The sequence below is a fragment of the Coprobacter fastidiosus genome (genome assembly GCF_982245605.1).
In genome coordinates this window covers 1-45,170 of sequence record NZ_CEVCIF010000033.1, presented here as the reverse complement: position 1 = coordinate 45,170, position 45,170 = coordinate 1, and the positions used below count along the sequence as shown (strand labels likewise).

Sequence of the window (45,170 nt, the reverse complement as noted above, 5' to 3'; positions counted from 1 at the left end):
TTAGATAGGAAGGGGAGACGAGAAAAGATCGTCTCCCCTTTTTTTTGTCCCCCCCTCCCTCTCTTACATTACCTGTAAAGGAGAACAGTATGAGACCTGCTTTTCTGTAATGCTTCTGAATGAAGAGAAAAACTAAACAGCAGTCTAAATTTCCCTATAAAAAATGCTATTGAATCATTTGGATATTTTTCCCGCTCTATAATGATGTTAGCGGTATCGGTACGGGGGATAAAGGCTATTTATGTGAATTCTTTTAGGGCTTTGTCCGTGCAAAATTTAGACAACAGATTCTAAGATCTTCCTTATTTATATCAAAGTGTTATTATAATTCTTTTGACTATGTTAATTGATTCTTTTATATTGTTTCAAAGTGTCAATTTGTTATCTCCTTTTGCTTTTTGTTGAAATATTTTCTTTGTTTTTACTTATACCTTATAGAAATGTTCTATAAGTCGCAACAAAATGTCTGATTTGGATTTTTCTCAATTTCTTTAGAAAATTTCCATTTAAATAATTTGCATTGCGATTTTTTATTGTGTTACTTTGAATGCTCATTTAAAGAACCGTCTTGATTTTTGATATTTTAGTGATATTGATTATATCATGGAATTAGGTTCGGCAGGGTATATTTTACAGTATCTGAGGTGTTGTGCTTAAGATAAGTATTATACCCTTTTTCTTGTTGGTGAGTATAGATAGAGGATAGAATAATAACAAACTAAGTATATGAATTTAGCATTATTTGTCGTTGTTTTTATTACCGGGATTACTTTAGTAGCCGCTGCTATGGCTATTGCCGGTTTAATTTCTCCGCGATCATTTAATTCTCAGAAAGGCGAAGCTTATGAGTGTGGTATTCCTACTCGGGGAACCTCTTGGATGCAGTTTAAAGCAGGGTATTATCTGTTTGCAATCCTTTTCTTGATGTTTGATGTGGAAACGGTGTTTTTGTTTCCCTGGGCAGTAATAGTGAGAGATTTGGGAATTGCCGGATTGATGAGTGTTTTGTTTTTCTTAGTGATCCTTGCGTTTGGTTTAGCCTATGCCTGGAGGAAAGGAGCTTTGGAATGGAAGTGAAAATAAAATCGATGAAGTATGAAGACTTCAAAGACAATGAGTATATTGAACAATTGGTTAAAAAATTGCATGAAGGCGGTGTCAATGTGGTTGTCGGTAGCCTTGATGAAGCAATTAATTGGGGGCGATCCAATTCGTTATGGCCTCTTACGTTTGCAACCAGCTGTTGCGGGATTGAATTTATGTCGGTCGGGGCAGCCCGTTATGATATGGCCCGTTTCGGTTTCGAGGTAGCTCGTGCAAGTCCTCGTCAGGCCGATTTTATTATGGTTGCCGGAACTATTGTTCACAAGATGGCTCCTGTATTGAAACGATTGTATGATCAGATGGCAGAGCCGAAATACGTAATTGCTGTCGGTGGTTGTGCCGTTTCAGGAGGTCCTTTTAAAAATTCGTATCATGTTTTAAAAGGGGTTGAAGAGATTCTCCCGGTTGATGTTTATATCCCCGGTTGTCCACCTCGTCCTGAGGCTTTGTTATATGGAATGATGCAGTTGCAACGGAAATTGAAAGTGGAAAAATTCTTCGGAGGGGTGAACCGTCAGGAAAAGAAACCGAAAGATTTTGATGAAGAATAATGATAATTGAATTCGATTCATGGGAAATATACAAGAAAAAATAGGCGCTTTTTTACCTGAGGCGATTTTTGAGGAAGGTCAATACCTTACTGTTTCGGTTCCCGCCGATAAAGTGAATGCTCTATGCCGCTTTTTGCATGATGATAAAGATCTGCAGTTTGACAATTTGGTATCTCTGATCGGAATGGATTGGGGAGAGACGCTTGGTGTAGTGTATTATCTGAACTCTACGAAATATAATCATTGGGTAATTTTAAAAGTAGAAACCTCTGATAAGGAAAATCCTCTTTTATATACGGTATCTGATATTTGGAAAAATGCCGAATTAAATGAACGTGAGGTTTATGACTTTTTCGGTATCCGTTTTATAAATCATCCGGATATGCGGCATTTGTTTTTGCGTGAAGACTGGGTCGGTTATCCTTTCCGTAAGGATTATGATGCTAATCCGGAGATTAATCCTATCCCTACAGAAAATGAATCATGCAGTGTAGATACCGTTTCTTTACGGGAGGATGCAGAAGGGCGGATTATTGAAGAAAAGCGAAAAGTTTTTCAAGATAACGATTATATTGTGAATATCGGTCCGCAACATCCAGCAACGCATGGTGTATTGCGTTTCCAAACGGCGTTGGACGGTGAGACAATTAAAAAAATTGATGTTCATTGTGGATATATTCATCGAGGAATTGAGAAGATGTGGGAGAGTATGACTTATCCGCAGACTCTTCATTTAACAGATCGTCTTGACTATCTTTCGGCTCATAATAATCGGCATGCTCTTTGCATGTGTATTGAGGAGGCTATGCAGTTGGAAGTACCCCAGCGTGCGATATATATTCGTACAATGATGGATGAATTGATGCGTCTATCTTCTCACTTGCTTTTCTTTGCAACTATGTGTATGGACTTAGGGGCATTGACTGCATTTTTCTATGGGTTTAGAGAACGGGAGAAGATTTTGGATATTTTTGAGGATACATGTGGTGCTCGTATGACGATGAACTATAATGTTATCGGAGGGGTAATAGCAGATATTCATCCTGATTTTCAACGTAAGGTCAAAGAATTTATAAAAGAGATGCCTGCTCGGTTGAAAGAATATCATGAAGTCTTTTCTGGAAATGTGATAGCACAGAACCGTTTGAAAGGAGTAGGTTTCTTGAGTCGAGAAGATGCTATTAATTACGGTGTTACAGGTCCTTCCGGCCGAGGATCAGGATGGGCATGTGATGTTCGGAAGAGATCACCATACGCTGCTTACGATAAGGTTCAGTTCGATGAAGTTTTATATAATGAAGGAGATTCGTATGCCCGTTATATGGTACGTATGAAAGAGATTGAACAGTCTTTACATATATTGGAACAATTGGTAGATAATATTCCGGAAGGTGATTATCTGGCTAAAACAAAACCGATTATTAAAGTTCCGGAAGGTCGTTACTTCAAAGAAGTCGAGGCTGCTCGTGGAGCTTTTGGTATTTACCTTGAAAGTCGAGGTGATAAGTTCCCTTATCGTCTTAAAGTTAATTCTCCGGGATTCAATCTGGTTGGAGCTGTTGATCATATGACTCGTGGGTCTAAAATAGCCGACTTGATTGCTATTGGTGGATCGTTAGATTATGTTGTACCCGATATTGACAGATAAACCGAATTTATAAACTTATATAATTGAAATATATCATGTTCGATTTTTCAGTAGTTACTCATTGGATAGATACACTGTTGCGGCAATGGTTGCCGGAGTGGGGAGCTCTCCTTATTGAATTTGTGCTGGTAGGAGTTGTTTTGCTTTTACTTTATGCGGTTATTGCTCTTGTATTGATTTATGCCGAACGTAAAGTATGTGCATTCTTCCAATGTCGTTTAGGTCCGAATCGGGTAGGTCCTTATGGAATATTCCAGAGCGTTGCCGATATGCTCAAGATTCTTATCAAGGAGTTGATAGAGATTAAACATATAGATAGATTTCTATTTAATCTTGCACCGTTTTTAGTAATTCTTTCTTCTATGTTGGCTTTTGGTTGTATGCCGTTTGGCAAAGGATTGATAGCTATAGACTTTAATATCGGTGTATTCTTTATTATGGCAGTCTCTTCGATCGGTGTATTGGGTATTTTATTGGCCGGTTGGTCTAGTAATAATAAATTTACATTGATCGGAGCTATGCGAAGCGGAGCTCAGATGATTAGTTATGAGTTGTCTATCGGTCTTTCAATGTTGACTGTCGTTGTGTTTGCCGGTACTATGCAGACATCGGGTATTATTGAAGCTCAAAATAGAGGATGGTTTTTATTTACAGGACATGTCCCCATGTTGGTGGCTTTTATTATTTACCTGATTGCCGGAACAGCCGAAACAAATCGTGGACCGTTTGACTTACCTGAAGCAGAATCGGAGTTGACGGCAGGTTACCATACCGAATATTCAGGTATTCATTTCGGCTTTTATTATTTGGCCGAATATCTGAATATGTTTATTGTTTCCGGTATTGCCAGTTTATTGTTTTTAGGCGGTTGGATGCCTTTCCATATTGGCGGTTGGGATGCCTTTAACCAAGTTATGGATTATATTCCTTCTGTGATATGGTTCTTTGGGAAAACAGCGGTAGTGATGTTTATTATCATGTGGTTTAAATGGACATTCCCCCGTTTGCGTATTGATCAGTTGCTCCATCTGGAATGGAAATATTTAGTTCCGATAGGCCTGATTAATTTGCTGGTTATGACTTTAGTTGTCGTATTCGGCTTACATTTTTGATTAAATAACGGTTTGTCGCTATATATAAACAGTTAAAAAGATGAATTATGAGAGATAAATTTGGATATATAACACAGGTTATCGGTCCGGTTGTCGATGTTGCGTTCGAAGGGGAGGATAATGAGTTGCCTCCTATTTATTCAGCTTTGAAGATCGAACGTGAAGACTCTACCGATCTTATTGTGGAAGTAGAACAGCATATCGGGGAAAACACCGTTCGCTGCGTAGCTATGGACACTACCGACGGATTGAGACGCGGCATGAAAGTGATTGACTTGCAACGTCCGTTGGCTATGCCTACAGGCTCTCAGATCAAAGGTCGTCTGATGAATGTTATTGGAGAAACGATTGATCATCTCCCGAACCTTGATTATAAAGACGTACAACCGATTCATCGTCCGGCTCCCGCTTTTGAGGATTTGTCTATCAATACAGAATTCCTTTATACCGGAATAAAGGTTATTGATTTGCTTGAACCCTATTCGAAGGGAGGTAAAATCGGATTGTTTGGCGGTGCAGGTGTCGGAAAAACTGTGTTGATCATGGAAATGATCAATAATATAGCAAAGGGTCATAATGGATTTTCTGTTTTTGCCGGTGTCGGAGAACGTACTCGTGAAGGAAACGATTTACTTCGTGAAATGATCGAATCGGGAGTTATTAATTATGGTGACGAATTCAAGGCGGAGATGGAAAAAGGGAACTGGGATTTGTCTAAAGTCGATATGGAGAAATTGAACAGTTCTCAAGCTTCTTTGGTCTTCGGACAGATGAATGAACCTCCCGGAGCTCGTTTGCGTGTCGCTTTGTCTGGATTGACTGTTGCAGAGCAATTCCGCGATTCGAATGAAGGCGGAAAAGAAATACTTTTCTTCATTGATAATATATTCCGTTTTACACAAGCCGGCTCAGAAGTTTCGGCATTGTTGGGACGTATGCCTTCAGCCGTAGGTTATCAGCCGACATTAGCTTCAGAGATGGGAGCTTTGCAGGAACGTATTACTTCGACGAAGACAGGTTCTATAACCTCGGTACAGGCTATATATGTGCCGGCAGATGACTTGACAGACCCTGCTCCGGCAACAACATTCAGCTTCTTGGATGCTACTACCGTGTTGAGCCGTAAGATTACCGAATTGGGAATTTATCCGGCAGTAGATCCTCTGGAATCTACTTCTCGTATTCTTGATCCGCTAATTATCGGTGAAGATCATTATAATACTGCTCAGGCGGTGAAACAGTTGTTGCAACATTATAATGAATTGCAAGATATTATTGCCATTATGGGTGTGGATGAGTTGTCGGATGACGATAAGCTGGTAGTAAATCGTGCTCGTCGTGCACAGAGATTTTTGTCCCAGCCTTTCCATGTCGCTGAGCAATTTACCGGTATTCCCGGAGTGATGGTTCCTTTAGAGGAGACAATTCGAGGATTCAAAATGATTCTGAATGGGGAGATGGATAAGTATCCTGAGCAAGCTTTCATGAATGTCGGTACGATTGATGAAGCTATTGCTAAGGGTGAAAAGATGATGAAAGAGGCTAAGGAAAATAAATAAGTGATACTATGAATCTTGAAATTATTTCTTCAGAAGGAATCGTATTTCAGGGAGAGGTGACTAAGGTTACTTTTCCCGGGGAGCTGGGGTCGTTTACAGTATTGGAGGGTCATGCGTCTTTACTTTCGACATTAGTGCCGGGGATTATTGAATACGAGACTGGTGGAGAATTGAAGACTGTCGATATAGACGGAGGATTTGTAGATGTAAATAATAACCGGATCGCCGTTTGCCTTCGTTAAGGGGAAACAGAGTCTGGCAGGTCTATTGCAAAAGAGAAAAAGAAATGAAGCATATTTTAATATATTGGATGGGATTATTGCTCTTTTTGTTTATGCCTTTTGTGGCATCTGCATCGGAAGAGGAAGAACCGTTCAATGCCAAAGAGGCGATCTTTGAGCATTTGCTTGATAATTACGGATGGGAAATCCCTTTCTCTCATAGTCGCATGGCATTGCCGGTGATTGTCCGTGATTATAAAGGAGAGTGGTCTATTTTTAATTCTAAACGTCTGGAAGGTGGAAATTCTTATGATGGATATTTTATCGCTCAAGACGGGGATTATAAAGGTAAAATCGTAGGGCTTGATGCTACAGGAAAAGAATATCGGCCTTTTGATATATCTATTACAAAAAATGTAATGGCGCTCATGATAACTGCTTTAGTGATGTTTTTATTATTCTTTCCGTTAGCTCGGTGGTATAAGAAACATCCTTATAAAGCACCACGTCGCTGGTTAGGGTCGTTGGAGTTTGTTGTAGATATGATTTATAAAGATGTGATAAAGCCGATTTTAGGACCAGATGCACGACGTTTTGCTCCTTATCTGCTTACACTCTTTTTCTTTATACTTTGTATCAATATCTTGGGTATGATTGTTATATTCCCGGGAGGTGCTAACTTATCAGGAAATATTTCAATTACTCTTGTATTGGCAGTTTGTACATTTTTAGCAGTGAATCTTTTCGGTACAAAACATTATTGGAAAGATCTGTTTTGGCCGGAGGTGCCGATGTGGATGAAATGTCCGGTTCCTTTAATGCCCGTTATCGAGATATTCGGGGTGTTTACAAAACCGGTTGCATTGATGATTCGTCTGTTTGCTAATATGTTGGGAGGACATCTTATTGTATTGGTGTTGATTTCTCTTATTTTTATATTCGGGACTATGGGAACTGCAGTTTTGGGAGGAACGACGGTTTTATCAGTTGCTTTTTCCCTTTTCATGAATCTGTTGCATTTCCTTATTTGTTTTATTCAAGCTTATGTTTTCACCATGTTATCTACCATATTTATCAGTTTGGCACGTGTACGAGGTGAAGAAAAACAATAATTACGAAAAAGAATTAATGTATAACTTTAAAATTAAAACGTTATGTTAGGAATGATTTTATTACAAGCAGCTGCCGGTGCAGGTTTAGCAAAAATCGGAGCATGTATAGGTGCTGGTATTGCAGCAATCGGTGCAGGTTTGGGTATTGGTAAGATCGGATCTTCTGCCATGGAGTCTATCGCTCGTCAACCAGAATCATCTAACGATATTCGTGCGAACATGATCGTGATTGCCGCTTTGGTTGAAGGTGTGGCTTTGTTTGCTATTATTGTTTGTTTGTTAGCGATATTTTTATAATAAGCTATGGAACTGTTTAAGCCCGAATTCGGGCTGGTGTTCTGGATGTTTTTTGTATTTGTGGTTCTTTTTGCCATACTTGCAAAATACGCATGGCCTTATATTATTCGGAGTATTGATGATCGGGCTGATCTTATCGACAAAGGAGTCGAATATGCTCAAGATGCAAAAGCTCAATTAGAAAAGGCTACCGAGAACGCACAGTCCTTATTGGCAGAAGCTCAACGTCAGCAAATGGATATTATACGAGAAGCGACGCAGATGAAGTCTCAGATTATTGAAGAGGCTAAAAAAGCGGCTTCCGTAGAGGCCAAGAAAGTGATGGACGCTGCTGCCTTGTCGATCGAGCAAGCTCGTAAAGAGTCAGAACAACAGTTCCGTACCGAAGTCAGTGCATTTGCTTTACAAATTGCTGAAAAATTGATGCGGAAAGAGTTGTCGAATGATAAGACTCAGATTGAGATGATCGACAAACTACTGAATGATATTGAGAACAAAAACTAAAAGAACATGGACGAGGGGCTGATTTCACGTAGGTATGCTAAGGCCTTGCTTAAATTTGCACAGGATCGCGGAACTACGGACCAGATATATGAGGAGGTAAAGAAGTTTGAAGAGAACTTTGTCTCGCATCCTGAGTTACAGAAAGCATTGTTGAATCCGGTGCTCTCTGCAAAGGATAAGGAGAGTCTCCTTGCTGCTGCCGTCGGTGTGGCTCCGGGAGAAGACTACCTTCGTTTTGTTCGTTTAGTAATCCATAACCGGCGTGAAGCATATATTCGGTCGATTTACCTGATGTATCAGGAACTTTATCGGGAGTTGAAACAGATAGCCCAGGTTCGTATTATTACGGCAATGGAGCTAAATGAAGAGGCAATCGGTAAAATCAAGTCGCTTATTCTGCAGAAAGCAGGACAAGAGGTCGAATTTATTCATGAAGTAGATCCTTCCATTATCGGAGGATTTATCGTGAGGGTCGATTCTATGCAATTAGATGCTTCCGTAAATAAGGAACTTAAATTATTGCGTTTAAAATTACTAAACAGCAAAAAGCAATTATGATAAAACCAAACGAAATATCCGATATTTTAAAACAACAACTTGAAGAGGTCGATACTAAAATCGATTTTGAAGAAGTTGGTACTGTACTTGAAGTGGGCGATGGTGTCGCTCATGTGTTCGGGTTGGATAATGTTCGTTCCAGCGAGTTGATTGAGTTTGAAAATGGGGTACGCGGAGTGGCGATGAACCTTGAAGAAAGCAACGTAGGGGTGATCTTGATGGGTGCTGCAGATAAGGTGAAAGAGAACATGACGGTGCGTCGTACGGGCGAGATCGCTTCTATACCTGTAGGAGAAGGTTTGTTGGGACGTGTGATTAATACGTTGGGTGAGCCGATTGATGGAGCCGGTCCCATTGAAGGAGAAACTGTTTTGTTGCCTCTTGACCGTAAAGCTCCGGGCGTAATTTTCCGTCAGCCGGTAAATCAGCCGTTGCAGACAGGTATAAAAGCTGTCGATTCTATGGTGCCTATCGGACGTGGTCAACGGGAGCTGATTATCGGTGACCGTCAAACCGGAAAAACTTCGATTGCGGTAGATACTATTTTGAATCAACGGGATAATTACCTTGCAGGTGATCCGGTATATTGTATTTATGTAGCTATCGGACAAAAAGCTTCTTCTGTTGCGACTTTGGTAAATACGTTGCGGGAACATGGAGCGTTGGAATATACGATTGTGCTTGCTGCCAATGCATCCGATTCGGCTTCGATGAGATATTATGCACCGTTTGCGGGTGCGGCTATCGGAGAGTTTTTTAGGGATAGCGGCCGCCACGCTTTAGTCGTTTATGACGATTTGTCGAAACAGGCAGTTGCTTATCGTGAAATATCTTTGATCTTGCGTCGTCCTTCGGGTCGTGAAGCTTATCCGGGTGATATATTTTATTTGCATTCTCGTTTATTGGAACGTGCAGCGAAGATTATCGCGAATGATGAAGTTGCAGAAACAATGAATGATTTGCCTGCTGTTCTTAAGCCGATAGTAAAAGGTGGAGGTTCTCTGACCGCTTTACCTATTATCGAGACTCAGGCCGGAGATGTTTCTGCTTATATTCCTACGAATGTAATTTCGATTACCGATGGACAGATATTTCTTGAAACGGGATTATTTAATCAAGGAATGAGACCTGCTATCAATGTAGGTATTTCTGTATCTCGTGTGGGTGGAAATGCTCAAGTGAAAGCGATGAAGAAAGTGGCTGGAACGTTGAAAATCGACCAAGCTCAATATCGGGAGTTGGAATCGTTCTCTAAATTCGGGGGAGATCTTGACCCTGTTACGGAAATGGTGATAGATAAAGGTCGTAAGAATAGTATGATTCTTGTTCAGCCTCAATATTCTCCGATGCGGGTAGAAGACGAAATTGCCGTCATTTATTGCGGAACGAAAGGATTACTCCGGAATGTTCCTCTGGATAAAGTTGCGGAGTTTGAAAAAGTATTTTTGCAGATATTGAAAACGAAATATAAGACAGAAGTTCTGGACGAACTTCGTGCAGGTAAGTTGACTGAAGAAATGGAAAAAATTCTTCAGGATGTTGCTGCTGATGTCGCAAACCGATTTAAGGCTTAGAAGTTATGTCAACAATGCGCGAATTGAAGGGAAGAATCGGGTCTGTCCAGTCTTCCCAAAAGATTACCAGTGCTATGAAGATGATTTCTTCGGCAAAGTTGCGGAAAGCAGAAATTGCTTTGAAGCATGTCGTGCCGTTTAGAGATCAGATACAGAGTACGATTAATAATTTGCTGGGGGCCGATAGTGACTATCAATCGCCGTTGACCGAACAACGTCCCGTCCAACGGGTCGCTTTTGTCATTTTCGGTTCTGATGAAGGGCTTTGCGGAGCATTTAATGTGCAACTTTACAAATCTCTTATCGATTCTATAGATATATTACGTGAATCGTCAGATTCCACGATAGAGGTAACGGTATATCCGATCGGGAAAAAAGTCAAGTCTTTAGTTGCAAAAACTCCGGGAATACAGGTACGTCCGGTAGAGTATCTTTCTTCTAAGAGTACTCCTGATACCTTAAAACGGTTTTCCGATGAATTGACGGAGGCTTTTCTTGCCCACGAGTTTGATCGGATAGAGGTCGTATATGCATATTATAAAAGTGTTGCTTCTCAGGTGATGAAAACACGTCTTCTTTTACCGATAAGTACAGAAGAGTTTTTGTCTGATGCTAAAGCGCATAGGAATACGCCTTATATTTATGAACCTGACCGTTCTACGATATTTGAGCTTGTACTTCCGCTTTTTGTGCGTTCGACTTTGCAAGAGGCTTGTTATCAGAGTCGGACTTCGGAACAGGGGGCTCGTATTATGGCAATGCAAATGGCGAGTGATAATGCCAAGAATCTGTTAGAGGATTTACAACTTGAGTATAATAAATTGCGTCAGCAGGGAATCACAACCGAATTGCTCGATATTTTGGGTGGAACAGTCAAAGACACAGAATAAGTAACACACAAATAAAAGAAAAATAAGATTCAAAAATATAGTTGCGAAAACGTAGAAATGGAAAGTTTTAAAAATTACATCACTTCTTTCTGGAAAGGCTTGTGGAGCTTATTGGTCGGAATGAAAGTAACGGGAAAGGAATTTGTAACCCCGAAAGTGACCGAACAATATCCTGAGAACAGAAAGACTTTAAAGATCGCTGATCGTTTCAGGGGAACATTGACATTGATTGAGGATGAGAACGGGCATAACAAATGTATTGCCTGCGGTATCTGTCAAATGAATTGTCCGAATGGAACTATCAAGGTCCTTTCTTCTAAGATTACAACGGAAGACGGAAAAACGAAACGAGTGTTAGATAAATATATGTATGATTTGGGTAGTTGTACTTTCTGCCAATTATGTGTAATAACTTGTCCTCACGATGCATTGGAGTTTGTTCCGGATTTTGAACATGCTGTCTTTACCCGTGAAAAATTGGTAAAACAACTTAATCATACTACAGAAGCAACTGTAGAAAACAAATAATTTATTATGGAACAAATAGCGAATCAGGTTATCTTTTATTTGCTTGCGGCGGTTATTGTCATATTTTCTGTTCTTACGGTGACTACCCGTCGTATTTTACGGGCAGCGACATATCTTCTTTTTGTGTTGTTTGCTACTGCCGGTCTCTATTTTCAGCTCGATTATCACTTCCTCGGTGCAGTGCAAATTGCTATTTATGCAGGAGGGATTGTCGTTCTGTTTGTCTTCTCAATTTTATTGACCAGCGGTTTGGGAGAAAAGGCTGAGAAATTGACCAGCAAGAAAAAATTTTGGGGAATTTTGGCATCTGTCGTCGGAGCAGTGGTTTGCGGTTATGCATTGATTACGCAAGTTTTTACACCGTCTAGTTTTCAGAGTTTTTCGGAGCTGGACATGAAAACAGTCGGACATGCTCTTATGGGGATGGAAAAGTACCAGTATATATTACCTTTTGAGGTAATCAGTGTGTTATTATTAGCTTGTATAATCGGCGGCATTATGATTGCCCGAAAAAGATAAAATGTATGGAAATCCCTATGATTGGTTATCTGATGGTGAGTACCGTCATGTTTTTTGCCGGAGTTTACGGTTTTATTACCCGTAGAAATATGCTGGCAATACTTATTTCGCTGGAGCTGATGCTCAACTCGGTAGATATAAATTTTGTGGTGTTTAACCGATATCTTTTCCCTCAGCAGTTAGAAGGATTTTTCTTTACCCTTTTTGCCGTGGGAATTGCTGCTGCTGAGACTGCAATAGCAATTGCGATTATTATAAATATTTACCGTAATATTCGGAATATTCAGGTGGGTAATCTGGATAAGATGAAATATTGATCATTGCTTTAAACAACGAATTATGGAATATTCATTGATTATACTTTTGTTACCGCTCTTTATGTTCCTGTTATTAGGGCTTTGCGGGCATAAGATGTCGCACCGTACTGCCGGTTTATTGGGAACTACCGGATTATTTATCGTGACGGCATTGGCTTATACGGTCGCTTTTCAGTATTTTACTTTACCACGTGTGGACGGAGTGTATCAGACATTGATACCTTTCAATATCGAGTGGTTGCATTTTACAGAACATTTGCATATCAGTTTGGGAATATTGCTTGATCCTATTTCTGTAATGATGTTGGTCGTGATAACCACAGTATCTCTTATGGTACATTTATACAGTATCGGCTATATGCATGGAGAGGTTGGGTTTCAACGCTATTTTGCGTTCTTGTCGCTATTCAGCTTTTCGATGTTAGGTCTGGTTGTGGCGACCAATATTTTTCAAATGTATATTTTCTGGGAGTTGGTGGGTGCTTCTTCTTACTTGCTGATCGGATTCTATTATACAAAAGCGTCAGCGGTTTCTGCATCTAAGAAAGCATTTATCGTAACTCGATTTGCGGATCTCGGATTCTTGGTTGGTATTTTGATCCTTTCGTTCTATACCGAAACATTTGATTTTAAAACTTTGACCGATGGCAGTGTCTCTATTCTTTCTTCTACGGGAGGTAAAACATTCCTCGGTTTCTCGATAGCATCTTGGGCAATGGCTCTTATCTTTATGGGTGGTGCCGGAAAATCAGCAATGTTTCCTTTGCATATATGGTTACCTGATGCAATGGAAGGTCCGACTCCGGTTTCTGCATTGATCCATGCCGCAACGATGGTTGTTGCCGGAGTTTATCTGGTTGCCCGGTTATTCCCGGTTTATTGTATGACACCTGAAGTTCTTGATCTGATAACCTATATCGGGGCATTTACTGCATTATATGCTGCTGTTGTAGCATGTGTACAGACTGATATAAAACGGGTTTTGGCGTTTTCTACCATTTCTCAGATCGCATTTATGATGGTTTCTTTAGGTGTTGCCAGTGAAGCGGCCGGTTTAGGTTATATGGCATCAATGTTCCACTTGTTTACTCATGCCATGTTTAAGGCTTTACTTTTCTTGGGAGCAGGAGCTATTATACATGCCGTTCACTCGAATGAAATGTCTCAGATGGGCGGACTTCGTAAATATATGCCGATAACTCATATAACTTTCTTAATCGCATGTTTGGCTATCGCCGGAATTCCTCCGTTCTCTGGATTCTTCAGTAAAGACGAGATTTTGGCGGCTGTGTTCGAAAAGAGCACTTTCTGGGGAATTTGGATGACTGTAGTCGCTGGTCTTACCGCATTCTATATGTTCCGTTTATATTATAATATTTTCTGGGGAAAAGAAGCTGAACATGAGCACACGCCTCATGAAGCACCGAAAGTGATGTATATACCTTTGGTATTTTTAGCATTGGTGACTTGTGTTGCAGGATTTATTCCTTTCGGAGAGTTTGTGACAAGTGACGGTCTGCCGTACCATATTCATATCGAAATGTCGGTTGCCGTGACCAGTGTCATTATCGCTATCGTCGGGATAGCATTGGCAACTTGGTTGTATAAGAATCCGAATGATAAACCTGCCCGTATGGCAGCTTCGATGAGCGGTTTATATAAATGGGCATATCATCGTTTCTATATTGATGAGGTTTACCAGTTTATTACCCATAAGATTATTTTCAATGGCATTTGTTCTCCGATTGCTTGGTTCGACCGTCATGTTATTGATGGAAGTATGAATATGTTGGCATGGATAACACAGACAACATCCTATCATATTCGCGGGTTGCAGTCGGGTCGTTTGCAATCTTATGCGTTGGTATTTATTTTAGGTGCTATGATCATTGCCATTATAGCTGTTATATGCTTGTAAAGAATGGTTGAAAGATATTTATAAAAAGAATTACTATGAATTTTTTATCTTTATTTGTGCTTATTCCTCTTTTGATGATGGTCGGGTTGGCCTTGTCGAAAGAGATGAAACAGATACGATTGGTAGCCGTAACCGGTTCAGCCATTCAATTATTATTAGCAATAGGTTTAGTTGCGCTCTATTTGTGTGAGCGCTCTGCCGGAAATACAGCGGAGATGCTGTTTCTTGCCGATACCGTCTGGTATGCGCCTCTGAATATTCATTATACGGTGGGTGTCGATGGTGTTTCGGTGGCGATGATTTTGCTTTCTGCAATTATTGTTTTTGCAGGGGTCTTTGCTTCTTGGAAAATAGATCCTCTACCAAAAGAATTTTTCCTTTGGCTTATACTGTTATCAATCGGAGTATTCGGGTTCTTCATTTCTATTAACCTGTTTACGATGTTCATGTTCTATGAGATCGCTTTGATTCCGATGTATTTATTGATCGGAGTTTGGGGAAGCGGTAATAAGAATTATGCGGCAATGAAGCTGACCTTGATGCTTATGGGAGGATCTGCGTTATTGCTTGTCGGTATATTGGGTATTTATTTTCATTCCTCAGCCGATGGACATTTGACTATGAATATATTGGAAATTGCAAAAAATAATGCGATTCCGATGAGTGCCCAGTATCTTTTCTTCCCTTTGACATTTATCGGTTTCGGAGTGTTAGGAGCGATGTTTCCGTTCCATACATGGTCACCTGATGGTCATGCTTCTGCTCCGACGGCGGTTTCTATGTTGCATGCCGGTGTGTTGATGAAGCTTGGAGGATACGGATGTTTTAGGGTAGCGATGTACTTGATGCCTCAGGCAACACAAGAACTTTCTTGGATATTTTTGATATTAACCGGTATCAGTGTTGTTTACGGAGCATTTAGTGCTTGTGTACAAAAAGACTTGAAATATATCAATGCATATTCTTCTGTAAGTCACTGCGGTTTGGTGCTGTTTGCATTGCTAATGTGGAATACTACAGCTATGACCGGAGCTGTATTGCAAATGTTGTCTCATGGTTTGATGACGGCCCTTTTCTTTGCGTTGATCGGTATGATTTACGGTCGTACGCATACTCGGGATATTCGGGAGATGGGCGGTCTTATGAAAATTATGCCATTCCTTTCGACTTGTTATGTAATTGCCGGTTTTGCTTCTTTAGGACTTCCGGGATTAAGTGGTTTTGTTGCAGAAATGACAGTATTTGTCGGAGCTTTCCAATGGACGGATACTTTCCATAGAGCCTTTACTATCATTGCTTGTACCTCCATTGTAATTACGGCTGTATATATCCTTCGAGTAGTAGGAAAACTGCTTTATGGTAAAGTCGAGAATGAACATCATTTGTCTCTTACCGATGCAACTTGGTTCGAACGGCTTTCGGCAATATCTTTGATCGTTTCGGTTGCTGCTTTAGGTATCGCTCCTTCTTGGGTATCTAATATGATCAGCAATAGTATGGAAGTAATTAGTCAACGCATTTTACAATATATCTAATAGAAAGAGTATGGATTATTCAAATTTTTTAGGAATGCGGGATGAGCTATCATTATTGGTAGTTATCGTACTCCTGTTTTTATATGATACATTCGGGTCGGTTAAAAGCTTGAAATGCTTTTCTGCGACAGCTTGTGTTTTATTATTAGCGCATACAATATTTACGATTGTTCCGGGAGAACAAGTGTCTCTTTTCGGTGGCATGTATCAGTCGGGACCGGCTACATCGGTAATTAAGACCATACTCAATATCGGAACATTACTCGTTTTGATACAGGCTTCGTCTTGGATTAAAAACGAAGATGTGATAATTCGTCGCGGAGAATATTATGTGTTGACGCTTATTACGCTTTTGGGTATGTATTTAATGACTTCTTCGGGAAACTTTTTATTGTTTTTTCTCGGACTCGAAACAGCTTCTTTGCCTATCACTGCTTTGGTCGCTATGGAAAAATACAAACATGATTCTCATGAAGCCGCCGCTAAATATGTATTTATTGCCGTATTTTCATCCGCTTTGATGCTATTGGGTATTTCTTATTTGTATGGAATAGGGGGGACTCTTTATTTTGATGATTTGAGTTATATGCTCGGTGTGTCGCCTTTGCTCATCGTAGGGTTAGTCTTTTTTATTGCCGGATTGGGATTCAAGCTGTCTTTAGTTCCTTTCCATTTATGGACGGCAGATGTTTATCAAGGAGCGCCGACTTCGGTAACTGCTTATCTGTCTGTTATCTCTAAGGGAGCTGCAGCTTTTACCTTTATGATGATATTGTATAAAGTATTTGGTTCTGTCGAATGTATTTGGCAGGGTATTTTATATGCATTGATTATTCTCACGATTACAATAGGTAACTTGTTTGCGATTCGTCAACAAAATCTGAAAAGATTTCTTGCTTTTTCTTCTATTTCGCAAGCCGGTTATATTATGTTGGGCGTTATATCGAATACAGGTTTAGGCTTAACATCGCTGAGTTATTATGTATTGGTCTATATCTTCTCCAATCTTGCTGCTTTCGGAGTGATATCGGTTATTGAAAATCGGACGGGAAAAGTAAATATGGATGATTATAATGGCCTTTATAAGACTAATCCTAAACTAAGTATTGCGATGATGCTGGCTATGTTCTCATTAGCTGGTATTCCTCCTTTTGCCGGTTTTTTCAGCAAGTTCTTTATCTTTTATGCCGCAGCCGAACAAGGTTTTTATATTCTTGTATTGATAGCTCTTATTAATACGGTTATTTCATTATACTATTATTTATTGGTGGTTAAGGCCATGTTTATCAAACAAGATGAATGTGTAGTTGAGAATTTCCGTTCCGATAATGCTTCTCGTTTGAGTATATCACTTTGCGTATTGGGTATTGTTGTGATCGGTTTGATCAGCGGAATATATGATCAAATATTTGAGTATAGCCATGGGCTATTCGGCTTTTGATACTGAAAATAATACTTTATAAAATAAACGCTTCCGGTAATCTCTTATCGGAAGCGTTTTTTATGCAGAAAGGATTTTGAGGCATAGACGCCTCTATGCGGAGGTTATCATTGGCCTCCTATAATGTTAATTATATGGCCTTTTGTAGGGAAAATAAGCGAGATCCGGTATCTTGACAAGTGAAAGATATATGGGGGATGTATGTTATATCTTTTACATTGTATTTGATATTCCCGGATGACGCTTCCTGTATTAACCATAGAACACTTCAAAAATAATAAGATGTATAATGATATGCCAATAATATACTCATATTGTTTTATTGATAAATATTATTATGACAAATTGATATTTAAATGAATGTTTTATGTTCGTTTTTGATAAATGAATGGGTTTTGGAGAGAATATTGTAATTATTTTGTTTTCGAGCAATAAATTTTTTGAGGAATTTCTTCCACTTTGTAACGATGTTGTCGGTTATTGGTACAGTTTCCTTTTAAGAGGGAAACTTACTATTCATGTGGATTTCTCTCAAATGTTATCCGAAAAAAGTTTAGACAGGCTTTAAGAGTGGTTATATTCTATTTTCGGAGAATATAATCTATTTGCAGGTCGCTTATTGTCAGATCAGTTTTCATATCGAATATTATTCGTCCGAAAGATATGTATAAAGAATTAGTTTCGTAATTTGTGAGTATATTTTCTTGCTGTAAGAATCTCTTTTTTGTGGAATTTTTTGTAAGTCCTGATTTTTGAAGTAACGATGTTTGCAATTCCTCGAAACTGATATTTAGTAAAACGTCATTTTTGTCTTTGATCAGTAATTTTTTCCCGGAAGTATCGACGCTGATATCTTCGCAACTGTCACTTAGATTTATCGGGTACAGAGATCGATACATACTGATATCTATTTTTTTTGTTTTTCCATCGAGTAGAGGCAATGAAACGAAATCATAGGCAGAGTCCTTATATCTTTCTTGTGGTTCAGGAAGTAAATTCGTACCGTATTTTTTCTGTACGAAATCTTTTCCTTTTTCGTGTTGTACGTATAAAAAAGCTTCGTATAGTTGTGTGTATTGCGGGTCGTACAGCAGACTGTCGCTATTTGTTTCCGATATATTTTTTAATTTTCCATTTTCTCCTAAAAGGTCTAAATTCCGAGATAAAACACTTACTCTCTTCTGTTGGGATTCTATACCGATGTTTTTAGCTGTTATTCCCGGAATATAAGTGAAACTTGCGAGTACTATGATAGACAGAGCTGCAACGTATAAGTACCGGCCGGTTTTGCTTGATAAGAATAAAAGTAGTGTTATCGACATAATAGATCCACAGATAACCAGATAAACTCGTGCTGTCGTAAATCCGTATTGTTGAACCCGATATAGTACTCCTATCCAAAACATGAGCTGGGCTGGGATAGAGATCAGACTGTAATGTCTGTAATACCAGTTGTATATTTGTTTGTGTAAAAATGGTTGCAGGGCCTTTGCCAATACCGTAATTAGCGTAAAAGCGAATACCATATATGCAATTCCGCCTTTAGGTAAGCTCCACGAAAAGAAAATAGTCGTAAAATATATGTATAGTATGATCGTGTATATGAGTATCGCAGGAGATAGTATATAATTTGTAAGTATTTCCAGAGCAGATTTTTTTTTCTTGAGTCGATAAGGTTTCTTGTCGGTTATTGAATGTTAAAAATAGGCAGGGCATTCCTATAATGAAACATATCATAGATAAATAGGAAGAAACGTTATACTCGCTTTGGGGAAATATATTGAAGATGTAAGTGACGGAGTAATAAATGCCGATTAATAAGAAGTATGCGCATCCGCTTAGGAGAGCCGCTTGAAGCAGATGGGTAAAATAGCAAGTTGCCTGGAACGTAAAAGATTTATTGTCGGAAATCCAGTTTCGGATGAGGAGCATAAGAGCTGCGATGGTAAGTGCAACGGAATATTCTATGGAGAAAACCCAATCAGAAACATCTATACAGAAAAAAGGAAATACCAATAATGGCGAGATATAATATAAGATTCTCCATGTCCCTTGTGAAAACCATTTATTTAAAAGATAAGAAAGGACAAAGAACAGAGGAAAAACAAAAGGATACAATTTGTTTGTCGTAATTACATTTTCCCGAATGAGAGATGCAGATACAAAACAGAGAATCGAGATTGTTATCTCTGCCGTATTGTTTTTTATAGTGCCGGATATTTGTCGGGAAAATGATTTGATGCGTTCTTTCATGATTATCTGTTTATAATCTTATTTATTTACAAATATATAAATCTTTATTCTTATTCGTGGGAAAATATCTATTGCTGTTTGTTTTTGAAAAAGATAAAAGATATCTTGTTGTTCGAGTATAAATCGTTTTAACTCTATTTATTTATACCTCCCGTTTTGTTTAACATTTGAAATCCTCTTTTTGTAGTATATTTGTCTCAAACAATAAAAGAGAAATTTATGATTTATGTTATTTTCATTGTCTTTGCTTTGATTAGTTTCGGAGTGCAAAAGACATTGCAAAACAAATTCGAAAACTATTCTAAAGTACCTATTCCAAATGGTCTGACAGGAAAAGATATAGCCGAAAAGATGTTGCATGATAACGGTATTTATAATGTTACCGTTACTTCTGTTGACGGGAAATTGACAGATCACTATAATCCGGAGAATCATACGGTAAATTTAAGCCATGAGGTTTATCATGGTAATAGTGTTGCTGCTGCTGCAGTAGCGGCTCATGAGTGCGGACATGCCGTGCAACATGCTACTGCTTATGCGTTTTTGAATATGAGATCCAAATTAGTTCCTATTGTGAGTTTTGCGTCGCATTGGGTACAATGGGTGCTGTTGGCGGGTATTATATTGTTGCAGAGTTTTCCGCAGCTTATGCTTTTCGGGATTATCTTGTTCGCATTGACTACATTGTTCAGTTTTGTGACGCTTCCGGTAGAAATAAATGCGAGTGCAAGAGCTTTAGCTTGGCTTGACAGAGCAGGGATAACAAATGTAAGTACACATGATAAAGCCAAAGATGCTCTTAAATGGGCAGCATATACATATGTAGTGGCGGCTCTTAGTTCATTGGCTACATTGGTATATTATATTCTTTTGTTTTTAGGATCACGAAGTGACGACTGACTTTAGCTTTTTATATATTTTCTTTGAATAGATAAAAGGTATTGCTTCTTGAAGAACGGGCAATACCTTTTTTATTTTTTAGACAGTAAATAAACATAAAGAAGCCGGAGTAGAAAGAACTAATTCCGGCTTCTTTATGTTTTGTAAGTTTTTTATTTAATCGTCATCATCTGTGGTAAGAATGGCTTTAAGTTTTTCCCGGTCGAGGATAGTAATCTCACGAGTCGAGTAATCGATGATGCCGTCTTCTTTCAATTCGTTTAGTGCATTCATAAAAACAGAACGTTGTACTCCGAAAAATGTGTACAAATCTTTTTGTTTGCATATTACCCTTACGTCTATCGACTTGCGCTGTGTAAAGCAGAGTACCCAAAATGCCAAGCGTTCTTTTACATTTCCGGAAGAAAGTGCGAGAAATGTTTCGACACTTTTCTGGGAACGCCTCGATATGATGTTCAACAGGTTTATAAGGATAATCGATTCATCCTGCATGATGCGGATAAATGTTTGCTTATCGATTTGCATGATTCCTGTCTCTTCTACAGCATAGAGATCGGATGGATAATTTGTATTCCTGCCGAATAGGTGATTGGGCGACAATACGTTCGGAGCGCAAAGGACTTCCGAAACACGAATCTTTCCGCTTTTGTTGACCATTTCTGAACGTACGCATCCGGATATCAGGAATTTCAAGTGTGTACACTCTTCTCCCTTTGATACGATTTGTTCTCCCGATTTATATTTGAGAAAATGAAATTTTGTTTTCTCGATAAGCTCTGAAATTTTTGCTCTGCTGACTCCCTGAAATAACGGAAGTTGCAGCAAAACGTCATACATGCTGTCCATCGAATCCATATTTTGTTTATTCAAAAGTATAAATAAAAATCTAACCTTCAATTTGTAAACATAAAATCGATACAATTGTTTAGAAACTATTGATTTATTTTTTTTTTGTTAACTTTGCTCCTGTAAAAACTTAAACCTATGGATAATCTATTGCATTTTGACATTCAGGAGGTAATCAGTGCCTTTGTCGTTTTATTTGCTGTGATTGATATAACGGGGCTGGTTCCTATTATTATCGATTTAAAAGAAAAAGGGAATGAAATTAATGCAGGCAAGGCTGCATTTTATTCTTTATTTTCTTTTATTGTTTTTCTTTTTATGGGAAACATGATGTTACAACTTTTTCATGTAGATATATCTTCCTTTGCCATTGCCGGTTCGTTAGTGATTTTCGTAATGGCTATAGAGATGATTTTTGGCGTGGAGATTTTTAAGATGGACGGGCCTGCTGGTTCTGCGACAATAGTTCCGATTGTTTTTCCGTTGATTGCCGGGGCAGGTTCTTTTACGACATTGCTTTCTTTGCGGGCGTTGTATAGCTTGCTTGATATAATAATAGCATTGGTCCTTAATATTTTAATAATTTATATTGTAATAAAGCGAGTCAATATTATCGAGAAGTTGTTGGGTAAGGGAGGTGTTTATGTACTTCGAAAATTCTTTGGGATTATTCTATTGGCTATTTCTGTAAGAATGTTTATCGACAATCTCACCAAACTATTATCCACTCTTTTATAACTCATGACCGTATCTTTTTCCCATATACGGTTATTTACGGCATTTGTTCCTGCGTTATCGACTTTATTCTTGTTATCGGTTGTCGCAGTAAAAGTTCCAGGTCTATTTTTAGGTGAAAGGTTTTTTAGGGGCGGATGTTGGCTACAAGTAGTATTGGCTGCGGCTTATGCTTTTTTGTTATGCTGGAAAATGCAGGATATTCGTTTGAGAGCTCGTTGGAGAAGATATAGTTGGCTGATATTCTCTTTTTCTTTTTTCGGGCAACTTTTGTTGGGGATTATGTGCGACTCTATATTTCTTTTGTCCGGAGAGTTGCATTTTCCTATCCCGATGATGATAATCGGAGGGGCTGTTTATCGTTGGGAATTTGGGTTTATGCCTCTTTTACTTATTCTTACTATCTTGTTGTCAGGACCGGCATGGTGCAGTCATCTTTGTTATTTCGGTGCATTAGATAATATGGCTGCAGGACATTTATCATTACCCCCAAAACCTTATAAATTTCTTCTGCCGGCACGATATACTATATTGGTATTGACTGTTATTGTGGCTTTGGTTGCCAAATGGAGTGGATTATCGTATGTGGCGATATCCGGAATAGTTGTTTTATTCGGTATTACAGGTTTTTTTGTTATGATCCTCTCCTATAAAAGACATATGATGGTGCACTGTTCTGGCTATTGTCCGGTCGGTGCTTTGGTATCTTTAGGAAAATATATTTCTCCTTTTCGTTTCAAGATAAATAAAGAAGCTTGCACTTTGTGTGGGGCTTGTATCTGTAGGTGTCGTTATGGGGCATTATCGAAAGCGCAAATAAAAACCGGCAAACCGGGAATAAATTGTTCTTACTGTGGAGATTGTATTTCTGCGTGCAATCATGGAGCTTTACAGTATGCTTTTCTGAATATGAATGCAGATCATTCTCAAAGAATATGGCTGATGATAGTGATTACTTTGCAATCTTGCTTTTTAGCTATAGCCCGGGTATAGATCACATTTAAAATACAAATTTGTTTAAAGATAAAAATAAAAAAAGAAAATGACAACGAAAATTTCTTTTTCTTTTTTAAGTTGAAAATTTTTATTGAGAAAGACGTCTTTTTACTAAATAAATTGATTAAATGTTTGGCTTTTCTGATAACAATTTTTATATTCGTGAAAACTAATATCAAGTATTAAAGCACAAGATTTGACCGTTAACCGATTTTTTTAATTAACAATAAATATGAGTTATCTGAAGTTTGACAAAAGTTTGATGATTAACTTGGAACAGTCTCTTCCTAAAGAGATGTTACGTACAAACAAATCGGGAGCTTATCATTGTACGACGATTGTTGATTGTAACACTCGAAAACAACACGGATTATTGGTAATTCCTATTCCGGAGATGGATAATGACTCTCATGTTCTTTTATCATCATTCGATGAAACCGTGATACAACACGGTGCTCCTTTTAATTTAGGTTTACATAAATATCAGGGAGATTGTTTCAGCCCTAACGGACATAAATATATCCGTGAGTTCGATTGTGAATCAGTTCCCAAAACTGTATATCGGGTGGGGGGTGTAATTTTAAGTAAGGAAAAAGTTTTTATTTCGCATGAAAACCGGATTTTGATTAAATACACATTGTTAGATGCCCATTCTGAAACGACGTTACAGTTCCGTCCTTTTCTTGCTTTTAGAAATGCGAATGCTCTTTGTATTGAAAATGACAGGATCAACCGTCATTATGAACAGGCTTTGAATGGTGTTAGCTTTTGTCTTTATGAAGGGTATCCGGCATTGTATTTACAGTTCAATAAAGAGGTTAGTTTCGTCAGTGATCCATATTGGAATAAGGGCATTGAATATGTTAAAGATCAGGAACGAGGATATGACTATAAAGAAGATCTGTATGTTCCCGGATATTTCGAATTACCTATAAAGAAAGGCGAAAGTATTATATTTTCCGCTGGAGTAGGAGAGATAAAACCTCGATCTTTGAGCATGATGTATAATAAGGAAATGAAGTTACGGACTTATCGTAACAGTTTCTTTAATTGCCTGAAAAATTCTGCACAACAATTTTATCTGAAAAAACAAAAAGATAATTATCTGTTGGCGGGTTATCCTTGGTTTGGTGTTCGGGCTAGAGATCTGTTTATCGCTCTTCCCGGATGTACATTGGCTGTAGGGGATGTAGAAACATTCGACTCTATCATGCATACTGCGATGCGGGCGTTAAAAGCCTTTATGGAGAAAGGTGTTCGGAGTGAAGTAATTCAAGGAATAGACTATCCCGATATTCTTTTATGGGCAGTATGGTCATTGCAACAATATGCCAAGGAAACATCTCTTGAACATTGTACGGCAAAATACGGAACTTTAATTACCGAAATTGTCGATTATATAATCAAAAGCAAGCATCCGAATCTTTTTTTGCATGAAAACGGATTATTATACAGTAATGGACATGACGTTCCTATTTCATGGATGGATGCGGTAGCCTATGGAAAACCTATTATACCGCGTAGCGGTTATTTGGTCGAATTTAATGCATTGTGGTATAATATACTACGTTTTTCAGCCTCATTGATTGCGGATAAGCCGGAACAGAGGGTTATTGTGGATCGGTTGAATGCTTTGGGTGATAAGCTCGCTTTGTCATTTAAAGATATGTTTTTAAATGATTATGGGTATTTGTTCGATTATGTCGATGGAAATTTTGCAGATTGGAGTGTTCGTCCCAACATGCTGTTCGCTCTTTCGCTCGATTACTCTCCATTAGATAAAAAAGAACGGAAAAAAGCGTTGGATGTAGTTACCCGAGAACTGTTGACTCCGAAAGGTATTCGTACATTAAGCCCTAAAAGTCATGGATATTCTCCTACTTATTTGGGGAATGAAGCAGAACGGGAGAATGCTTATTATCAAGGTCCGGCCCGACCATGGTTGATGGGAGCTTATGCAGAGGCGTATCTCAAGATATTCGGGTTGAGCGGAGTTTCATTTTTGGAACGGATGTTGATCGGTTATGAAGAGGAGATGTCTAATAATTGTATCGGAACGATTTCCGAGTTATTTGACGGAAATCCTCCTTACATGGGACGTGGGGCTATCAGTTTTGCGGCGAATGTAGGAGAGATATTGAGAGTATTGAGTTTATTAAAGAAATACAACCATTTTTAAAACCGAAGTTGTATGAAAGCACTCATGTTCGGGTGGGAATTTCCACCGCATATTCTCGGAGGCTTGGGAACTGCCAGCTATGGACTTACAAAAGGTATGTCTGAATGCGGAAATATGGATATCACGTTTGTTATACCCAAGCCGTGGGGAGATGAAGATAAAAGTTTTGCCCATATTATAGGAGCATGTAATACGCCGATTGCTTGGCGTGATGTTTCTTGGGAACAAGTACGAGATCGGTTAGGACGATATATGGATCCTCAAGAATATTTTAATCTGAGGGATCATATTTATGCAGATTTCAATTATATGCATCTTAATGATTTGGGATGTATAGAATTTTCGGGTCGATATCCTGATAACCTGTTGGAAGAAATCAATAATTATTCTATTGTTGCCGGAGTGATTGCCAGAACCTATCCTTGTGATGTGATTCATTCTCATGACTGGCTTACTTATCCGGCAGGGATTCATGCTAAACAAGTGACCGGAAAGCCGTTGGTGATACATGTACATGCGACAGATTTCGATCGTAGTCGGGGAAATGTAAATCCTACGGTCTATGCCATAGAAAAGGATGGTATGAATCAGGCAGATCATATTATCACCGTAAGTAATTTGACACGTAAGACGGTTATTGAAAAATATAATATCGATCCGGCCAAGGTAACAACCGTTCATAATGCCGTCGAGCCGTTGAGTGAGGAAATCAAGGCTATTAATATACCTCGCAATACAAAAGAAAAAGTCGTAACGTTCTTAGGGCGCATTACGATGCAGAAAGGTCCTGAATATTTTGTAGAGGCTGCGGCTCAGGTATTGCGGAAAAATAATAATGTACGTTTCGTTATGGCGGGAAGCGGGGATATGATGAATAAGATGATACGCCTCGCCGCTCAACGCAATATTTCGGATCATTTTCATTTTACAGGTTTCCTTAAAGGAAAGCAGGTTTATGAAATGTTGAAAGCGAGCGATGTTTATGTAATGCCTTCTGTCTCTGAACCGTTCGGAATATCTCCTCTTGAAGCCATGCAGGTGGGAGTTCCCTCTATTATCTCGAAGCAGTCGGGATGTGCAGAAATTTTGACGAATGCAATAAAGACCGATTATTGGGATATTGATGCGATGGCAGATGCCATTTACTCGATAATTACCTATCCTGCAATGTACCAGCAATTAAAGATTGAGGGGAAAAAAGAGGTCGATGAGATCAAATGGGTATATGCCGGTCAAAAAGTAATTGATATTTATAATAAAGTAATTCACCGATAGACAAGCTTTATATTTTAATTAATCAGAAATAAAAAATAACATGATATGAAAACCATCTGTTTTTATTTTCAAATTCATCAGCCGTTCCGTCTGAAACGTTATCGTTTCTTTGATATAGGCAACGATCATTATTACTACGACGATTTTAATAATGAAGAAATAATGAGCCGTATAGCTCACCGTTCTTATATTCCTGCAAACTATACTTTACTGGAGATGATCAAGAACTCGAACGGGAAATTTAAAGTTGCGTTTTCGATTTCGGGAGTTGCATTGGAACAGTTCGAGATTTATGTACCGGAATTTATAGATAGTATGAGGGACTTGGCAAAGACAGGATGCGTAGAGTTCCTTTCCGAAACGTATGCACACTCTTTGGCTTCCCTTAAAGATCCGGAAGAATTTGTCGATCAGGTCAAAATGCACGATGATAAAATCGAAATGTTGTTCGGTCAACGGCCTAAAGTATTTCGCAATACCGAGTTGATCTATTCCGATGAAATAGCCGGGATGGTTGCATCTATGGGATTTAAAGGGTGTATTACGGAGGGAGCTAAGCATATTTTAGGATGGAAAAGCCCGAATTATTTGTACAGTTCGGCTGCTGCCCCGAAACTGAAGCTGCTTCTTAAAAATTCTAAATTGAGCGATGATATTTCTTTTCGATTTTCGAACTATGAGTGGAATGAATATCCGTTGACTGCCGATAAGTTTATAAACTGGATTACAGCTCTTCCTGAAACAGAACAGATTATAAATCTGTTTATGAATTATGAAACATTAGGAGAACTGCAACCCCGGGAAACCGGTATTTTTGAGTTTATGAAGGCTCTTCCCCGTTTTGCCGAAGAGAAAGGTATCTCATTTTCTACTCCTACTGAGATTATTTCTAAGTTGAAACCTGTAGATTCTTTATCTGTTACTTATCCCATATCTTGGGCTGATGAGGAACGGGATACCAGCGCTTGGTTAGGGAATTTGCTTCAGAACGAAGCTTTCGAAAAGTTGTATTCTATGGCTGAACGGGTGCGGCTGTGTAATGACCGTCGGTTAAAACAAGATTGGAATTATTTGCAGGCGAGCGACCATTTTTATTATATGTGTACTAAGCATTTTTCCGATGGTGCGGTACATAGTCATTATAGCCCTTATGATTCGCCTTATGAAGCGTTTACCAACTATATGAATGTCTTGAGCGATTTTATCGTGCGGGTAAAAGCTCAATATCCTGATTCGATTGAAAATGAAGAATTGAACTCTTTGATTACTACTATTCGTAATCAGGCGTCCGAGATAGAGTTACTGCGTAAAGAATTAAAGTCTGCAAAGGCGGAAAAGATTGCTCGGGTGAAAGCAGAAAAAGCTGTAGCCGGAGAAAATAAAACTAAATCTACAACGAAAAAGACGGTAGTAAAGGAGAAATAAGTTCTTTGAATAATTCGCTTTTGTGTGAATGTTTATTATAAAAACCACACCCTGATTGATAACCAATCAGGGTGTGGTTTTTATAATACTTTTAATGGCCTCAGATAAAGATTTAAAATATAAAAGTCTTCTTTCCATTTTTTCTGTTTGTGATCCCCGTTTTATTAAGAAAAAATTTTACCGGAATATTTTTTTATTGAAAGATGCAATAAGAATTGCATATACATCGACCGTAGAAATCATATATATACTGTACCATTGAACCATTTTTCAAAGGATAGGATCTGTTATGGTAATAAAGCTGCTTTAGATAGATACAAATTGTTTTTGAATATATATGAGGTGTACTTTAGTATATTTATAATAAATAGTATTTTTTCTTGTAAGGTATAAATATGTGAAAAATATTGCAGATAAAAAATAAAGCAGGGAAAAAGTTGTCTTTGCCTGCTCTATTTTCGTATTTGTGATAACCGGTTTCTCTAATCATTTATTTTTATTGGGGTGATATATCCGTCTTCGATTAATGCTATATAGCTCAGCAGTGCTCCCCAATGGTAGAAACGGTCGCTGCGTCTATGCGGACCTTCCCCTAAAACCGAGTCGTAATTTTCATACACCGATCCGTCTTTAAGCCATTCCTTCAATAACAACGCTTTCGATTTTTGAGCGACAGCTTTGCGTACTTCAGGTAAGTCGTAATTTTGTAATCCCATATATACGAGAAAATTGAGAGGAGCCCAGATGCGGCCTCTCCAGTAATCATTGTCTTTGAAAGCCGGATCGTTGCGGGGAGTAGCGGGAATAACCCATTCTCCCCAGAATTCCTGGGGATTCATCAAATGTTCTTTTACCATACGTTCAGCTTGAGTTTGGCTGGGAATATTTGCCAACATAGGATAAAAGTTGGTCGGAGATATACGTGGATTCTTTTTTCTTGTATCGGTTCTTCGATTGTAGTAAAGACCTTCTTCTTCATCCCACAATTTTTGTAATTCGATGCTGTATTGTTTTGCTCGTTTTCTGAGTTCTTTTACATCTTTTTTATATCCTAACTCTTGAGCGATAAGTGCCAATAATTTGCAATCCATAATATAAAGGCTCGATAGCCCGACATCGTTTTGTAGAAGCATGTGTCGTTCGGTATCGAACGGTACATTGTCGAACATGTGGGAGTTATCCAGTCCCGATTCCAAACAACCTCCGTAATGGTTGTTGACGCTGCCGTATTCATGATTGCGATAGGTTACCCGAGGATAGGGCGAAGATCCCCAACATAATAATCCGTCGATATTTCGGTTCTTATCCCACCATCGGTTCCATCTGATAAGATCGGGATAAAGTAATTCTAACAGCCATTTGTCTCCGTATTTCTTATATAGACTCCATACAGCTAATGATCCTACAGGGGGTTGGGAGCGGTCTCTCGACTTATAATCATTTCCTGAATAGAAATTAGGAACGAAGCCCGATTCCGTAATCGATTTGGTTATTTCGACTGCATTGGCGTAAGCAAGTTCCCGATTCCCAGCCGAAAACATCATAGCGGCAAAATAAGAGTCCCAACAGAAAAGTACGAATCCTCCGTAGTTGGGGTTAGAACTCCAGTTTATATTCCAGTCCCGGCTGACAGGGGTAATAACTTTGCGGATGGTCGGGTCGTATATATTGTCCCAGGAAAGGACATTCTGCATGGCGTTATATACCTCATAATCGTCTCCGTACTGTTTCTTGTTGTTATTTACGAAACGATTGGCGGATTCACGTAATTTGTTTTGGGCTTTTACCGGTTCTATATCTGAGCCGCAACAAATGGTAACCGGTTCTTGTGTAGAGAATGTGATCTCGTTCCGTTCGCTTTTTATCCATTTTCCGTACGCTTGACCTTTGATTTCTTGTTTTAGGTTGCCGGGGCGGAATTGAAATTGTTGACCGTTAACTTGTATTTTTACATCGCGTTGCCACACGCCTTTTAAGACCACGATGATTTTCCCTTCCGGATTATTTCCTTCTAAAGGAGTAATTCGAATAATGTTCTCTAAAGAATCGGCAGAACTCTCGATCCGTAATTTTTGATCGTTCCATCGAAGACTTATATCGGTATATTTTCCGTCATAAGTATGTGGTCCGGCATGTAACAGGCCGCTTCCTATGGTAAAGGAATTTTTTCGTATCCCTTTCCCGTCGATTACGTGTAGGTCGATAGCTGCACCGTAAGGGAGCAGCACATGCGTAAGGGCACTGCGGGTATCCCAAGTATTCCAGCCTGTAGCCAGTTTCCGTTGCATTTGTTCATAGTATTGTTGAGGACTTAAATCCTTCGTTTCGGCATGGCTGTCTATGTGCCAAAAACATACTGCCGATATTAGCAGATAATACTTCAAAAATTTTTTCATGTGTGTGTAGTTATGAGTGATAAATAGTGATATTATTTTAAAGCAAAATATAGATAGGTTTTTGAAGTTATTTCATGAATATACCGTTTGAAGATTAATCTAAATATAAATAATCATAATGAATAAGGGGACGAGCGCCCTGTTTCCCGATGAGAGAACGAGCTTTTTCGCTGTTATATCCGATACGTCCTACTCCTATTTGATTCCCTTCATGATCAAAAATTCGTACGATATCATCTTTTTCGAAATCTCCTTCGATCCGGGTTACGCCTATCGGCAATAGACTTGCGGCCTGATGGGACATCAATGTCTCTTGTGCGCATGCGTTGATGTGTATTTCTCCCTTTGCAAAGCCTTCGGAGTGAGCGATCCATTTTTTTATGCTGGATGCAGGCTTCTCTGCCGGTAAGAACCGGGTACATACCGTATTGCTGTTTTTTCGCAATACGTCAGGAAGGATATTCTCTTTTTTGCCGTTAGCGATAATAACCATAATTCCTTCGTCCGCGACTTTTCTTGCTATATTGCATTTCGTCAGCATTCCCCCTCTTCCGAAAAAAGATTTTTTTGTCTGTATATATTCGGACAAATTCTGTCTGTTGCCTGTGATTTCCGTAATGACCCGGCTTTGAGGATTTTCGGGATTACCGTTGTAGATGCCATCGATGTTACTGAGTATAATCAAGGCTTCCATATTCATCATCGATGCGATCAGACCGGAAAGTTCGTCATTATCCGTAAACATCAGTTCGGTTACCGAGATCGTATCATTTTCGTTCACGATAGGAATAACTCCGTTTTCGATCATGACTTCCATACAGTGTCTTTGATTGAGATAGTGTTGTCGGGTCGCAAAATTCTCTTTCATCGTCAACACTTGGCCGCAAGCAATTCCATGCTCGCGGAAAAGTTCGAAATAACGGTTTATCAGTTTAGCCTGACCTACGGCCGAAAATAATTGTCGGGCCGAAACCGCATCCAATTTTCGATGTTGTTTCAGTTCGCTGCGTCCCGAGGCGACAGCTCCGGATGAGATAAGAACGATTTCCATTCCGGCTTTATGCAGCTCGGCTATTTGATCTACCAAAGCCGACATTCGGGTAATATCGAGAGTACCGTCTTTCCGTGTCAGTACATTACTACCTATTTTTACCGCTATTCGTTTATATTGAAACATAAAAAGAATAGTTATTTAATGATTGATTCCGAATTTCTTAAGCATTTGTTTATAGTCTGTCCAATCAGGGTCTCCGGTTGCACCTATTTGTATAGGTAAGGACGGAAGTTTTCCTAATAGCTCGTTTACTTTTCCCGAAAGGGCTTGTAATTCTTGTGTATAATAAACATATAAAGCTTGCTTGCCGCCGATATGAATAGCCGTTAGAATTGCGATCTTCGATCTTTCGAGTGCTTCTGTAAGCAAATTCATGATCCGGTCTATCACTTCGGTTTCATCGGCAGACGGCATACCGTCTGTTTCCCCTTTGTATTTCCATTGTATTTCTACCCGGGTACGGAATAACCCGGAGGTGTTGCCGTTTTCGGCAAACATACGTCCCCGGGTGATGATCCTTCCTTTATCCGATTCCGATTCTCCGGCAAACCAATCGTTGCTTAACATATATGTATATTTTATTTATGGTCTTTATCCCGTATCTCTACCCGTCGGATTTTTCCACTGATCGTTTTCGGTAATTCCTCTACAAATTCTACGATTCGCGGATATTTGTAAGGAGCTGTAACATGTTTTACGTGATCTTGTATTTCTTTGATGAGCGCTTCTCCGGCACGTTCTTTGTAATCTTTTGCCAAAACGATGGTTGCCTTGACTACTTGTCCGCGTATTTCATCGGGAACTCCCGTGATTGCACATTCTACGACTGCCGGATGAGTCATTAAAGCGCTTTCTACTTCGAACGGACCGATACGATAGCCCGATGATTTAATTACATCGTCGGCACGTCCTACGAACCAATAGTATCCGTCCTCATCTCTCCAAGCAACATCTCCGGTATAGTAGATGTTGTCATGATAAGCTTCTTTTGTTTTTTCGGGGTCACGATAATACTCTTTGAAGAGTCCCAGCGGTTTCCCTTTATCGGTACGGATTACGATTTGTCCCTGTTCTCCCTCTTCTGCCCATCGTCCGTCGTTCGTCAGCAAATCGATGTCATATTGGGGATTGCGTATTCCCATAGAACCGGGTTTAGGTTCTACCCACGGATATGTTGCGACAGTCAGGGTCGTTTCCGTCTGTCCGAAACCTTCCATCAATTTAATGCCGGTAATGCGATAAAATTCCTCATAGACTTTAGGGTTCAGTGCCTCTCCCGCAATCGTACAATATTTTAGGGACGAAATATTGAATTTGCTCAGATCTTCTCGTATTAAGAATCTGAATACGGTAGGAGGGGCGCAGAATGAAGTAATATGGTATTTTTCTATCATACCCAATACATCTGCAGGCGTGAATTTGTCGAAATCGTAAACAAATACATTTGCTCCGGCGATCCATTGCCCGTATAATTTCCCCCATACGGCTTTCCCCCAACCCGTGTCGGCCAGGGTCAGGTGCAGACTTTTTTCGTTCAGATTGTGCCAAAAGCTTCCGGTAATGATATGTCCCAGAGGATAGGTGAAATCATGTGCTACCATTTTAGGGTTACCTGTAGTTCCGGACGTAAAATAAAGGAGAGAGGTGTCTTCGTTTGTGTTGACGAATGCCGGGCGAGAGAATGGTGCTGCCGCCTCGATACCGGCATGGAAATCGTCCCAGCCTTTCGGAATCACAGGACCTACCGATACGCAGTGCTGTAAAGACGGAGATGCGGCCAAAGAACGGTCTACATGACCTGTGACAATATCTTCTCCTACTGCTACGATCATTTTTATATCGGCTGCATTACAGCGATATATAATATCTTTTTCGGTAAGGAGGTGTGTCGCCGGAATACATACTGCTCCTAATTTGTGGAGTGCTATGATAGAAAACCAGAATTCAAATCTTCGCTTCAGAATGAGCATAACCATGTCTCCGTGTCCTATACCCAATGATTGGAAATAGGAGGCGGTTTTGTCACTTTCTCTTTTTATATCGGCAAAAGTAAAATCGATATGTTCTCCTTTATCATTTGTCCAGCAAAGGGCTTTTTTTTCTGGAGCGATCCGAGCCCATTCGTCAACGACGTCATATCCGAAATTAAAGTTCTCAGGTACGAGAACTTTAAAATTCTGCATAAAATCCTCTTGTGACGAAAAAGAGGTTTGTTTTAGAAATCTTTCTAACATATTATAAAAATAGGACTTTAATTAGATAATTATAGCAAGGAATTGAACTCGTTTACCATCAAGGGCTTTCATGCCGTGAGGACGGTTAGCGTCGAAGTAAATGCTGTCGCCTTCATTAAGGAACAATTGCTTGTCTCCGATTTGCAGCATCATGTGTCCTTCGATCACAAGGTTGAATTCTTGTCCCGGATGGCTGTTCAAATGTACGGGGGCTGATTCGTTTCCCGGTTCTACGGTAACGATAAACGGGTCGGCTTTCCGGTTCATAAATCCGGCTGCCAGAGATTGGTATTTATAAGCTTTCGTTCTCTCGACGGCAGCTCCTTTTCCTTTGCGGGTTAAAAAGTATGCATTCATGCGCGGTTCGTCACCGAACATCAGTGCAGATAAGTCTATACCGTAATGCAGGCTGATTTGATGTAATATACTTACGGGAATATCTTGTTCTCCCGATTCTAATGCTATGTATTTTTCTTCAGAAATGCCACAAGCCTGAGCCACGTCTTGAGTAGTCAGGTCGAGTACATCGCGCAGTCCTTTTAACCGGATCGCAATTTGCTTTATCTGTTCGTCCATAATTATAGTTGTTTAACTTGTGCAAAGTTAAAGAAAAGGACGGTAATAGCAATAAAATGATATTGAAATAACGGAATCGCTTTTATTTTGTAATATAAAGGGGAGGTGTAGGTACGCTATCGTATCTGTTGTTCATTCTGTTAAAGAACGAACATTACACGATATTATCAAGTTTGTTTCCCATAGTTCCGTTATTTCTTTATAGGGTCTAATCGATTTTTTCGGCTTTAAATCCGGCATCGCTAACCGCTTTTATGATGACGGCATCCGATTGATCGGATGTTACGGACAGTATTTTATCTGCACTGTTCAGATCTATATCCCATTGTTCGCGAGGTAGTATTTTATCGAGTGATTCTGCTATTTGGGCAACACATCCTCTGCATTTGGCGTTTGTTTTAAATTTCTTTGTTTCCATTTTTTTGAAATTAGGTTTTAGAGCCTGTCTGAATTTTCCAATCAAAAAATATTATCAGGTCATCTTTGTGTTTTCTTCCGGTCTTTTTTTCTGTTTTTCCTCGAAAGAAACTCTCAAACCTGATCTGAGTAAAATTCAAATAGGCTTTTAGAGTTACAACAGCAAAAGTAACAAAAACGTTTATACAAAAAATAGGAAATGCCGATGAAAGCATTTCCTATTTTTGTAAATTGTATATATAGTTATTGTACCCGTTTGAAGTGGTAACGCAACGGATAATAATACATAGCCGGTTCATCTTCTGTTGCAAAATCTTTCATACCCTCATAATCTTCAACGAGGAATTCCGTCGGCTCATAAGAGTAAATAAACATTTCGAGAACCTCTTCGTTGTTTTCGTCTTTGACTACGGTAAATCCTACTCGAGAGTCCTTAATTGTCGAACTTGTTGCTGAAAAGTTGGCGTTGATATTATCCAAAATAAATACAGCGACATTTCTTGAAATTGTTATGTCATCTAAAAAACGGAAAACTTTCTCTCCTACATATTGCAGACTGCTGTTACCGACAAAGTAGTTTTTCAGATCGCTTTTCAAATTTACTTCAACGCCTTGGTCGGTAATCGTGATTTGGTCTTCTGTAGCTACTTGAGGGAAGTTGGTTATATCGTACATCATTTCATAATATGCTTTATTATCCCATGTGCAGTTACTCCATGTACCTTTGATTACTTCGATTGTTTCTCCGGCGATTTTAATTGTAACCGATTCGTTATTTCCTAAGAAAAACCGGTCGGTATCGTTTTGGGGTTTCTGTATTTTCAGGACGATGACATCTTTACCTTCTTCTTTTTGTAACAGTTTCAGTTTGAGTGTACCTTTTGATGCTCCTTTCGCTACGGTGAGTGCTTTTTCTCCATCGAATTCGAAATGCGTACCCTCTACGGCAGTAGATGTTTCATCTACGACGATCGGGAATGTAATATCTTTCGGTGCCGTAAAAGATTGAGTGGAGTTTTCTTTTTTCAAAAGAGAAATTTCGACTGTTGCCGTTTCGAACATCGTTGCATTGTCGTATGAGAACGAGTAAATAACATCGTCTGTTAATTCTGTCGTTACATCATCGAAAACATCTTTTTCATCATCGTCTTCCGAACAGGCTGCAAATCCTAAAGAAAGCAGAATGGCAGCCATTGCATACACTGTTTTTTTCATTTTGTTCTGTTTTTTAGATTTATAAATTGATTAGTGGAAAAATCGTTTTTTATAATTTGTTTAAGATTTTATTTGGAGTGAGATTTGTATATTCTCAATTTCCGATATTGTCTTGATATTCCTTTTTTATTGCTTCGTATTCTGCTCTTTCCGATGAGGTCAACTCTGTACTTGGGAAATAAAAATAGGAGTTATTGTTATCTACCCGAGGAGCTTCATCCTCGTAAGAGTCGCATGCTGAAAAAACAGCTGATACGAAAAAAAGAGTTGTTCCGAATATTAGTTTATTTAATAGTTTCATAACTTCGTTTTTAGTTAATTATATAATCTTCATAACCTCCATTTTGTTGCAGACCGGGAATAAGTTTAGTGTCGCGTATCGGGATAGGAAAGTTATACATGAACTTCTGGTTGGTATATTTTTGTCCGTTTACAGCAACCCAAAACTCAGGGCGTCCGTTTCGTTTCAGTTCATAAAAACGGTCGTTTTCGAGAAACAACTCTTTACGACGTTCGGTCAGTATCAATGCCATCAGTCTGGTGAGCGGTGCTCCGGTTACATCCTGAGTAATATAATCAGTTCCGGATGTCGGTTCAGGTAGAGTAGATAATGTCAGCGGTTCATAATTCAATATACGGTTTCCTCTCAAGGTATTGATATCCGCCAATGCAAGATCTTCTCTGTCTTTGTGATAGTAACTTTCTGCCCGAATCAGGAGCATTTCGGCACTACGCATGCCTGAGAAAATAAATTTTGTAGCGATACGTTTTTTCGAAAAATTCATTTCATAACGTATGTCGTTGGCTTTTTCCGTATCGCTGAATGTGTCGATAAACCGTTTGCTGACAGGTCTGTAATTAAGGGGCTCATAAGTGCCTGCTCCTTCCTGTTCACTATTAGAGGAGGAGATCAGTTCCGACTTTATCAGCATGTTTCCTTTCAGAGAATAACCGTTTTCCATCATTGCCTTGTATCCTTCCCTATCTACCAAGGGATGACTTTTTATCACTTCTCCTGCGTAATAAATGGCATTGTCCCATTGTCGGGTCCAGAAATAGAAACGGGCGAGATATCCTTTTACGACATCGGTGGTGAATCGCCATATCGGTTCTTGGACGTTATAGGACAACGCTTTTTTCAAGTCCTCTTCTATGAGTATCATCGTCTCTTCTAAAGAGCTACGGATGGGACGATCTTCCATGTCGAATGTCGTGACCAGTTGCAGCCCTAATTGCGATTTTTGTAGAGGATCATATACATCGCAATAAAGTCGCATCAGTTCGTAGTAACAAATTCCCCGCATGGCGTATGCGGTTCCCAATACGTTCTTTGCTATGTCCGATTCGGAATCTTTTATCTCTCCGAGTATGATATTGCAATCTCGTATGATTTCATAATAAGAGTAATAAGTCCTTTCCGTTATAGCGATATCGGCAATGTAATTTTTTAATAAAGATCCTCCTGTTTGAGTGAGCGCGACTTCCAAGTTGTCACAGGCCGATTCGTTTGCTGCGATCTGGCTACTGTTCAGAATAATTGCCGACTCTTCTCCGTAGTCCAGTTCATTGAGATGGGTATGTAAGAGAGCCGAAAACTCTTCTGCACTTTGAGGTATAGTCTCTTCATGAGGTTTAATATCGAGAAATTCCTTACAAGAAGAGAGGCTTAGGAATAGAAGGCATGTTATAAATAGTCGTTTCATAATGTCATAATTTATCAGAATCCGATATTAAGTCCTAATGTGAAATTCCTTGCTTGGGGATATACGGCACCCGGTGTTTCGGGGTCTATTCCCGAGTAGTTACTGAATATACATACGTTGCTGACCGATGCGGTGAGTCCGAATGACGTGATACGAGCTTTCCGCATCCATTGCGCGTCAGGGAAACTGTAATTGAGGTAGATATTGCTGATCTTGAAATAGGAAATATTCTCGATAAAAGCTCCGTTAGTGATATAGGACAGGGTTGTCGTATAGTCTTCGAGAAATTTTCCATCGATAGATATCTTCGTACCGTATGCATCGACGAGACGCGGGTATCCGTTAGTAATCGGGTTGGATTCGGTCCATCGGTTTACCACATCTTTCGAAACATTCAGATGGTTTACGTAAAGATCACTACGGGATGTTTGAGGATTGTTTTGTACAGATCCTGCTACTACGCTGTAGTATGCAGGAGAAGAGATCTCGCTATTTATCTTATTGCCGATAGAGTAGTTTCCGCTTACTCCCAATGAGAACTGTTTGTAAGAGAAATTGATTGAATATCCTCCATTTATAGGTGCATTGGAAGTTCCGATATAGAAACGGTAATTATCCGAATCTTTTCGGTAGTTGTTCTCTTTACGGTCGGTATCGGATCGCAGTTTGTAGGTATATATTCCCAACTTCGGATCGATGCCGTTGCATATACCTGAGAAGAGGGAGCTGATCGGATACCCTTCCTGTTCGCTACTGTAGGAACTGTACGGAGAATTGTACTCTACTAATTTATTGGCATTGTATGCGGCGTTGATTGAAACGTTCAATTTAAAATCTTTTGTTTTGACGATTTGTCCCGATACGGTTACTTCGACTCCTTTATTCAGAATTTTGGAAGTATTATATGATTGAGAATTGAACCCGGTAGAATATGGAACATAAACCGAGCTGATAACATCTTTACTTAAACTTCTGTATCCGCCGATTTCTATTTGCATGCGTTCATCGAAAAATCCGGCATTTACCGATCCGCTGATATCGAACGTACGCTCCCAGCGGAGTTTCGGATTGGGGGGATTTTTAATATATCCCATGCGGTAATAGGTTTCGTCGGTTTTTCGGAAATTTTTGTCATACGTCATTATGATATAGGGCGTTGCTGCAGCGTTGACTTTTCCGGTATATCCTCCCGATACTCTGAGTTGCAGAGAACTGAGAACAGGTTTTAGACGGTACATAAAATTTTCTTCTCCCATATTCCAACTTAGACCTAAAGAACCGGTCGGGTTGAACTGTTCTTTGCTTCCGAAACGGTTCGACCCATCGGTACGCATCGTATAGCTGAGTACATATTTGTTCATCAATACATAGTCTAATGACGCGTAAAATGACGCCATTGCATCCTCATCGGTGCTTTGTCCCGAATAACCATCCATAAGGGCGGCAAATTCAACAAGTTTATTATAATCCACCTTTTGGTCGCTCGGATATACCGGGGTAGAAGAGTTTTCGGTTACCGTATCGTACCCATATCTTTTGGAGTAGATGTTTTTGGCATATTGCCGTCTGATCTCTGATCCGGCAAGCAGACTTATGTTATGTATATTGGCAAATGTCTGTGAAAAGTGAAATTGTCCCCGCAGACTGTAACTCTGGTTGAATGCTGTGGATTGCGCAATAGAACCGTAAGTGCGGGTAGAGGAGATACTGCTTCCTTCGAACGGACGGTCTGTCCATGCGGCGTATGTGTCTTGTCCGTTGATATTTTCGGAGATATTGCTGGTATAGCTGTAAGAACCCAATCCTTCGAATTTCAAATTTTTCAAGATTGAGATACCTAAATTCACATTTACATTCACATTTACGTTTTTCGCTTCGGTCGAAGTATTTTCTATCTCTCGCAGAATATTGTAGCCATTCGACGGAATCTGAGAACTTATGGAGCCATTGTATTTTGCTAATGTAAAGTATGTTTGGTCTTTGGCATAAGAACCGTCGCTGTTATACGGCATTTCGTATGGGTTGGCAAAATAGGCGTATTTGAACGGATCGACGTTCAAGGACGCTCCCCTGGAAATCTGATAGGCAATGTCGGTAGTTACCCCTAATGTAACCCGTTTATTGGGCTTCATATCGACTTTTGCACTCACATTGTAACGATCGTAATTACTTTTCTTTACCAAACCGTTATTGCGATTATATCCGGCAGATACGTAGTATGTACTTTTATCCGATCCGCCGGAGAACGAGAGATGGTGACTGTTCGAAATGGAGGTGCGGAATATCTCGTCGAACCAATTAGTCGTATGTTGGCCTAATCGGGAGATATAGGCGTCCTGTTCGGATTTCGACCAACCTTTGAAATCGCCTTTTCCCGAACGTATCATACCGACGATTCCGATTACCGGATAATGGGCGGTTTCATCTCCGCTTATGTATTGTTGGTATCCTGCAGCCGAAAATTCATCCCAAAGTTCCTGCTCCCATGCTAATTTTTCTTGAGAGTTCATCAGGTTTGCGCTGCGGGGAGGTTTGGTAACAAACGTCATATTGGCTGAGTAATTGATCTGCATTTTTCCTGCTTTCCCGCGTTTGGTCGTTACGACAATGACTCCGGCAGCAGCCTGAGAACCGTAAATTGCGGCGGCCGAAGCATCTTTTAAGACACTGATTGACTCGATTTCATTCGGATCTATTCCTGCGATTCCGCTGGTGAAGATGTCATTGAAATCTCCTGTTGATAACCGACTATTGTTGATTTTAGGGATATTACGTTGCAAGGGAACTCCGTCTATAACCCAGAGCGGATCGGCGCTTTCTTTTGTCAATGACCTTGTTCCGCGTATGCGGATCGTGGAAGATTCTCCCGGACGACCTGAAACGGCTTGTACGCTGACGCCAGCCAGTTTCCCTTGAAGAAGCTGGTCTATATTGGCGGTAGGAGATCCTTTCAAGTCTTTGGCGGTTACTATGCCGACAGAACCTGTGACCCGGTCTTTAGTCGTTTTCCCGTATCCCGTCACAACTACTTGACCCAGTTCTTTAGTGTTGTCTTTCAGCATAATATCGAACTTTCCTGCGATATTTGCCGTCATTACTTTCGATTCGAGCCCTAAGAAAGAGATACGGATAGTACTTCCTTTTTTTACATAAATCGTAAAATTCCCGTCTTGGTCGGTAATTGTTCCGTTACTTGTTCTTTCTTCTCGTACAGAAGCCCCCGCTAACGGTTGTTTTGTTTCATCATAGACCGTTCCGGTAATTTTGATTTTGCCGGACTTGTCCTGTGCAAAAGCATTTATTCCGGAAATCATCAGCATGAAGACCGCCAATATTGTCGGATATAAATACACGCTTTTCAGTATTACTTGCTTGAGTTTCATACAAAACTTTCTTGTTTTAATTACTTGTGATGAATGATATCTATGTGTTCTTTTTTCGGGTTTAATAAATGCTCGACAAAGTAGTAGCGGATCAAATTGTAATAATAAGTATTCCCTACTCCATGATCCATTCCGGGCATAACCATCATGTCGAACCGTTTATCCGCTTTCATTAAGGCGTCGGCCAGTCTGAAAGTCGTCGACGGATGTACATTTTTATCGATGTCTCCGGTGATCAGCATTAACCGGCCTTTCAGATTTTTTGCCAGTTCGTTATTTGTCGGAATTTTGCAGGTAAAGAAGGTTTTCCCCGTTATGCTGTCGGTATGAGATTTTATTCCGTGATAAGTTTCACCCCACCACTGTATGTATAAATTGTTATCGTGGTTTCCGGATGCGGCTATACCTACTTTGTAAAAGTCCGGATAAGTGAGCATGGCAGCTACGGTTTGGAATCCTCCTCCTGAATGTCCGTAAATTCCTACTCGGTCGAGATCGATAAATCGATAACGGCGGGCAAGTGTCTCGATCGCATGTTTATCATCTGCCAACGGATAATCTCTTAAATTTCCATATCCGAAACAATGGAAATCCCGTCCTCGTATTTGAGAACTTCCTCTTGATCCTACGTTGATAACGACAAAACCCAGTTGAGCTAAAGATTGATTATAATTATCATCGACCGTAAATGCTCTTGGAATCTGGTCGTCTTGCGGACCCGGATATACATTTGTTATAATCGGATAAAGACGGGTCGTATCTAAGTTGAACGGAAGATACATGATTCCGTAAAGATCGGTCGAATCGTCTGCCGCTTTTATTTGGAATAACACGGGTGGTTTCCATCCCAACTCCCTTAGTTCCGAGTCATCGCTTTCCTCCAGTACCGTGTTCTTTTTAGGCGAGGCGATTTTTATCAGGTGACTGGCTGTCGGCATATCCATGCGCGAATAGTTGTCTATTAAGTATTTCCCATCGGGAGAAAGATCTATGCTGTGTGTTCCGTTTCCAGGGGTCAGTAACGTAAAGCCTTTTCCGTCCAAATTGACTTTATAGAAAAATCGGTAATGCGGGTTGATCCCTTTTTCCCGGCCATATCCTTCGACAATGATCGTACGGTTCAGCGTATCGAGTTTCATAATCGTCCCGGCAACCATGTCGGGAGGGGTAATGGCGTTTTTCAGATTTCCGTTGTTATCATACAAGAAGTATTGCCCTTTCCCGTTTCTTTCAGACCACCAGATGATTTCTTTTCCGTCATTGATGAGGTGATATTTGAAAAGTTGGATATTCATATGTGGGGCGCAATGTTCCGAGATCAGTTCCTCTACTTTTCCTGTATGAATATCGAGCCTGCACAAGTCGATATAATCGGCAGGACGACTTCTCCGGGTAAAAAATACATATCCCGGAGTTGAAGAATAGCTTATATCAACTTTCTGATCGGGATATTTAGCTATGGAAACCGGAATTTTTTCTTGAGTATCTGCATTGAAAAGAGCTATGTCATACTGGCTGACTCCCGAATCTCCGGGCATCGGCATTTTATAAGTGTCTGTGGTCGGGCGGGGATTTGCAAGACTGTTGACCAAAGTCATTGTCTTGATTGCCCGTTTATCCTCTCTGAAAACGAAAATAATATGTGTGTCATCTATCCAACGGGCCAGCGTATAGCAACATGCCGTATCTCGTTTCTCACTGCTATTCGAAGTATAGGAGAAATACGGTTCGCCATCGGTCGTCAATTGTATATCTTCTAACGTATCTTTATGTGAGAGATATAAATTATGATCTCTTCCGTATATGTAGAATTTATTGTCTTTCGAATATTTTTCCCATGATTTTTCCCCGAGAATAGCGGGAAAACCACTTCCCGTGCTTTTTTTCTTGACTTCCGGAACAGTGGAAACGATTTTGATTTTACCTGTGTTTACGTCATATTCGAAGTTCTTATTATTTTTGCGAATATAGAATTTACTAAGATCTTTATTATAAAAATCTAACCGGTATATTTTTAATTCTTCAGGCGTATATTTCGTTTGTGTCAGCCGGGAAATATCTTCAGCTAAACGTTTGTTATCAAAAAGCAATTTCTTTTTTCCTTTTGTTGCATCGACCAGGTAGAATCTCCGCATGCCTTTTTTCTCTATGGCATAATAAAAGTGGTGAGTGTCAGGAATCCATGTTGCTGAAAGAGAGGAGCGATAATGTCCCGACAGAGAATCTGCCGTATATTTCTCGGCAACATTCCAATTTACATAGTCTTGACATAGACTGTGAAAAGGAAATATACCTGCTAAAAACAGGAAAGAAAACAGTTTTAAATATAATTTTTTCATCTTATTTGTTCTTTTTTGAAGACAATTGTTGAGCCATTTTTACGGCATTTAAAGCATTGACAATTCCTCCGGAGACACATAACGAATCGTATGTGGCGACATTTCCTTTTTTATTCAATCCGGGGATTTTTACCCGTTTATAGTTCATGGGTGTTACACTCTTTATCAGGATCTCTTTTACTTGATCGGCTGACAGTTTCGGAAAATAGTCTCGGATGATGGCTGCAATACCTGCTACTACGGGAGCTGCTATACTTGTCCCGCTTGAGGTAGTATATCCGTTGTTTTCACCTAAAGATGTAATATCCATTCCCGGAGCGAAGATATCTACACTGTTTTTTCCATAATTGGATATTGATCCGGGGTTGCCGTTTATGTCCGAAGCTCCGACACGGATCAAGTTATCTATTCTTTTCCCCGTTTTGTCGAGTCCTTGCGGATAGTAGATTTTTTTATCGCAGTCTGTACCGTTATTTCCGGATGCCATAACTAATAAAACGTCATGGTTAGCAGCATAATGAATAGCATCTTCTACCATATCGGCATCGGGAGAAGTCTGTTTGCCGAAACTCATATTGATGATTTTAGCTCCGTTATCGACAGCATAACGTATTGCAGATGCAATATCTTTATCGTATTCATCACCTTCGGGAACTGCCCGGATCGTCATGATTTTTGCAGTCGGGTAAATACCGATCATTTTATTTTCAGGGTTTGGTTGGGCTGCGATTATTCCGGCAACGAATGTGCCGTGGAAGTAATCATCACACATAACGTCGGGGTTCCCGTAAAAGCGGTCGGATGCGTTATGTATGTCATCGCCCATAAGCAGTCGTTTATCTTTGTCTGCTTCTATGCTTTTGATACGGGTTTGTGCCTGATTCAATTTTGCATTATGCTGGTCGACCAAAGTTTGCCATAGTCGATCTTTGCTGCCGTTCATAAGGTCTATGGCGATCAGTTGTACAGATATATTGAATAGAGAATCGTTTGCATCTATATTCATAATGTCTATGACTCTCAGAGAGTCTTTACCGGGATATGCCGATTTTGCCCGTTTAGTGAGCTCTTCGTAGGCATTTGCCTGTTGTTGCAGATATTGGGTGAATTTGAAATAGGATTCGATACGAGCTCCTGCTTTCATTTTCAGATAATAAATAAATTCGGGAGACGCGTTTGCTATTGTTGCCGAGTCGGTCGGATAGTTTTTGTATTTAGGATATAATCTTTTGAACTCCCTGAATTCTTCTGTACCGGCACTTTTCATATTGAAAGAACCATCGGGAGTACCTAAAAAATTCCAGCCGAGAACATCTCCTTTATATCCGTTTTTATCGTTGTCTTTACCGTTATGTTTCTCTTTTTTATTGTGCCATAGAGCCTTTTGTATATAAAGGTGGGTGGTATCAGTCCCGGAATCGATTACTCCGACGATAATATTTTTTTTCGGTTTTAATTTTTGTGATTGTAGCCATGCGAGTGCAGAAGAAACATTTGTTCCGATAATTGAGTCATTGAATAGCAGATGCCATTCGGGCATAAATTTATCTTCGGGCTTTTTAGATTGTGCAAAAATATTGATTACGCAAAACACCAATACATAAGGAAGTATAAACCATTTCCTTTTCATTTCAATTACTGTTTAGGTTGACTGTGTCCGAAAAAACGATCGTTTTTTCGGACGATTTTAATTCAATTAATTTTCCCTTGTTTTATGCTAACGTAAAACATTAGTTATAAACATCTAATAATTTTATCCTCTTCAATAAAAAAACAATTACCGTTTTAGTAGATATTGATTGAAAAAACGATCGTTTTCTTAGACGATTTCGAATTTTTGTGTCAAAATAAAAGAT

39 protein-coding genes are annotated in these 45,170 nt (G+C 39.5%); 24 read left to right on the top strand and 15 right to left on the bottom strand.

What is annotated here, in order from left to right:
* Positions 1 to 726 precede the first annotated feature (726 nt).
* From AC0UMU_RS09525 to AC0UMU_RS09440, 18 genes are read left to right on the top strand one after another with little or no spacing between them, the layout of a single operon-like run.
* Positions 727 to 1,077 carry an NADH-quinone oxidoreductase subunit A gene (locus AC0UMU_RS09525; RefSeq protein WP_009318536.1) on the top strand — a complete coding sequence of 117 codons (351 nt, stop codon included), beginning with the start codon at positions 727 to 729 and terminating at the stop codon, positions 1,075 to 1,077.
* Positions 1,068 to 1,655: an NADH-quinone oxidoreductase subunit B gene (locus tag AC0UMU_RS09520; RefSeq protein ID WP_009318537.1), complete on the top strand. Its 588-nt coding sequence runs from the start codon at positions 1,068 to 1,070 to the stop codon at positions 1,653 to 1,655. The genes AC0UMU_RS09525 and AC0UMU_RS09520 overlap by 10 nt, the downstream gene beginning before the upstream one ends.
* A 19-nt stretch (positions 1,656 to 1,674) precedes the next feature.
* Positions 1,675 to 3,303 carry an NADH-quinone oxidoreductase subunit D gene (locus tag AC0UMU_RS09515; protein ID WP_022389621.1) on the top strand — a complete coding sequence of 543 codons (1,629 nt, stop codon included), beginning with the start codon at positions 1,675 to 1,677 and terminating at the stop codon, positions 3,301 to 3,303.
* Between the two features lie 35 nt (positions 3,304 to 3,338).
* Positions 3,339 to 4,415 (top strand): NADH-quinone oxidoreductase subunit NuoH, encoded by a 1,077-nt coding sequence (nuoH, locus tag AC0UMU_RS09510; protein WP_022389620.1) that lies wholly within the window; start codon positions 3,339 to 3,341, stop codon positions 4,413 to 4,415.
* Between the two features lie 47 nt (positions 4,416 to 4,462).
* Positions 4,463 to 5,974 (top strand): F0F1 ATP synthase subunit beta, encoded by a 1,512-nt coding sequence (gene atpD, locus AC0UMU_RS09505; RefSeq protein ID WP_009318540.1) that lies wholly within the window; start codon positions 4,463 to 4,465, stop codon positions 5,972 to 5,974.
* An 8-nt stretch (positions 5,975 to 5,982) separates the two neighbouring features.
* On the top strand, positions 5,983 to 6,216 hold the full coding sequence (gene atpC / locus AC0UMU_RS09500; protein WP_022389619.1) for an ATP synthase F1 subunit epsilon: 234 nt from the start codon (positions 5,983 to 5,985) through the stop codon (positions 6,214 to 6,216).
* 44 nt (positions 6,217 to 6,260) lie between these two features.
* A complete protein-coding gene (gene atpB, locus AC0UMU_RS09495) occupies positions 6,261 to 7,307 on the top strand; it encodes a F0F1 ATP synthase subunit A (RefSeq protein WP_081705674.1) in 1,047 nt (348 codons plus the stop codon).
* Positions 7,308 to 7,349: 42 nt separating this feature from the next.
* The gene (atpE, locus tag AC0UMU_RS09490; RefSeq protein WP_009318543.1) at positions 7,350 to 7,604 is read left to right on the top strand and encodes an ATP synthase F0 subunit C; all 255 of its coding nucleotides are present in this window, start codon (positions 7,350 to 7,352) and stop codon (positions 7,602 to 7,604) included.
* A gap of 6 nt (positions 7,605 to 7,610) precedes the next feature.
* Complete coding sequence (atpF, locus tag AC0UMU_RS09485) at positions 7,611 to 8,108, top strand: F0F1 ATP synthase subunit B (RefSeq protein ID WP_009318544.1); 498 nt, start codon at positions 7,611 to 7,613, stop codon at positions 8,106 to 8,108.
* A gap of 6 nt (positions 8,109 to 8,114) precedes the next feature.
* Positions 8,115 to 8,666, top strand: a complete 552-nt coding sequence (locus AC0UMU_RS09480) for a F0F1 ATP synthase subunit delta (RefSeq protein ID WP_022389618.1) — start codon at positions 8,115 to 8,117, stop codon at positions 8,664 to 8,666.
* Positions 8,663 to 10,240, top strand: a complete 1,578-nt coding sequence (atpA, locus tag AC0UMU_RS09475; RefSeq protein WP_022389617.1) for a F0F1 ATP synthase subunit alpha — start codon at positions 8,663 to 8,665, stop codon at positions 10,238 to 10,240. The genes AC0UMU_RS09480 and atpA overlap by 4 nt, the downstream gene beginning before the upstream one ends.
* Positions 10,241 to 10,245: 5 nt before the next feature.
* A complete protein-coding gene (gene atpG, locus AC0UMU_RS09470) occupies positions 10,246 to 11,130 on the top strand; it encodes an ATP synthase F1 subunit gamma (protein WP_009318547.1) in 885 nt (294 codons plus the stop codon).
* Positions 11,131 to 11,187: 57 nt separating this feature from the next.
* Positions 11,188 to 11,658 carry a NuoI/complex I 23 kDa subunit family protein gene (locus AC0UMU_RS09465; RefSeq protein WP_009318548.1) on the top strand — a complete coding sequence of 157 codons (471 nt, stop codon included), beginning with the start codon at positions 11,188 to 11,190 and terminating at the stop codon, positions 11,656 to 11,658.
* Positions 11,659 to 11,664: 6 nt separating this feature from the next.
* The gene (locus AC0UMU_RS09460; RefSeq protein ID WP_009318549.1) at positions 11,665 to 12,177 is read left to right on the top strand and encodes an NADH-quinone oxidoreductase subunit J family protein; all 513 of its coding nucleotides are present in this window, start codon (positions 11,665 to 11,667) and stop codon (positions 12,175 to 12,177) included.
* A 5-nt stretch (positions 12,178 to 12,182) separates the two neighbouring features.
* On the top strand, positions 12,183 to 12,494 hold the full coding sequence (gene nuoK, locus AC0UMU_RS09455) for an NADH-quinone oxidoreductase subunit NuoK (protein ID WP_009318550.1): 312 nt from the start codon (positions 12,183 to 12,185) through the stop codon (positions 12,492 to 12,494).
* 22 nt (positions 12,495 to 12,516) lie between these two features.
* Complete coding sequence (gene nuoL, locus AC0UMU_RS09450) at positions 12,517 to 14,412, top strand: NADH-quinone oxidoreductase subunit L (protein ID WP_009318551.1); 1,896 nt, start codon at positions 12,517 to 12,519, stop codon at positions 14,410 to 14,412.
* Positions 14,413 to 14,447: 35 nt separating this feature from the next.
* On the top strand, positions 14,448 to 15,947 hold the full coding sequence (locus AC0UMU_RS09445) for a complex I subunit 4 family protein (RefSeq protein ID WP_009318552.1): 1,500 nt from the start codon (positions 14,448 to 14,450) through the stop codon (positions 15,945 to 15,947).
* 10 nt (positions 15,948 to 15,957) lie between these two features.
* Positions 15,958 to 17,388 carry an NADH-quinone oxidoreductase subunit N gene (locus tag AC0UMU_RS09440; RefSeq protein ID WP_022601205.1) on the top strand — a complete coding sequence of 477 codons (1,431 nt, stop codon included), beginning with the start codon at positions 15,958 to 15,960 and terminating at the stop codon, positions 17,386 to 17,388.
* A 581-nt stretch (positions 17,389 to 17,969) separates the two neighbouring features.
* Here AC0UMU_RS09440 and AC0UMU_RS09435 read toward each other — a convergent pair.
* Both AC0UMU_RS09435 and AC0UMU_RS09430 read right to left on the bottom strand, forming a co-directional pair.
* Positions 17,970 to 18,992: a DUF4153 domain-containing protein gene (locus AC0UMU_RS09435; RefSeq protein WP_278716346.1), complete on the bottom strand. Its 1,023-nt coding sequence runs from the start codon at positions 18,990 to 18,992 to the stop codon at positions 17,970 to 17,972.
* Positions 18,931 to 19,641 (bottom strand): hypothetical protein, encoded by a 711-nt coding sequence (locus tag AC0UMU_RS09430; protein WP_288641046.1) that lies wholly within the window; start codon positions 19,639 to 19,641, stop codon positions 18,931 to 18,933. Before AC0UMU_RS09430 ends, AC0UMU_RS09435 begins: the two co-directional genes overlap by 62 nt.
* Positions 19,642 to 19,860: 219 nt before the next feature.
* Between AC0UMU_RS09430 and AC0UMU_RS09425 the strand changes: the two genes are divergently transcribed.
* Positions 19,861 to 20,541 carry a zinc metallopeptidase gene (locus AC0UMU_RS09425; protein ID WP_009318555.1) on the top strand — a complete coding sequence of 227 codons (681 nt, stop codon included), beginning with the start codon at positions 19,861 to 19,863 and terminating at the stop codon, positions 20,539 to 20,541.
* Positions 20,542 to 20,697: 156 nt separating this feature from the next.
* On the opposite strand, the gene AC0UMU_RS09420 is transcribed toward AC0UMU_RS09425, so the two are convergent.
* Positions 20,698 to 21,396 (bottom strand): Crp/Fnr family transcriptional regulator, encoded by a 699-nt coding sequence (locus tag AC0UMU_RS09420; protein WP_022601203.1) that lies wholly within the window; start codon positions 21,394 to 21,396, stop codon positions 20,698 to 20,700.
* A 129-nt stretch (positions 21,397 to 21,525) separates the two neighbouring features.
* Here AC0UMU_RS09420 and AC0UMU_RS09415 point away from each other — a divergent pair, with 129 nt between their 5' ends.
* From AC0UMU_RS09415 to AC0UMU_RS09395, 5 genes are all read left to right on the top strand, one after another.
* Positions 21,526 to 22,125: a MarC family protein gene (locus AC0UMU_RS09415; protein WP_022601202.1), complete on the top strand. Its 600-nt coding sequence runs from the start codon at positions 21,526 to 21,528 to the stop codon at positions 22,123 to 22,125.
* A 3-nt stretch (positions 22,126 to 22,128) separates the two neighbouring features.
* Complete coding sequence (locus AC0UMU_RS09410; RefSeq protein ID WP_278716324.1) at positions 22,129 to 23,115, top strand: 4Fe-4S binding protein; 987 nt, start codon at positions 22,129 to 22,131, stop codon at positions 23,113 to 23,115.
* Positions 23,116 to 23,350: 235 nt separating this feature from the next.
* Positions 23,351 to 25,297, top strand: coding sequence for a glycogen debranching enzyme N-terminal domain-containing protein (locus tag AC0UMU_RS09405; protein ID WP_418728955.1), 1,947 nt, complete (start codon positions 23,351 to 23,353; stop codon positions 25,295 to 25,297).
* Positions 25,298 to 25,309: 12 nt separating this feature from the next.
* On the top strand, positions 25,310 to 26,572 hold the full coding sequence (locus AC0UMU_RS09400; protein WP_009318560.1) for a glycosyltransferase family 4 protein: 1,263 nt from the start codon (positions 25,310 to 25,312) through the stop codon (positions 26,570 to 26,572).
* 45 nt (positions 26,573 to 26,617) lie between these two features.
* Entirely contained in the window at positions 26,618 to 27,997 is a 1,380-nt protein-coding gene (locus AC0UMU_RS09395; RefSeq protein WP_009318561.1) for a glycoside hydrolase family 57 protein, read from the top strand.
* 482 nt (positions 27,998 to 28,479) lie between these two features.
* Here the strand turns inward: AC0UMU_RS09395 and AC0UMU_RS09390 are convergent, their stop codons facing one another.
* From AC0UMU_RS09390 to AC0UMU_RS09335, 12 genes are all read right to left on the bottom strand, one after another.
* Positions 28,480 to 30,393, bottom strand: coding sequence for an MGH1-like glycoside hydrolase domain-containing protein (locus AC0UMU_RS09390; RefSeq protein ID WP_473979925.1), 1,914 nt, complete (start codon positions 30,391 to 30,393; stop codon positions 28,480 to 28,482).
* A gap of 94 nt (positions 30,394 to 30,487) precedes the next feature.
* Positions 30,488 to 31,570 carry a glutamate 5-kinase gene (gene proB / locus AC0UMU_RS09385; RefSeq protein ID WP_303008057.1) on the bottom strand — a complete coding sequence of 361 codons (1,083 nt, stop codon included), beginning with the start codon at positions 31,568 to 31,570 and terminating at the stop codon, positions 30,488 to 30,490.
* A 15-nt stretch (positions 31,571 to 31,585) separates the two neighbouring features.
* Entirely contained in the window at positions 31,586 to 32,014 is a 429-nt protein-coding gene (locus AC0UMU_RS09380; RefSeq protein ID WP_473979924.1) for a DUF695 domain-containing protein, read from the bottom strand.
* 11 nt (positions 32,015 to 32,025) lie between these two features.
* Positions 32,026 to 33,681 carry an AMP-binding protein gene (locus AC0UMU_RS09375; RefSeq protein ID WP_122303741.1) on the bottom strand — a complete coding sequence of 552 codons (1,656 nt, stop codon included), beginning with the start codon at positions 33,679 to 33,681 and terminating at the stop codon, positions 32,026 to 32,028.
* A gap of 21 nt (positions 33,682 to 33,702) precedes the next feature.
* Complete coding sequence (locus tag AC0UMU_RS09370; RefSeq protein WP_009318566.1) at positions 33,703 to 34,257, bottom strand: helix-turn-helix domain-containing protein; 555 nt, start codon at positions 34,255 to 34,257, stop codon at positions 33,703 to 33,705.
* A gap of 208 nt (positions 34,258 to 34,465) precedes the next feature.
* Positions 34,466 to 34,675 (bottom strand): heavy-metal-associated domain-containing protein, encoded by a 210-nt coding sequence (locus AC0UMU_RS09365; protein WP_473979923.1) that lies wholly within the window; start codon positions 34,673 to 34,675, stop codon positions 34,466 to 34,468.
* 242 nt (positions 34,676 to 34,917) lie between these two features.
* Positions 34,918 to 35,889, bottom strand: coding sequence for a DUF4843 domain-containing protein (locus AC0UMU_RS09360; protein ID WP_009318569.1), 972 nt, complete (start codon positions 35,887 to 35,889; stop codon positions 34,918 to 34,920).
* 94 nt (positions 35,890 to 35,983) lie between these two features.
* On the bottom strand, positions 35,984 to 36,190 hold the full coding sequence (locus tag AC0UMU_RS09355) for a hypothetical protein (protein WP_009318570.1): 207 nt from the start codon (positions 36,188 to 36,190) through the stop codon (positions 35,984 to 35,986).
* Positions 36,191 to 36,200: 10 nt separating this feature from the next.
* Positions 36,201 to 37,592 (bottom strand): RagB/SusD family nutrient uptake outer membrane protein, encoded by a 1,392-nt coding sequence (locus AC0UMU_RS09350; RefSeq protein WP_473979922.1) that lies wholly within the window; start codon positions 37,590 to 37,592, stop codon positions 36,201 to 36,203.
* A 14-nt stretch (positions 37,593 to 37,606) separates the two neighbouring features.
* Positions 37,607 to 40,975 carry a SusC/RagA family TonB-linked outer membrane protein gene (locus AC0UMU_RS09345; RefSeq protein WP_473979921.1) on the bottom strand — a complete coding sequence of 1,123 codons (3,369 nt, stop codon included), beginning with the start codon at positions 40,973 to 40,975 and terminating at the stop codon, positions 37,607 to 37,609.
* A 20-nt stretch (positions 40,976 to 40,995) separates the two neighbouring features.
* On the bottom strand, positions 40,996 to 43,314 hold the full coding sequence (locus AC0UMU_RS09340; RefSeq protein WP_278716304.1) for a S9 family peptidase: 2,319 nt from the start codon (positions 43,312 to 43,314) through the stop codon (positions 40,996 to 40,998).
* 1 nt (position 43,315) lies between these two features.
* Entirely contained in the window at positions 43,316 to 44,944 is a 1,629-nt protein-coding gene (locus tag AC0UMU_RS09335; protein WP_195596031.1) for a S8 family serine peptidase, read from the bottom strand.
* Positions 44,945 to 45,170 lie beyond the last annotated feature (226 nt).

Excerpts from the sequence above, each read along its gene's own strand:
- AC0UMU_RS09525 (WP_009318536.1), top strand. The coding sequence starts at position 727 with ATGAATTTAGCATTATTTGTCGTTGTTTTTATTACCGGGATTACTTTA.
- AC0UMU_RS09520 (WP_009318537.1), top strand. The coding sequence starts at position 1,068 with ATGGAAGTGAAAATAAAATCGATGAAGTATGAAGACTTCAAAGACAAT.
- AC0UMU_RS09515 (WP_022389621.1), top strand. The coding sequence starts at position 1,675 with ATGGGAAATATACAAGAAAAAATAGGCGCTTTTTTACCTGAGGCGATT.
- nuoH (WP_022389620.1), top strand. The coding sequence starts at position 3,339 with ATGTTCGATTTTTCAGTAGTTACTCATTGGATAGATACACTGTTGCGG.
- atpD (WP_009318540.1), top strand. The coding sequence starts at position 4,463 with ATGAGAGATAAATTTGGATATATAACACAGGTTATCGGTCCGGTTGTC.
- atpC (WP_022389619.1), top strand. The coding sequence starts at position 5,983 with ATGAATCTTGAAATTATTTCTTCAGAAGGAATCGTATTTCAGGGAGAG.
- atpB (WP_081705674.1), top strand. The coding sequence starts at position 6,261 with ATGAAGCATATTTTAATATATTGGATGGGATTATTGCTCTTTTTGTTT.
- atpE (WP_009318543.1), top strand. The coding sequence starts at position 7,350 with ATGTTAGGAATGATTTTATTACAAGCAGCTGCCGGTGCAGGTTTAGCA.
- atpF (WP_009318544.1), top strand. The coding sequence starts at position 7,611 with ATGGAACTGTTTAAGCCCGAATTCGGGCTGGTGTTCTGGATGTTTTTT.
- AC0UMU_RS09480 (WP_022389618.1), top strand. The coding sequence starts at position 8,115 with ATGGACGAGGGGCTGATTTCACGTAGGTATGCTAAGGCCTTGCTTAAA.
- atpA (WP_022389617.1), top strand. The coding sequence starts at position 8,663 with ATGATAAAACCAAACGAAATATCCGATATTTTAAAACAACAACTTGAA.
- atpG (WP_009318547.1), top strand. The coding sequence starts at position 10,246 with ATGTCAACAATGCGCGAATTGAAGGGAAGAATCGGGTCTGTCCAGTCT.
- AC0UMU_RS09465 (WP_009318548.1), top strand. The coding sequence starts at position 11,188 with ATGGAAAGTTTTAAAAATTACATCACTTCTTTCTGGAAAGGCTTGTGG.
- AC0UMU_RS09460 (WP_009318549.1), top strand. The coding sequence starts at position 11,665 with ATGGAACAAATAGCGAATCAGGTTATCTTTTATTTGCTTGCGGCGGTT.
- nuoK (WP_009318550.1), top strand. The coding sequence starts at position 12,183 with ATGGAAATCCCTATGATTGGTTATCTGATGGTGAGTACCGTCATGTTT.
- nuoL (WP_009318551.1), top strand. The coding sequence starts at position 12,517 with ATGGAATATTCATTGATTATACTTTTGTTACCGCTCTTTATGTTCCTG.
- AC0UMU_RS09445 (WP_009318552.1), top strand. The coding sequence starts at position 14,448 with ATGAATTTTTTATCTTTATTTGTGCTTATTCCTCTTTTGATGATGGTC.
- AC0UMU_RS09440 (WP_022601205.1), top strand. The coding sequence starts at position 15,958 with ATGGATTATTCAAATTTTTTAGGAATGCGGGATGAGCTATCATTATTG.
- AC0UMU_RS09430 (WP_288641046.1), bottom strand. The coding sequence starts at position 19,641 with ATGAAAGAACGCATCAAATCATTTTCCCGACAAATATCCGGCACTATA.
- AC0UMU_RS09425 (WP_009318555.1), top strand. The coding sequence starts at position 19,861 with ATGATTTATGTTATTTTCATTGTCTTTGCTTTGATTAGTTTCGGAGTG.
- AC0UMU_RS09420 (WP_022601203.1), bottom strand. The coding sequence starts at position 21,396 with ATGGATTCGATGGACAGCATGTATGACGTTTTGCTGCAACTTCCGTTA.
- AC0UMU_RS09415 (WP_022601202.1), top strand. The coding sequence starts at position 21,526 with ATGGATAATCTATTGCATTTTGACATTCAGGAGGTAATCAGTGCCTTT.
- AC0UMU_RS09410 (WP_278716324.1), top strand. The coding sequence starts at position 22,129 with ATGACCGTATCTTTTTCCCATATACGGTTATTTACGGCATTTGTTCCT.
- AC0UMU_RS09405 (WP_418728955.1), top strand. The coding sequence starts at position 23,351 with ATGAGTTATCTGAAGTTTGACAAAAGTTTGATGATTAACTTGGAACAG.
- AC0UMU_RS09400 (WP_009318560.1), top strand. The coding sequence starts at position 25,310 with ATGAAAGCACTCATGTTCGGGTGGGAATTTCCACCGCATATTCTCGGA.
- AC0UMU_RS09395 (WP_009318561.1), top strand. The coding sequence starts at position 26,618 with ATGAAAACCATCTGTTTTTATTTTCAAATTCATCAGCCGTTCCGTCTG.
- AC0UMU_RS09390 (WP_473979925.1), bottom strand. The coding sequence starts at position 30,393 with ATGAAAAAATTTTTGAAGTATTATCTGCTAATATCGGCAGTATGTTTT.
- proB (WP_303008057.1), bottom strand. The coding sequence starts at position 31,570 with ATGTTTCAATATAAACGAATAGCGGTAAAAATAGGTAGTAATGTACTG.
- AC0UMU_RS09380 (WP_473979924.1), bottom strand. The coding sequence starts at position 32,014 with ATGTTAAGCAACGATTGGTTTGCCGGAGAATCGGAATCGGATAAAGGA.
- AC0UMU_RS09375 (WP_122303741.1), bottom strand. The coding sequence starts at position 33,681 with ATGTTAGAAAGATTTCTAAAACAAACCTCTTTTTCGTCACAAGAGGAT.
- AC0UMU_RS09370 (WP_009318566.1), bottom strand. The coding sequence starts at position 34,257 with ATGGACGAACAGATAAAGCAAATTGCGATCCGGTTAAAAGGACTGCGC.
- AC0UMU_RS09365 (WP_473979923.1), bottom strand. The coding sequence starts at position 34,675 with ATGGAAACAAAGAAATTTAAAACAAACGCCAAATGCAGAGGATGTGTT.
- AC0UMU_RS09360 (WP_009318569.1), bottom strand. The coding sequence starts at position 35,889 with ATGAAAAAAACAGTGTATGCAATGGCTGCCATTCTGCTTTCTTTAGGA.
- AC0UMU_RS09355 (WP_009318570.1), bottom strand. The coding sequence starts at position 36,190 with ATGAAACTATTAAATAAACTAATATTCGGAACAACTCTTTTTTTCGTA.
- AC0UMU_RS09350 (WP_473979922.1), bottom strand. The coding sequence starts at position 37,592 with ATGAAACGACTATTTATAACATGCCTTCTATTCCTAAGCCTCTCTTCT.
- AC0UMU_RS09345 (WP_473979921.1), bottom strand. The coding sequence starts at position 40,975 with ATGAAACTCAAGCAAGTAATACTGAAAAGCGTGTATTTATATCCGACA.
- AC0UMU_RS09340 (WP_278716304.1), bottom strand. The coding sequence starts at position 43,314 with ATGAAAAAATTATATTTAAAACTGTTTTCTTTCCTGTTTTTAGCAGGT.
- AC0UMU_RS09335 (WP_195596031.1), bottom strand. The coding sequence starts at position 44,944 with ATGAAAAGGAAATGGTTTATACTTCCTTATGTATTGGTGTTTTGCGTA.